General features: G+C 41.2%; 45 protein-coding genes (1 of these 45 running past the window's edge). 26 read left to right on the top strand and 19 right to left on the bottom strand.

What is annotated here, in order from left to right; translation table 11 throughout:
* The 3 genes from RMX98_RS19435 to RMX98_RS19425 all read right to left on the bottom strand — a co-directional run.
* Nucleotides 1-1,210, bottom strand: the 5' portion of a protein-coding gene (locus RMX98_RS19435) for an MFS transporter (RefSeq protein ID WP_322679586.1). It extends 77 nt beyond the left edge of the window; 1,210 of the gene's 1,287 nt are visible here — the first part of the coding sequence; it begins with the start codon at nucleotides 1,208-1,210; its stop codon lies off the left edge, out of view.
* Between the two features lie 1,213 nt (nucleotides 1,211-2,423).
* Nucleotides 2,424-3,665, bottom strand: a complete 1,242-nt coding sequence (gene argJ / locus RMX98_RS19430) for a bifunctional ornithine acetyltransferase/N-acetylglutamate synthase (RefSeq protein ID WP_322675998.1) — start codon at nucleotides 3,663-3,665, stop codon at nucleotides 2,424-2,426.
* Nucleotides 3,666-3,734: 69 nt separating this feature from the next.
* A complete protein-coding gene (locus tag RMX98_RS19425) occupies nucleotides 3,735-3,917 on the bottom strand; it encodes a hypothetical protein (protein ID WP_322675961.1) in 183 nt (60 codons plus the stop codon).
* A gap of 159 nt (nucleotides 3,918-4,076) precedes the next feature.
* Here RMX98_RS19425 and RMX98_RS19420 point away from each other — a divergent pair, with 159 nt between their 5' ends.
* Nucleotides 4,077-7,676, top strand: coding sequence for a GAF domain-containing protein (locus tag RMX98_RS19420; protein ID WP_322675962.1), 3,600 nt, complete (start codon nucleotides 4,077-4,079; stop codon nucleotides 7,674-7,676).
* Between the two features lie 463 nt (nucleotides 7,677-8,139).
* Here RMX98_RS19420 and gatB read toward each other — a convergent pair whose 3' ends face one another.
* The gene (gatB, locus tag RMX98_RS19415) at nucleotides 8,140-9,615 is read right to left on the bottom strand and encodes an Asp-tRNA(Asn)/Glu-tRNA(Gln) amidotransferase subunit GatB (RefSeq protein ID WP_322675963.1); all 1,476 of its coding nucleotides are present in this window, start codon (nucleotides 9,613-9,615) and stop codon (nucleotides 8,140-8,142) included.
* 129 nt (nucleotides 9,616-9,744) lie between these two features.
* Between gatB and RMX98_RS19410 the strand changes: the two genes are divergently transcribed.
* Both RMX98_RS19410 and RMX98_RS19405 read left to right on the top strand, forming a co-directional pair.
* Nucleotides 9,745-10,257, top strand: coding sequence for a DNA topology modulation protein (locus RMX98_RS19410; RefSeq protein WP_322675964.1), 513 nt, complete (start codon nucleotides 9,745-9,747; stop codon nucleotides 10,255-10,257).
* A gap of 300 nt (nucleotides 10,258-10,557) precedes the next feature.
* Complete coding sequence (locus RMX98_RS19405) at nucleotides 10,558-10,857, top strand: hypothetical protein (RefSeq protein ID WP_322675965.1); 300 nt, start codon at nucleotides 10,558-10,560, stop codon at nucleotides 10,855-10,857.
* Between the two features lie 268 nt (nucleotides 10,858-11,125).
* Here RMX98_RS19405 and purH read toward each other — a convergent pair whose 3' ends face one another.
* On the bottom strand, nucleotides 11,126-12,646 hold the full coding sequence (purH, locus tag RMX98_RS19400) for a bifunctional phosphoribosylaminoimidazolecarboxamide formyltransferase/IMP cyclohydrolase (protein ID WP_322675966.1): 1,521 nt from the start codon (nucleotides 12,644-12,646) through the stop codon (nucleotides 11,126-11,128).
* 227 nt (nucleotides 12,647-12,873) lie between these two features.
* Here purH and RMX98_RS19395 point away from each other — a divergent pair, with 227 nt between their 5' ends.
* The 6 genes from RMX98_RS19395 to coaBC all read left to right on the top strand — a co-directional run bounded on the left by RMX98_RS19395 (nucleotide 12,874) and on the right by coaBC (nucleotide 23,448).
* Nucleotides 12,874-13,452, top strand: coding sequence for a Uma2 family endonuclease (locus RMX98_RS19395; protein ID WP_322675967.1), 579 nt, complete (start codon nucleotides 12,874-12,876; stop codon nucleotides 13,450-13,452).
* Nucleotides 13,453-13,916: 464 nt separating this feature from the next.
* Nucleotides 13,917-17,114: a hypothetical protein gene (locus RMX98_RS19390; RefSeq protein WP_322675968.1), complete on the top strand. Its 3,198-nt coding sequence runs from the start codon at nucleotides 13,917-13,919 to the stop codon at nucleotides 17,112-17,114.
* Nucleotides 17,114-21,073: a helicase-related protein gene (locus RMX98_RS19385; RefSeq protein ID WP_322675969.1), complete on the top strand. Its 3,960-nt coding sequence runs from the start codon at nucleotides 17,114-17,116 to the stop codon at nucleotides 21,071-21,073. Before RMX98_RS19390 ends, RMX98_RS19385 begins: the two co-directional genes overlap by 1 nt.
* A 104-nt stretch (nucleotides 21,074-21,177) precedes the next feature.
* On the top strand, nucleotides 21,178-21,783 hold the full coding sequence (locus RMX98_RS19380) for an alpha/beta hydrolase (RefSeq protein ID WP_409880842.1): 606 nt from the start codon (nucleotides 21,178-21,180) through the stop codon (nucleotides 21,781-21,783).
* 154 nt (nucleotides 21,784-21,937) lie between these two features.
* Complete coding sequence (locus RMX98_RS19375; protein ID WP_094351471.1) at nucleotides 21,938-22,150, top strand: DUF2555 domain-containing protein; 213 nt, start codon at nucleotides 21,938-21,940, stop codon at nucleotides 22,148-22,150.
* Between the two features lie 86 nt (nucleotides 22,151-22,236).
* Nucleotides 22,237-23,448, top strand: coding sequence for a bifunctional phosphopantothenoylcysteine decarboxylase/phosphopantothenate--cysteine ligase CoaBC (gene coaBC / locus RMX98_RS19370; protein WP_322675970.1), 1,212 nt, complete (start codon nucleotides 22,237-22,239; stop codon nucleotides 23,446-23,448).
* 123 nt (nucleotides 23,449-23,571) lie between these two features.
* On the opposite strand, the gene gcvH is transcribed toward coaBC, so the two are convergent.
* Nucleotides 23,572-23,955 (bottom strand): glycine cleavage system protein GcvH, encoded by a 384-nt coding sequence (gene gcvH / locus RMX98_RS19365; RefSeq protein ID WP_322675971.1) that lies wholly within the window; start codon nucleotides 23,953-23,955, stop codon nucleotides 23,572-23,574.
* An 86-nt stretch (nucleotides 23,956-24,041) separates the two neighbouring features.
* Between gcvH and RMX98_RS19360 the strand changes: the two genes are divergently transcribed.
* From RMX98_RS19360 to RMX98_RS19345, 4 genes are all read left to right on the top strand, one after another.
* Nucleotides 24,042-24,839 carry a biotin/lipoate A/B protein ligase family protein gene (locus tag RMX98_RS19360; protein WP_322675972.1) on the top strand — a complete coding sequence of 266 codons (798 nt, stop codon included), beginning with the start codon at nucleotides 24,042-24,044 and terminating at the stop codon, nucleotides 24,837-24,839.
* 150 nt (nucleotides 24,840-24,989) lie between these two features.
* Nucleotides 24,990-25,346 carry a hypothetical protein gene (locus RMX98_RS19355; protein WP_322675973.1) on the top strand — a complete coding sequence of 119 codons (357 nt, stop codon included), beginning with the start codon at nucleotides 24,990-24,992 and terminating at the stop codon, nucleotides 25,344-25,346.
* Nucleotides 25,347-25,449: 103 nt separating this feature from the next.
* The gene (locus RMX98_RS19350; RefSeq protein ID WP_322676000.1) at nucleotides 25,450-26,472 is read left to right on the top strand and encodes a spore photoproduct lyase family protein; all 1,023 of its coding nucleotides are present in this window, start codon (nucleotides 25,450-25,452) and stop codon (nucleotides 26,470-26,472) included.
* A gap of 579 nt (nucleotides 26,473-27,051) precedes the next feature.
* Nucleotides 27,052-27,393: a helix-turn-helix domain-containing protein gene (locus tag RMX98_RS19345; protein WP_322675974.1), complete on the top strand. Its 342-nt coding sequence runs from the start codon at nucleotides 27,052-27,054 to the stop codon at nucleotides 27,391-27,393.
* A 274-nt stretch (nucleotides 27,394-27,667) separates the two neighbouring features.
* Here the strand turns inward: RMX98_RS19345 and RMX98_RS19340 are convergent, their stop codons facing one another.
* Genes RMX98_RS19340 through RMX98_RS19330 form a run of 3 tightly spaced genes read right to left on the bottom strand, consistent with a single transcriptional unit; the run spans nucleotide 27,668 to nucleotide 29,347 of the window.
* Nucleotides 27,668-28,060 carry a salt stress protein, Slr1339 family gene (locus RMX98_RS19340; protein WP_322675975.1) on the bottom strand — a complete coding sequence of 131 codons (393 nt, stop codon included), beginning with the start codon at nucleotides 28,058-28,060 and terminating at the stop codon, nucleotides 27,668-27,670.
* 26 nt (nucleotides 28,061-28,086) lie between these two features.
* Nucleotides 28,087-28,692, bottom strand: a complete 606-nt coding sequence (locus tag RMX98_RS19335) for a VWA domain-containing protein (RefSeq protein WP_322675976.1) — start codon at nucleotides 28,690-28,692, stop codon at nucleotides 28,087-28,089.
* 49 nt (nucleotides 28,693-28,741) lie between these two features.
* The gene (locus RMX98_RS19330; RefSeq protein WP_104910068.1) at nucleotides 28,742-29,347 is read right to left on the bottom strand and encodes a vWA domain-containing protein; all 606 of its coding nucleotides are present in this window, start codon (nucleotides 29,345-29,347) and stop codon (nucleotides 28,742-28,744) included.
* 436 nt (nucleotides 29,348-29,783) lie between these two features.
* Between RMX98_RS19330 and RMX98_RS19325 the strand changes: the two genes are divergently transcribed.
* Entirely contained in the window at nucleotides 29,784-32,864 is a 3,081-nt protein-coding gene (locus RMX98_RS19325; RefSeq protein ID WP_322675977.1) for a PAS domain S-box protein, read from the top strand.
* A 175-nt stretch (nucleotides 32,865-33,039) separates the two neighbouring features.
* Here the strand turns inward: RMX98_RS19325 and obgE are convergent, their stop codons facing one another.
* Complete coding sequence (obgE, locus tag RMX98_RS19320; RefSeq protein WP_322675978.1) at nucleotides 33,040-34,068, bottom strand: GTPase ObgE; 1,029 nt, start codon at nucleotides 34,066-34,068, stop codon at nucleotides 33,040-33,042.
* A gap of 75 nt (nucleotides 34,069-34,143) precedes the next feature.
* A complete protein-coding gene (locus RMX98_RS19315) occupies nucleotides 34,144-34,818 on the bottom strand; it encodes a Mo-dependent nitrogenase C-terminal domain-containing protein (RefSeq protein WP_322675979.1) in 675 nt (224 codons plus the stop codon).
* Nucleotides 34,819-35,339: 521 nt separating this feature from the next.
* Between RMX98_RS19315 and RMX98_RS19310 the strand changes: the two genes are divergently transcribed.
* The 6 genes from RMX98_RS19310 to RMX98_RS19285 all read left to right on the top strand — a co-directional run bounded on the left by RMX98_RS19310 (nucleotide 35,340) and on the right by RMX98_RS19285 (nucleotide 40,554).
* Nucleotides 35,340-36,440, top strand: a complete 1,101-nt coding sequence (locus RMX98_RS19310; RefSeq protein ID WP_322675980.1) for a glutamate-cysteine ligase family protein — start codon at nucleotides 35,340-35,342, stop codon at nucleotides 36,438-36,440.
* 542 nt (nucleotides 36,441-36,982) lie between these two features.
* Entirely contained in the window at nucleotides 36,983-37,339 is a 357-nt protein-coding gene (locus tag RMX98_RS19305; RefSeq protein WP_322675981.1) for a hypothetical protein, read from the top strand.
* 698 nt (nucleotides 37,340-38,037) lie between these two features.
* The gene (locus RMX98_RS19300; RefSeq protein WP_322675982.1) at nucleotides 38,038-38,577 is read left to right on the top strand and encodes a Dps family protein; all 540 of its coding nucleotides are present in this window, start codon (nucleotides 38,038-38,040) and stop codon (nucleotides 38,575-38,577) included.
* A 338-nt stretch (nucleotides 38,578-38,915) separates the two neighbouring features.
* Nucleotides 38,916-39,683 carry a ChaB family protein gene (locus RMX98_RS19295; RefSeq protein ID WP_322675983.1) on the top strand — a complete coding sequence of 256 codons (768 nt, stop codon included), beginning with the start codon at nucleotides 38,916-38,918 and terminating at the stop codon, nucleotides 39,681-39,683.
* A gap of 363 nt (nucleotides 39,684-40,046) precedes the next feature.
* On the top strand, nucleotides 40,047-40,280 hold the full coding sequence (locus RMX98_RS19290) for a hypothetical protein (RefSeq protein WP_322675984.1): 234 nt from the start codon (nucleotides 40,047-40,049) through the stop codon (nucleotides 40,278-40,280).
* Nucleotides 40,273-40,554 carry a hypothetical protein gene (locus RMX98_RS19285; protein ID WP_322675985.1) on the top strand — a complete coding sequence of 94 codons (282 nt, stop codon included), beginning with the start codon at nucleotides 40,273-40,275 and terminating at the stop codon, nucleotides 40,552-40,554. Before RMX98_RS19290 ends, RMX98_RS19285 begins: the two co-directional genes overlap by 8 nt.
* 163 nt (nucleotides 40,555-40,717) lie before the next feature.
* On the opposite strand, the gene RMX98_RS19280 is transcribed toward RMX98_RS19285, so the two are convergent.
* The 3 genes from RMX98_RS19280 to RMX98_RS19270 all read right to left on the bottom strand — a co-directional run bounded on the left by RMX98_RS19280 (nucleotide 40,718) and on the right by RMX98_RS19270 (nucleotide 43,658).
* A complete protein-coding gene (locus RMX98_RS19280) occupies nucleotides 40,718-41,947 on the bottom strand; it encodes a glycosyltransferase family 4 protein (protein WP_322675986.1) in 1,230 nt (409 codons plus the stop codon).
* A 245-nt stretch (nucleotides 41,948-42,192) separates the two neighbouring features.
* A complete protein-coding gene (locus RMX98_RS19275; RefSeq protein ID WP_322675987.1) occupies nucleotides 42,193-42,825 on the bottom strand; it encodes a response regulator transcription factor in 633 nt (210 codons plus the stop codon).
* Nucleotides 42,822-43,658: a S1C family serine protease gene (locus tag RMX98_RS19270; protein WP_322675988.1), complete on the bottom strand. Its 837-nt coding sequence runs from the start codon at nucleotides 43,656-43,658 to the stop codon at nucleotides 42,822-42,824. Before RMX98_RS19270 ends, RMX98_RS19275 begins: the two co-directional genes overlap by 4 nt.
* Before the next feature lie 99 nt (nucleotides 43,659-43,757).
* On the opposite strand from RMX98_RS19270, the gene RMX98_RS19265 reads away from it, so the two are divergent.
* A complete protein-coding gene (locus RMX98_RS19265; protein WP_409880839.1) occupies nucleotides 43,758-44,009 on the top strand; it encodes a hypothetical protein in 252 nt (83 codons plus the stop codon).
* Here the strand turns inward: RMX98_RS19265 and RMX98_RS19260 are convergent.
* Nucleotides 43,939-44,841, bottom strand: coding sequence for a S1C family serine protease (locus RMX98_RS19260; RefSeq protein ID WP_322675990.1), 903 nt, complete (start codon nucleotides 44,839-44,841; stop codon nucleotides 43,939-43,941). The genes RMX98_RS19265 and RMX98_RS19260 overlap by 71 nt on opposite strands.
* A 439-nt stretch (nucleotides 44,842-45,280) precedes the next feature.
* Between RMX98_RS19260 and RMX98_RS19255 the strand changes: the two genes are divergently transcribed.
* Complete coding sequence (locus RMX98_RS19255; RefSeq protein WP_322675991.1) at nucleotides 45,281-46,135, top strand: uroporphyrinogen-III synthase; 855 nt, start codon at nucleotides 45,281-45,283, stop codon at nucleotides 46,133-46,135.
* 145 nt (nucleotides 46,136-46,280) lie between these two features.
* Entirely contained in the window at nucleotides 46,281-46,574 is a 294-nt protein-coding gene (locus RMX98_RS19250; protein ID WP_322675992.1) for a 2Fe-2S iron-sulfur cluster-binding protein, read from the top strand.
* Between the two features lie 431 nt (nucleotides 46,575-47,005).
* On the opposite strand, the gene RMX98_RS19245 is transcribed toward RMX98_RS19250, so the two are convergent.
* Nucleotides 47,006-50,767 carry a beta strand repeat-containing protein gene (locus RMX98_RS19245; RefSeq protein ID WP_322675993.1) on the bottom strand — a complete coding sequence of 1,254 codons (3,762 nt, stop codon included), beginning with the start codon at nucleotides 50,765-50,767 and terminating at the stop codon, nucleotides 47,006-47,008.
* Between the two features lie 478 nt (nucleotides 50,768-51,245).
* Here RMX98_RS19245 and RMX98_RS19240 point away from each other — a divergent pair, with 478 nt between their 5' ends.
* A complete protein-coding gene (locus RMX98_RS19240; protein ID WP_322676001.1) occupies nucleotides 51,246-52,499 on the top strand; it encodes a glycoside hydrolase family 10 protein in 1,254 nt (417 codons plus the stop codon).
* Nucleotides 52,500-52,810: 311 nt separating this feature from the next.
* Here RMX98_RS19240 and RMX98_RS19235 read toward each other — a convergent pair whose 3' ends face one another.
* Entirely contained in the window at nucleotides 52,811-54,292 is a 1,482-nt protein-coding gene (locus RMX98_RS19235; RefSeq protein ID WP_322675994.1) for a site-2 protease family protein, read from the bottom strand.
* A gap of 310 nt (nucleotides 54,293-54,602) precedes the next feature.
* On the bottom strand, nucleotides 54,603-55,346 hold the full coding sequence (locus RMX98_RS19230; protein WP_322675995.1) for a ferritin-like domain-containing protein: 744 nt from the start codon (nucleotides 55,344-55,346) through the stop codon (nucleotides 54,603-54,605).
* Nucleotides 55,347-55,538: 192 nt separating this feature from the next.
* Between RMX98_RS19230 and RMX98_RS19225 the strand changes: the two genes are divergently transcribed.
* Nucleotides 55,539-56,132, top strand: a complete 594-nt coding sequence (locus RMX98_RS19225; protein WP_322675996.1) for a thermonuclease family protein — start codon at nucleotides 55,539-55,541, stop codon at nucleotides 56,130-56,132.
* A gap of 208 nt (nucleotides 56,133-56,340) precedes the next feature.
* On the opposite strand, the gene RMX98_RS19220 is transcribed toward RMX98_RS19225, so the two are convergent.
* A complete protein-coding gene (locus RMX98_RS19220) occupies nucleotides 56,341-57,222 on the bottom strand; it encodes a sugar ABC transporter permease (RefSeq protein WP_322675997.1) in 882 nt (293 codons plus the stop codon).
* A gap of 169 nt (nucleotides 57,223-57,391) precedes the next feature.
* Between RMX98_RS19220 and RMX98_RS19215 the strand changes: the two genes are divergently transcribed.
* Entirely contained in the window at nucleotides 57,392-57,592 is a 201-nt protein-coding gene (locus tag RMX98_RS19215) for a hypothetical protein (protein ID WP_409881619.1), read from the top strand.
* Nucleotides 57,593-57,671: the final 79 nt, after the last annotated feature.

The raw sequence follows: 57,671 nt of genomic DNA, 5'->3' as shown, positions 1-57,671 counted from the left end.
GCAAAAACAGTGCTGTAACTAATCCACCCATAACTGCTACCAAGAAGGTAGTTCTATAGTCAATATTTTCCACTATCCATCCACCTAGTAGGGGAGCAAGGATGGTGGCAGGAGCGACAAGGGTATTACCAAGACCAATATAGGCTGGTCGTTGGCGCTGGTTCCCAAACTCTAAGGTCATTACCGCCGCAACATTTTGTAGACCTACCATACCTATTCCCGCTCCTATAAACACTAAGTAAAAACAGTTTACATTTGGTGCTAGGCAAGCTAAAACCGAACTGAACGCACAGGCAACACAACCAATTTGTAAGACTAACTTGTTACTCCAGCGATCGCCTACCCAACCCAAAACCAATCCAGCAATAGTTTGCGTGACCATCAGTACAGTAGTAATTAACCCAATAAATACTTCTCCTATCTGATATTGATGTACTGCATAGAGTGTATAGAAGGGAAGTGGCATCAGTGCTAACTGTGAGAGGATACGTGCAATCACAAAACAACGAAAATTCTCATCACACCGAAGAATCACACTCACACTGTCCCAAAATTCACGTCTATTTTCAATGTCAGATGATGGAGTGTTTACTGGCTCTCGCGTCCTAGACATAAAAAACCAAGATAGAGCCATTGCAATACTGGCACACAAAAAACACAGAGCAAAGTTAAATGGTTGGGCAATTTCCTTAAGGAATAAACTAGCGATCGCAGCACCACAAATGCCCATCAGATTACAAGATGCTGATATAGCACCGTAAAAAATGCCAAGCTTTCTGGAGGGAACAATTTTAGCAACCATGCTTTGCCAAGCAGGAGCGCTAAATCCGCCACCTAGTCCTTGCCAAATGAGTAGGGCAAATGTCAACTGTAAGATAGTTTGACTATTGAGTTGTAGCTGTAACAAAGCCACCAGTGCTAATCCCAAAAAAGGAAGTTTCTGATGAATTGTCAACAACATAACTGTTGGTTTGTAATACTGTAGACGAGCTACTTTATCAGCTGTTAATAGCTGAGGTAGTTGCCAGCCTAAGCGTGGAATAGCTGGGATCAGACCGATGAGCAATGCAGAATTGGTAAAACTACTCACAAATAGAGGAATGATCGTGATAAATGAGGCAAAACCACACCCCAAGCCAAAAAATCCACTTTCAATAATATTGACAGTAAAGTTATAACGGATGTCTTTTTGAATTTCAGAATTGAGCATTTTTATAGATATTCCAAGTTTGGTGATTAATTCTCTATTGGGGAAACTCAGGCTGCATTTTAAACAGGTTTATTTTCTTTTTTGAGGTACTTAGAAAGTACTAAGTACCTCAAAAAAACTGAGTTCCATAAATTGTTCCCAAATGTCGTAGTTAAATCACCGTTGAAGAATATTTTTGTAAAATTTCCCAATTTTCACGTCTGCAATGTTTTTGGCAATTTGGCTCCAAATAGACCTCTCTCCTAATACCGTTCGGTTAAGGAATTTTTTGGTTGAGGCAGGCAGGGGGAGCAGGGGGAGAAGAGAAGCAGGGGAAGAGAAGAATTACTGAACAATAACCCTCTTTCCTCCCCTGCCTCTCCGAACCGTATTGACCTCTCTCCTACAAGACTAGGGTGTACACACAAGTCGGAAAAACTTCATCTACCAAAGATTTGCAGTGCGTCACGCTGGCGTGACAAAGCTAAATTGTTGCAATCATGGCGATGCCTACGGCTGGCTACGCCTACGCATTTGTTATTTCGGGGTACTCATTTGTTATTTCGGGGTACTCATTTGTTATTTCGGGGTACTCATTTGTTATTTCGGGGTACTCATTTGTTATTTCGGCGTACTCATTTGTTATTTCGGCGTACTCATTTGTTATTTCGGCGTACCCATTTGTTATTTCAGGGTACTCATTTGTTATTTCAGGGTACTCATTTGTTATTTCGGCGGACTCATATCATGTCCGCTTGATTGCTTATTAAACCCGAAGAACCCCACCCCCGCCAAAGTTCTAACCCAAGCGTATTGATTTAAAGCCGCCTCTGTTGAATTGTACGCAACCAAGTGTGAAGCGTAGGCATCGCTAATGCCGAATTGAAGAAGCGTAGATAAACGGGCGAAAATCAAAACCCAACGTCAGCAGCAGTGCAAGGCTGAATTATCTCGTCACGATGAAGTTGAAGTTACGCGGCTTGACAAAAAATAGGGCGTTGCAGAACAGTGGATGAATTGGGGCAAGCAGGGGAGGAAATTTTAGGGCATTGCTGATTGTGGTATGAAAAATAATTTTGCGTTATTTCAAAATCCTTGTAGAGACGTTGCAATGCAACGTCTCTACATCCAAATTCATGCCTCGATTCAGCAACACCATTTTAGAAGTTGCCAAATCATCCCGCTTTCTCTGCAATGCCGGAAATTTTTATCCTAGTAAATAGTTGTGAGTAGTTTACGTAGTGTATTCGGCGTTAATCTTCACGTAGTCATAACTTAAATCACAACCCCAAGCTTTACCTGAACCATAACCATTGCCAACATTAACGGAGATTGACACCGTATCCTCTTGGAGATAAGCACCTAGCGCTGCTTTTTTCAAATAAGCACTTGCGGCTGCACGGTCAAATTGCAGAGGTTGTCCATTTTCTAACATTAAGAAATTCCCTAGCTTAATTTGCAGGTTTTCTTGCTCAAAGGGCACACCTGCACGTCCGGCGGCGGCGGCGATGCGTCCCCAATTTGGATCGCGGCCAAAGATTGCAGATTTAACTAAGGATGAACCAGCGATGGTTTTGGCTATTTGTCGGGCTGAAAGTTCATTCTGCGCCCCTGTCACTTCTACTTCAATGAGACAGGTTGCGCCTTCACCATCACGAGCGATCGCTTTGGCTAAATGCTGGCAAACTGCTGTTAACATCGCCTCTAATTTCTCTGCTTCTGCGCCCACTTCTGTAATTGCTGGGGTGCGAGATTGACCATTTGCCAAGGCAATTAAGCTGTCGTTGGTGCTGGTGTCACCATCCACAGTGATGGAATTAAAGCTTCTATCAGCTGCCCTTGCTAACATCTGCTGCCAAAGATGAGGCGAAACCACGGCATCACAAGTAACAAATGCCAGCATGGTTGCCATGTTAGGGTGAATCATGCCGGAACCTTTGGCAATGCCGCCAATTCTTACCGGGCGATCGCTTATAGTTGTCTGTAGAGCAATGGATTTTGTTACCAAGTCTGTAGTAATAATCGCACCGGCGGCGGCATCTGAGCCTGTTTCTGATAGTGCCGCTACTACTTTGGGAATCCCACTTCGCAAAGCATCCATCTTAATTCTTTGACCAATTACACCAGTGGAAGCCAATAACACAGATTCAGACGAGATGTTCAGGGCTTGGGCTACTGCTAGAGCAGATTCTAGGGTATCGAGGTTGCCTTGAGTTCCTGTCGCGGCGTTTGCTTGTCCAGCGTTGCAGAGGATGGCACGAGCGCTTTGTTTGGCTTGCAAGCGTTGGCGACAATATTCTACGCAAGCAGCTTTCACTTGGCTGGTGGTAAATACACCAGCTGCGATCGCTTCTACTTCTGAGAATATCAAAGCTAAATCTGCCAACCCCGAAGGTTTCAACCCTGCGGTAATTCCCGCCGCCTGATACCCCCTTGGTGCTGTGATACCACCTGTGATTTTTTGCCAATCTGCCATCATTCTTCACTCTAAACTATTAAGGGATTTGAACAACCTCTCAATAGTTTAAAGTTTTGAGGGTAAATTTTACCCTGTATTCCGCTCTTCTGAGAGAAAAATAGTCTGCAAAAATACAGTATCCGGCGACAATAGCTCTATCCAGCCATCTACATTAGCAAACTGAGGATACCCCCGATAAAATTCGGTTGTTAGCTCAAACCTCACACTGTTACGAATTTTGGCACTCCGAATGCTGTAGGAGTTGCTCATATTCATGCTTATGTACAGCGTGTACTTAAGATAATAGACTATTTATAATCTTACAAATTAAATTGATGTTCGGCTTTAGGTTCATGTTGATGAAAATTAAGCGAACAAGGCTCTAATGTCATCAATCTTCATTAATCTTTAATTTATGGAGAATTTAAAATGAACAATCAAATCAAAGAAATTAAACTTCTATTTCTCAATCTCTCAAATGGGGATGATGAGTTTCGACAAAATCGTGAGGAAACTTTAAAACATATTAGAGCAATTCCCAAAATAGACATTGAAGAAACAAACTCACTTGAAACGGCAAAAGAAAAGCTTATAGGCTTTAATACTTTTGATTTAGCATGGGATGTTTTTTGTGTGTGGATTGATGCGGAAAATTCTCATATCTGGGATGATTTAGCCAACTTCAAAGATCAACATAAAGAACTTGATTATCTAGGAATTATTGTTGTATTTGGCTTCAATGAAACCATTCAAGAAAAAGCTCGTGATGCGATGTTAGGGGGGATATACGCATTTGCTTGTCCTTTCAATTCCTATGTTCTAGAAGCCTATATTGAATCAATAGGCTTAGAAATGAAAAATTCTAAATCTTTGTTAAAGTTTAAAAAAGACTTTCTTCAAGAGCAAGATTTTGATTTTGAGGAAATGGTAGAAAATGTTTTTCTGGAGTTAAAAACTAATCCAATAGTTGGATACGACAGAGCTACAATATCATTAATTGATAATGAAACTAGTGAAAGATATTTATTGAAATATGATGGTATTCGTTCAAACCCAGATCGACAACTTCTCAAAGTAATTAATGAAGATAATTTGATCAAAAATGTCAATGAAAAGGGCGTAATTATCATAGATGATCTTAAGAATTTACGTGATAATTATCCAGAGCAATTACATAATATGGGTTGGAAAAATGAGGATGCAACAAATGATATTAACTCTTGGGTTGGTTTTGCTGCAAAACGTCAAAATAAAAGTATAGCCATTATTACTCTCGATCACAAAACTCCAGGTCATTATGCACGATATAAAGACAAACTGGTTAACTTTCTTAAAGGCTATAGTGAAATTCTCGCGGATACGATCGTAGACTTTTTACAGGAAAGAAATGCCAGGGTAGTTAGAGAAATTACACGTGAAATCGGAGATGACCTAAAAAGTAAGACTCTGATGCATCAAATACTTGTGAAGCTAAGAGATGAACTTAAATGTGATAATTGTACGTATTTTAACGTTTCCTCTTCTATTGATGTTAGCGAAACTTTTCTTGAAAAATGGGTTGCAGCCAATGACTCAAAAGAATTTGAAGAACAATCGCGAAGATTTAAAAGACGTTTCAAGAAAGGAGAAGGAATTGTCGGCTGTGTGTTAACAGATGGTAAGAGTAGAATTATACCAAATGCGGCAGAAAATGCGGAGTTTGAACCAACTTTGCACTTTACAGGTAGCAATCTTTCTATGCTGGCAGTGCCTGTAATACCTTATATAGATGCAAACGAGGTTAGCCAGTCCAACCGGATGATTGGTGTAATTAATTGCTATAAGGAAAAGAAAGATCATTTTACTATTTATGATCGGGATCTTGTTGAAACCGTTGCACAAAGTACGGCAACTATCATTGAACGTACAATGACTTTAGAGTACTCGAACGATATCAGCAGCAAGATGAATGATCTTGTACTCGATAAAAACAAGACAAACAAGACAAATTTACTCAAAAAAATTTGTGAACACGCGTTAAAAGTCACCAGTGCTAGGGCGGCAGTTATTCATCGGTTAGAATATTCCGCAACATTACCAAATGGTGAGGAAACTTATAGAGTCAAAGGTGAGCCTTATACTTTTCCTGAAAACGATAAGCCACAACTTCCCCGCTTGGATGGAAGCGGCACTACAGATGTTGTAATTCGACAAAAGAAGACAACGGAGTTTTCCGAAAGCTTTGGAAACTTTAACTGTATTCCAGAAGAATTAATCAATCTAGGAATTAAGTATCAAATAGTTGTTCCTTTGATGATTAAAGATGAAGAAGAAAAACAGCGTCTTATTGGGGCTTTATATCTAAATAAATATTCAGAAATCCCCTTTTCTGAAGTTGAAAAATTCGCACTTGAGTTGTTTGCAAGCCAAGCCGCCAGCACAATTTATCATCAAGAGTTTTTGTCTGAAAGACTAACTTGGACTAAAGCCAATACGGATCTTGCTAGTGCTATTGAGGTTATAGCTACGAGAGACGATCCAGCCCTGCTGCTAAGAGATATTGTGCGTTATGCTTACTCCCTGGTAGCTCCAAGTTTTAGCTATCTAGCTATCTTGACTGATGACAGCAATCTTGACTACAAAGCTGCCTGGCCGGAATCTATTTTAGCTGAACTAAATGAATTTCATGGCGATAATGAAAATTTTATAAATAAAAACAAAATAGGAATTACAAAACTTGCCGTCAGGCAACGAAAAACCATTCTTATTGCTGATCTTCACGAAGAAGAAAGGAAAAATTCGGAATATTGGCAGGAATATATTCTCTTTAGAAAAGAAACTCGCTCAGAGCTTGTGGTTCCGATCATAGGTGTTGACAAGATAATTGGTGTAATTAACCTTGAGCATGAAGAACCCTACGCTTTTACTGAGGTACACAGAGAAGTTATTGAACATTTTGCAAGACAAGTTGCAATTGCATTTCAAAAGAAAAATCTTGTTGAATCTGTCAGCCGTCAGAAGAATATATTAATTGGGCTTCAACGCTCTTTACAAAAGATAATTGAATCGCCGCATCCTCAAGATATGTTGCGAAATGCAGTTTGGCAAACTCGAGAAGCCGTTGGAGCTAATGAAGTTATTGTTTTTCCAATTCAAAAACAAAACGGTAAATCGGAAATTTTGATCAAAGACATTGTTCCTCTGAATTTTAACAGCAATAAAATTAATGCTTTGAAAGAAGTATCTCTGCAAGTGTATGATGAGCAAAAAGCTGGAGTGTATGATGACAAAAAAAAGATTCGTGTATCTAAAATCAAATTTCTTCTTAAGTCTATAAATGTAAATAATTCCGATCAAAAGCAAATAAATAAATCAGTTGTTGCTTGTGGGTTATGCGTTCCCTTCTCCTCTCGATATGAGAAGATAGGTGTCATGTGGATACTCTTTTCAAAACCATTTGAAAAAGAGCTTTCAGAAGAAGATAAAGCTATCTATCAGGTATATGCTAACCAGATAGCATTAGCTTACACTAGTGCCAAACAATCTGAGACATTAAAGCAAAAACTTTCTAAGAATACGTCTGAACTTACTGCGAACATTGATCATAACTACAAAGATGCTCGAAAACAAGCAAATATAAGTTTTGGAATCTCAATATGCACTTCACTTGCTGGACTTATACTTATATTCTATGGTGTATCTAATTTAATAACCAAAAGCGACAAAACTTCCACAGCTTTTACTGGTGAAAGTGGTATTGCTACCTTTGTTGGTGTATTGTTACAAGCAGTTACTGTGTTAGCGTTCGACCGTGGAAAAGCAGCAAACGAACGCATGGATCGATATCATAAAGAATTGTATAATGTGCGCCAATTGGAGATATTACTCTCGGCCACAGAACAGCTTGATCCAGAAACTGCGCCAAAGGTAAAACAAGAAATTATCCAGAGTGCTACTAATAGTTGGATTGAATCTGTTAGTGAATCAAATTCACGTCCTTCAAAACCTACTGAAGTTAAACCATCGGTGAAGCCTGAGCAAGGCGAATAGGTTGGATCAAATCAAATTGCGTCGCTCTCTAGATCATCACGGTGTATTTACTTACTAAAATCAATTATTTCTGCACTAAGGGTTAATACTTATTTATTGAGATTATTTCTAAAATTTTTTGAACTTTATCCGTAAATACCACGAAAATAAAATAAAAAAGAGAGCTACTTAAGCAGCTCTCCAGATCATCAGGGTGCATCTACTTACCACAGCATATCATTTTACGTATGAGGGTTGTCACCAGTTTTTATATGAAGATTGTGTGAAGCAAGACCGGGAAAATACTTAGTTGGGGGATTGAGAATTGGGCATGGGGCATTGGGCATGGAGAAGAGACAAGGTAGACAAGGAAGAGGGGGGAGACTTGGGAGAGACTGGTTCAATAATTCCTCCTTGTCCCCTTGTCTCCTTGTCTCCCTTGTCCCCTGCTTCCTCACCTAGCAAAGCTAGCTTGACCGAGACTCTAGGCGTTCAGTTTTTTCTCGACCAATTCGTTGGTCAGCTTAGGATCGGCACGTTTTTCTGTCTTTTTGAGAACTTGTCCGACAAAGAAGCCTTTGAGGTTGGTGTTACCGTTGCGATACTTTTCTAGTTCTTTGGGATTTGCGGCTATGACTTCATCAACGATAGGTTCCAGTACACTAGGATCGGTGATTAACTCAAGACCTGCAAAGGCTTTCTCAGGAGAAATACCACTAAGCAAATCTGGCAACTTTTGTTTAGCTTGAGCATTGCTAATTTTGCCCGTTTCAATGCGAGTGATAATATCTGCTAAATTGGTGGGAGTCAGTCCGATTTGACTAATAGTGAGTTTTTGCTTATTCAGGTGGGCTGCAATATCTTGAGTAATCCAGTTGGCAGCAGCTTTGGGATTTGCTCCAGATGCGATCGCAGTTTCAAAATATTCGGCGATTGAACGATCTTCTGTTAACACTCGCGCATCGTAAGCGGAAAGCCCCAATTCGCTTTCATAATGATGGCGTTTTTGGGCTGGTAATTCTGGTAGTTCGCTACGCCATTGCTCTAATTGTGCATTTGACACCTCAATTGGTGCTAAATCTGGTTCCGGGAAGTAGCGGTAATCGCTAGAACCTTCTTTCACCCGCATACTACTTGTGCATTGAGCGCCTTCTTGCCACAACCGAGTTTCTTGAATGATGCGATCGCCTGCTTCGATGGCGGCGATTTGGCGTTCAATTTCGTAGTCAATCGCCCGTTGAATGGCGCTGAAGGAGTTCATGTTTTTAATTTCTACCTTGGTGCCAAACTCCTTTTGTCCCACTGGACGCACCGAAATGTTGACATCGCACCGCAGAGATCCTTGTTCCATATTGCCGTCACTCACGCCGAGATACCGGACAATCCGACGCAACTCTTCGGCATATTCAGCAGCTTCTTGTCCAGAACGCAGATCGGGTTCGGAAACAATTTCTACTAATGGGATACCTGCGCGATTGTAATCTACCAAAGAATAGGAAGAACCAGAAAGGCGATCGCTACCAGCGTGTACCAATTTTCCCGCATCTTCTTCCATGTGCAGACGCGTGATACCAATGCGTTTGCGAATCGGATTACCCTCAGCATCTACCAACTCAATTTCTAACCAACCATGTTCTGCGATCGGTAGATCGTATTGAGAAATTTGGTAATTTTTCGGTAAATCTGGATAAAAATACTGCTTACGGTCAAATTTGCTATATTTAGCGATTTGACAATTTAGTGCCAAACCAGCTTTGACGGCGTATTCTAATACTTTTTGATTGAGTACAGGTAAGACTCCAGGTAAACCCATACAAACCGGGTCAATGTTAGTATTGGGGTCAGAGCCGAATGCCGTAGAGCTATTAGAGAAAATCTTGGTATTGGTACTCAGTTGACAATGGGTTTCTAAACCAATAATCGCTTCATACTCAGTTTTTACGGTCGTAGCAGTGGTCATAATATCAATAATTTGGGCATAATTCTTGTAGTGGTACTATTGTAGCGGCGTATTGAGTTGCTCTGAAGACGGTTATTTGGGTGAGCAATGCTTACCTTTTGAGCTTAAAAAGGGAGATGCACATCTAAAGTGAAGAAAATCTTAATCATTGGTTCTGGAGGTGCTGGTAAATCTACCCTAGCCCGCGAATTGGGAACCATATTAAGTTTAGAAGTGATTCACTTAGATGCTTGGTACTGGAATCCTGGTTGGGTTGAGACTCCAAAAGCTGAATGGCAAAGCATAATCCAAGACCTAACCCGACGAGAATCTTGGATTATGGATGGTAACTATGGCTGTACTCTCGACCTTCGTTTATCGGTTGCAGATACGGTAATTTTTTTGGATTTTCCCCGGATTTTATGTTTATCGCGAGTGATTAAACGTCGCTTCATGTATGCAGGACAATCCAGACCTGATATGGCATCAGATTGTCCTGAAAGATTGAATTGGGAATTTCTCAAATATATCTGGTCATACCCAATTATTCGCCGTCCTGGAATTTTAGAAAAACTTAGTCAAGTAACACTAAACCAGCAAGTTATTATTCTTTGCAAACCACTAGAAGTCAGAGAGTTTTTGCAAAAAATGTCTCAATATTAAAATCTACTCAATTGATTTTGATTAAAGTTATCTGAAAAAATAGTAAGATTAAATATTTTACTTATCTGCTAACTAACTAGCAGTAAAAAAAGTTAAATTCCTATTATGACTTACGCAAGTGTCACAAAAAAATCGGATTTGTAGTTTGTAGTAAGGGCTTTAGCCCTTATTTTGTTCGCTACGCGTAGCTTGCTTCCCCGGAGGGGTACACTACGAACTGAAAATAATATGCCAGTTGCGTAAGTCCTGACTAGAATAAAGCATTGAATTAGCAAATTAGTTCAGGGAGCAACTAAGATTATGATTGATGTCAAAACAGCAGTAAATGCTGCATATCAATATATAAAATCCATCCAAGATATGATGGGTTCTTCATTAGAAGATTTGAGACTTGAAGAAGTCGAACTTTCTGAGGATAAAAGCTTCTGGTTGATTACTTTAGGGTTTGATATTCCTAAAAATCCTCCTAAAAGTCGATTGGACGACTTAATTCCTCCCTCTCTTACTTCTACCCTTGTGTTGTATGAACGAGAATATAAACTTTTTAAAGTAAATTCTCAAACAGGCGAAGTAGAGGCAATGAAAATTAGAGAAGTATGAAAGATTTGATTGCTTCCCTTATTCAGCGTTATTGCCAAAAAGGAGTTTTAGTTGATACAAACATCCTGCTTCTTTTGTTGGAAGCATTAATTTCTATAATTTATATATACAAATTAAAAAACGTTTGGGAGTGTTGCCGTGTTTCCACCCCAAACGCTTTTTATTTTTAACTTGCTCCTCACACACAATTAGATAATATCATTGCTTCAATTATAAAAAAAGTATTTAGTGTGACACTTTGTAAACCGCACACTCAATGAGCAATGATTTAGTGTAAAAAGTGACGTACACCAGTTAAGACCATCAGTAAACCCAGTTCGTTGGCAGCAATGATAGAATCTTTATCGCGCAAACTTCCCCCTGGTTGGACGATGGCTGTAATTCCTGCGGCGGCGGCTGTTTTGACTGAATCATCAAAGGGGAAGAATCCATCGCTGGCTAGAATTGCACCTTTGGCTTTTTCTCCAGCTTGTTCTAGAGCTATTTTAACTGAGCCAACGCGGTTCATTTGACCAGCGCCTACTCCTAGTGTAGTGCGATCGCTTGTGACAACGATGGCATTTGACTTAACGTGTTTGCAAACTTTCCAAGCAAACAGCAATTCCGCTAATTCGCTGTCGGTGGGTTGACGTTCGGTGACTACTTGCCATTGACTGGTATCAGCAATTATATCATCGCTAGTTTGGACAAGAAAACCACCTGCGATCGCTTTCACTGTATCCTTAGGGCCACTGCTCAAATCAGCTAGAGTCAAAACCCGCACGTTAGATTTTTTGACAAGGATTTCTTGAGCTTCGGCTTCACAACTTGGTGCAACCACACACTCTAAAAATGTTTTGGTTAACTCGCTGGCTGTAGCCGCATCAATTGGACGGTTGAGTGCGACAATCCCACCAAAAGCAGAAGTAGAATCGGCATTGAAAGCTTTTTGATACGCTTCAAAAATAGTGCTTCCCAATGCCGTACCACAGGGATTTGTATGTTTAATTATCGTTGCTGCGGGGGTATCAGTGAACTCAGCAATAATTTGGCGTGCAGCTTCTAAATCAACTAAATTATTGTAACTAAGTTCTTTGCCTTGCAGTTTTGTAGCGGCTGCCCATCCTGTTGGAGTAGTACCAGTTTGATACCAGGCGGCGGGTTGATGAGGGTTCTCACCGTAACGCAGAGATTGTAATTGTGTGCCGCTGAGGTTGTAGTTTTGCGTGCCTGCGAGGTAAGATGCGATCGCGCGATCGTAACTAGCAGTGTGCGAAAATCCTTTTAAAGCAGCCTTTTGCCGAAACTCTAGGGAAGCTACGCAGTTATTTTGCCGCAATTCCTCTAAATACTCGTCATACTGTGCGGGATCGCATAATACAGCCAAATGGGCGAAATTTTTCGATGATGCCCGTAGCATTGCTGGCCCGCCGATATCAATCTGTTCAACAGCTTCAGCTAATGTTACCCCTGGTTTAGCAATAGTTTCCTCAAAAGGATAAAGATTCACCACCACTAAATCAATCGGGCGAATTTGGTTATTTTCCAAATCTGTAATATCTTGAGGAACATCCCGCCGTGCCAAAATTCCGCCATGAATTCGGGGATGTAGCGTTTTGACTCGACCACCTAAAATTTCTGGTGAACCTGTATAATCTGCAACTTTGGTAACAGGGAGTCCCGCATCTTTGAGTGCTTGGGCTGTTCCCCCACTGCTGATTAAATCAAAGTCGAATTCTTCAACCAAGCTACGGGCGAGGTCAATTAAACCAGTTTTGTTAGATACACTCAGCAGGGCTAGACGCGCCATTGATCGATTCCTTAAAAGTAGGCTAGAAGCGAAGGATCTCAAGTTTTGCATAAGCCTTGGTTCACTTCAAGACCATGAGGAATAATATTGACTCGTGTAATTTATCTGCTTACATCCCCCACAGTTAGCACTGTCGAAAATGCTGAAAATAAGGACTCAGTAGGCTTAGTCTCTAATATTTGCGATCGCCTAAACTAAAAGTAAGCATCTTTTTCCACATAACACCTATGGTTCAGTCTTCTAATCAACGCCTCACCCTAGAAGAATTTCTCGCACTTCCCGAAGGAGATATTACATACGAGTTTGTTAATGGTGAAGCTGTACCTAAATATAAAGATAATGAGATGTCACCAAAATTTTTTCATGGCTCGACTACTGGTGCTTTATTTATACTACTGTCTACATGGGCACAAGCAAAAGGTCGGGTTGTAATTGAATGGGCAATTAAACTAACACGAAATCAACAAGATTGGATGCCTGTGGCCGATCTGACCTATATTTCTTATAACCGTCTTCCTGCTGATTGGCTATTAGACGAAGCTTGTCCTGTTGCACCTGAATTAGTCATCGAAATCATTTCACCTGGTCAAAGTTTTGGTGAAATTGCCGAAAAAGCTACTGATTATCTGAATGCTGGTGTTTCTCGTGTTTGGGTAGTTGATACAAAAGCTAGAACTGTAACTGTATTTGCGCCATCTTCCTTACCGATTACTTATCGATCTCATCAAATAATTACTGATGATTTACTATCAGAATTGGAAATTACCCCTCACGCAATCTTTCAACAAGCTGGATTAAACCCCTAAAATTTCATTATGAATCAGAATAATCTAAAGTATTGCTAATAAAAAATTTGATAATCTGAATTTAATGGCAATAACAAAAATAGAAAAACTTAATCATTAAGAAACAAACTTTATAGTTTTTTGTGTAACAGCACTTTTCTTTAATGCCGATTCAGTTAGTTATTCCTTCAAAAATTTTGTCATCTATTTTAACTTCCAGATAAATGAAAAATTCAATTAACTATAGAAATTAAGATTTTTAGGATAATTAATATAGATTAGTTTTCTTATTCAAGCAAATCATAAACATAGGACTGAGTTGTTTGTGTAATAGTTCTTAAAAAAAATATTATAAACGTAAAATACAAGTATCTTGACAGATTGGACACATTTAAGATACTAAAAATATAGAGTCCATTTGCTGAGACTGTAAAGTTCAGGCAGATGAAGCAGTCGTAAGACTGAAAATTACAAAGGAAATAATTATGCCCTCACAAGGTACTGGCGCTCAAATTGACCCGCGTTCGCTTAAGCCTTCTATTGACCTCGCTACAGTCATAGAGTTGCTTGCTGAAGCTATTCTTCCCAGCAGTAATAAGGCAAATACTAATCAGCTAAACCCTAGAGGGATGCAGTTGTTTGAATTTGATGAAAAGCAAAATAAACGCCTGAGAATAAGTACTTCAGCCGTTATGTATCGGCTATTTGCACAACCTAAATTTAAAGAAACTTTGAAACCTGCTCCTGGCGGTGGGTTTATTCAAAACTTATCGATGCCAGCATACGGTAATAGATCGCGCGTTGGCGGCTGTTTGAGTGATGGCAATGCAACAAAGTTACCTGGTGCAATAGACAGATTAATGGCTGCTATTGACCAAGCACTGAATACTGCTGTGCCTTCCGAGAGCTTATTATCCACATTGCTGTTAGATGACCCTGATAAGCAACTCAAACAGCTTGCTAAAAAAGCAGATACGTCTTTCCAAAATATACCCAATACTGCCAACCTCGTACATCTAGCATTTCAAGCTGGAGATACTAAAGATAACAAGTCTGTGGCGACGGTTATTTGTGCAAGCGAACGAGTTGAAAATACTGATTATTTTGAGCAAATGTGCTGTGCTGCCGCAGAATATTTAGAAAACGAACTTGACAACGATGAAGATGATGTTAATTCATCGATCGCAACTTTGAAAGAAGAAAAAAATCGATATGATAGTCAAATCCAGCGTTTTTTAAATTTCATAGACGACGAAGCATTGTCACGAGTCCGATTGACAATTAGCTTTCGGATTATGGAAGCGATCGCAGAAAATGCCCGCTCCAGTAATGACCCAGATTACCAACTTTTAGTAGAGTATGTCAATCGAATACTCACTCTAGTTGAATCTGCTAAAGAAAAAGGCTATACAGTTGATTTAACGACTCATTTCGGTAGTGCAGTTGAATTCGACTTGGCAGATGAACTTAGCAAAGCGACCTTTTATTATTGTCTAGCTGTTTGGCCTGAGTGGAAAACTCAAATTTTCGAGCAAAAGACTAAAAATCAAGTAGAGCGTGAAGTAAGTTATCGTTTTCGAGTCAATGGGCAAAATCCAGAATTAGGCAAACCTGCTTTTGAAGTACGACTCGACCAAATTAGAGAATATTTACTGAGTAATGATGAATCTTCCTTACAAAAACCTTGGGAAATTTGTCGTCGTTTAGCTCAACTGATCTTTTTGGCAGTCGTCGTTCCCAAAAAGGACGAGGAATCGCTAACTAAAGAATCACTAACAGATGTGGTGAATCAACTCCTAGCAAATTTTAAATCGCAGGGTACAGAAGCTATTCGCCATACTTTAGAAGAATTACAGGAACGCTCTGAGTCAATGAAGTCAATAGCCAAGGCTCTGATGAAAGTACTGCGCGACAGGAGCCAGAAAGTTGTATCTCAAGTTCAGGATCGCTCCTCACAACAATTCATCTGTGTAAAAAGCAGCATCATTAATTGGGATCGCTTAGAAGGTGCAACATTAGGTGTAAGAAAGTTGCTTGTAGAGCCACAAGAAAATTCTAGCGAAAAAGTTGAATGGTTCAAACATATTGAAATTTGTGAGCAACCAGCAACATCAGGACTTCTATTTTCGGTTAAGATTACTGCCGAACTTTCGGAATATGACTTAAAAACTAAAGATACATTTAGTCAATTGCGGGCAAAGCGTTTATTACCGCAGAAACTCCTCCAAGTTTGTTGGGTTCCTCGTTCTTGGGAGAAGAAAGACGGTCAATGGACTTATGAGCTATCTACAAATGCTTCTCAATTTGCTGGGTGGGCATTATCAGCCGCAATCATAATGGAATATGATGTTAAAACGGTGAAGCGGCAACCAGATACAAAAGGCTCTGAGGAAAAAAAGCAGTATCATGCAGCCGCCGTTACTGCTTTTGCTGTGCTAGTTTACTGCTGTTTGTGGCGTATCATTAGACGATTGCAACAACGCGATCAGGAGAAATCGGTTGATTTTACAACCTTAATACTGCGGTTGCAAGAAAAGGGGAAAGAACTAGATGATAACAATGATGAGAAGGAGAAGAGCGGCGATGCTTACGTTTACGCAGCCGCCCAAACCTTAGAAGCCATACTAGGTGAAGATACTCCGATCCGAATGCAGGGACTTATTTTAGATAATCTGATGAAACAACCTAAAAAAACGCAAGATTTTATTAAATCTGGTACTTTTAAAGCGTTTTTAAGTGCATTTCCACTTTGCATTAGTAGCCCAGATTCTCATTCAGCCCCCAAGATTGGTTTAATTTCATACGCCAGCCGTCCCTGTAACGAGGGAAATTTTCCCAATGATAGTGAAAAGGCTTATCTTTTTCTCACTCAAAGTTATATTGCTACAGCCGTTAGTGAACCGTTTATCGGTTATGAACTGAAAAGAGAACGGATGCAGTCTGATGTGCTTGATTCTCTAGAACAACTGAAAACGCAACGCCTAGTTCAAGAAGAAATTCGTAACCTTAGAGCTAAAGGATGTCAGCACATTATTTTATTAGCTCATGCCTATGGCGATCGCCGTCTTAATAGAGCCGCAGATTACAATTCTTCTTTAATACCTACAGAATTTTTAGAAGAAGTCTTTCAAACGTTTCCTGATATCAACATTTACCCAATGGTGCGGGATGTATTTCCAGCTACACGCTTGCGCGAACGAGGTTACAGTGAAGCAGCATTTGAAATTTTGCAAGCTGGAGATCATTCAGATTTTCAGCGCTCCGTTAGGGCAGACTACTTTCGTAATTTAATTCCGGTTTATACTTTTGCCACACTTTATGCTATTCAAGCAGAAGAGCGCTTACAATCTGGTTTCTGCATTTATTTCTTAGTATCGGATGGAAAAGTTAGCAATATTAACTGGACTGAACGCGCTCGTCAGCATTTGATTAATCCTGATTCAGACTCTCGCATTCATCCTTGCTTACTAGCTGTACTACGGGGCTTGCATTTTATTGAAGCTGAACGAGGTGTGTACAGAAGTCAACTTAGTTCAGTACTAGATCCATTTAGTTGGATATCGCCTAATACAGTTGAAGAAGCTGGCGAAGTCAAAGTTCTTCATACCCGTCGCAAAGGACAGGTATTACTTAATTATCGCGCTGTACTTACCCACGTTTCTCAAGTTCTACACAGGAAGTAATGGAATCATCCTTTCTACAACAAGCCTCTATTTGGGGGCAAGTATTTGAAATTGCTGTTAAACGCGGTGTTTTACAACAGTTGATTCACAGAAACTTACTGTTGAACGATCATCCTGTTTTTCAGCTTTGGCAATCTCACAAAAATGCAGATATCTCTCACCAATTGGTGAAAGCATTCAAAATAACAGATCCCAATCACAAAGAATGGGTAGAGACAATGCTGCGTCATCTGCTGGTACTTGGCTATGGTTTAGGTTGGACAACAATGCGTGAATGTCTCCACCACAGTCAAATTAGGCAAGCTAAACTAGAAGCAATTTGGTGCCCGTTGACACTACCAGGTCAGCAAATGCAACGGGATGAAGAAAAAGAAGAGACAGCAAAAGCATTTCAAGAAGCTTTCAAACTACCAGGAAAGCCAGACGAGAACTTGGTCAAGCGTGGACAACCAGCCAGAGCCGATTTTATTTTATGGCTGTCCAACGAATCTAGCTCCCACAGAAACACAGAGGAAGAAGAAGTAATAACCTCTAAAGACTTGAAAATTGCCTTCTCCCACCCAAAAGATATAAAACGCAAAAAAATTGAGAACTTAATTATCTGCCTGGAATTTTCGTATAATGCACCCCTCAAATTTGCAGATTTTCAAAAAGAAGCCCCTCATAGAGAAGAAATGAGTCGCTATGCCCGTTACATGGAGTCGCGGGGGGTCTTCTCTAGAGTTTGTGCAGAGGTTGAAGGTGAAGAATTTTCACTCTCTAAAAGGCTAGAAAATTTTCTTTCAGCATTTAGCGGTCAAGATAAACCATTATTTAAGCTCTGTCAGGCATCATCTTATACCGATCGCCTGATTCATGTGTTACACGTGCATAAGCGATTAGAAGGAAGTTGTCATGCTAGAGCGATCGCTGTCACATCCAATGGTATGGAAAGTCTTGCTGCTCAATTCTGGGGTGTGGAACCAGAACCAGATACTAGAGCCAAGTTAATGAAATCATTGGGAAAAGCATATTGCAATGCTAAACATTCAAAAGATGATGATGTACCACTGGATCTAGATGCAGAAATTCGTTTGGTGTTCACAAAGCTAGTGCGATCGTTACCGTCTGCTTTTAAAGAACAATCACAACATCTAGCTGAAAAGCCAACTTTAGGTCAATACTCTCACTTTCTCTTTCAGGAGAATGTGACGGAGTTTTACAACCCAATGGGTGAAATTAGCAAGGCTGAGGCGATCGCATCTATTGAAGACAACGACGCATTACTTGAGTTCTTTGGAGGCAACCCTGTTACACGAATTGCCGATTGTATCAATGAAATCAATCCCGATAAGGAAACAATTCCTCTGCGACAAGTACACGAGGCAGCAGTATTTGCTGGTATAACTTCTGCTCAAGTCGGTAAAATTAACGTCCTAGCTTTGGAAGGGAATCCAGGTATTGGTAAAACTACTGCTGTGATGAAATTTCTCAAACAGCAGTCTCAAGGTTTCTTATTTTTGTATCTCAGTCCGCGAGTTGTAATTAATCGAGATGTTACCGACAAACTTGCTAGAGACAACAATTGTCCCAGTGGGATATTAACCATCACCAGCAATAAAAATTTGATTGATGCAGCTCCCGAATGGTATAAAAAACAGGTTCAGCAAAACAATTTTCCATCTCACAGTATCGATAGTGCTGTTGTTGTTGATGGTATTGGAAACCTCACACGTCCCGTTGGCAGTATCTTCTTCCTAACCCCAGAGCAAGAACTTGACATTGATTGCAATATAGTCGGCTCGACTAGGTTTAAACGTCGTCTCAACGAAAGAGATTACAGCATAGAATCTCTTTACAGTCCTGGTGTATTGGGTACGATAGCAAAGTCAGCCCGCAAATTGCTAGAAGCCAACCCGCAGCTTAATCAACTAGTGATGACTGCTGCTATTCAAGGTTATCGGACGCTCAACAATCAATCAACCACAGTTAATGCCTTCAACAACTTATTTCTAAAAAAAGCCGATACTCAAGCTGGAAAGAATGAACGTTCAGCATTTGCAGCGCGAATTCCCACTATAGTTGTCATGGTAGATGAACTCGCTGGTGATGGTGCAGGAGCGCCCTTTGTCCGCAAGTTAGCAGAATGGTTGGAACAGCAATTTATTAAACCGTTTGATACAAATCAATCGCCGTTTAAAATTGTGCTGATTCTGGCTGATGCCTCACTCAGCAATGAAGTTGTGTTGGATAGCTTTTTGAACTCAGGCGATCGCGCTCCTGATAAAGTTCTAATAAGTCAAAGTCGAGGTGAAGCACCGTTCCGGGTGACAGGCACTCATACAAAAATTGGCCCCAAAAGACACCCAACGCTACACGTCATGACAAATAGCTATCCCGCTAGTAAACTCAGTATTGATTACAGTATTAGGCTGTCACCCATTAAACCAGGTCAAAACAGCGACGGCACGGAGCAGACAATTAGACAAGCAATTCGAGAAAAATCAGAAGAGGAATCGCTAACAAATGCCTACTTAGAAATTAAGAATGGGTTACAACAGGGAGCAGAGCAGTTAATTTTCTTTGCTCAGGATAAAGCTTTTCTACGTCAGTTGCAGGAAAAATTGACCACTGGTAAAGAAGCTCTGGTAAACAGAGAACAGGTGGAGGTTTTGGATCAAAGTGTATCACCCGATCGGCGATTGAAATTAGTCAAGCCGCCACGACGAGATGAAGTTCGAGTTTTTCTCATGACTTCTTCAGGTGCAAGAGGTGTTTCTTTCCCGAAAACAGATTGGATTATAGCTGCAATTCCCCGATTTAATATCGAAGCCGCTTTAATGGAAGTCGCACAATTAATTTACCGGGGTCGAGGAATGTATATAGATCCAGAAACCGGAATGGAAGTTTCTGGAGATAACAAAGCAAGACGGTTAGTTATGCTAATCAATGATTTCATTATTGAAAGAGAAGATATTGACCCCAAAAGACTATGGTTGCGTCAATCCAGCGATTTATTGACTTTATTGGTAATGTTGCGCTCTACAATTCACACCCGCATTAAAGGTGATGCAGGACTTAATAAAAACCGAATTGCATTTGTCCCAGTTGGTTCTGTTGGCGATGAGGAATTGCTGCGTTTAATGTCTGATGATGTCTTAGATTTCTTGCGTGAAGCCAAAATTTTTATCAGCGACAGTCATCCTCAAGAAGCAAAAGCAATTGTCAAAAGGGCGGAATTGTTAACTGCAAACATCTTTAAACATTTTGACTTGAGAGGTCAATCATTAGAAAAAAATGCCAAGTCCTATGCAAATTATCAAACTTTACAAGCTTTGGTAAAAACTGTTTCTAGGATTTCGAGCCGATTATTACCAACTTTAGATAATGACGAGCTACACATACCAGATAATCTAACTTGTATAGGCCCTTTCTGGATAGAAGATTGGAGCGATCGCCAAACTGAAGAAATATTTAGCTTTGAAGCATGGAAAGCTGATGTTAAACAAAATAGCAGTCGTCTTTTAGGATCGCTAAAAGAAATTGCCGAAAGCAAGAAGTTCAAATTTCCCTCAAAACTCAAACGTCCTGCAAACGAACTGTATAAACTATTGAGTCGAGAACAAGAGGGATTTGTTATTGAATCTTCCACACGTCAAGCATTAAAAACTAAAAACATAGTTATTGGCTTACCTCTAGACTATCCCCATTTCTGGGATGAACAATCAGAAGATGATACTCGCCAACAGGTATTAGAAGATCCGCAAGCTTGGAGAAGTGCGCTAGGACGTTCTCTAACTCCTCAAGGCTTAATCGTACCCGTGGTAGCTCACTATCGAACATTTCCTTGGGTAGCTGTGGCAGGTAGACGGATTTTTACACAACTAGAAACAGTTTTTAGCGATCGCTATTTTATGGCATCCAGCGAATTGAATCTTCTCAATACGATCCTACTTGAAGATGAAGCAGAGAACAAATAGTTAATGTAAAACAGCAAATGCCACTAAATACTAAGTCTGCTTGAAGAGATAGGATCTATATACAAAAGTAAAATTTTAGGAGTAAACCTCTGTCTTTACAAGCCATTACCGTTCCCACAGCGACTTCTCAACCCCCAGCAGGCTTAATTGTAACTTTGCATGGTTGGGGAGCCAATGCTCAGGATGTAGCATCTTTGTTACCATTACTCAACTTACCCGATTACCAATTTGTATTGCCCAATGCACCTTATCCTTATCCCTATTCCCCGATAGGGAGGGCGTGGTATGACCTGCGGGGGGAAAATATGTATCAAGGGTTGCCAGAAAGTCGGCAACTGTTAACAGATTTCTTGGAATCTTTAGAAAGTACCACTGGCATACCTTTGTCACGTACCATTTTGAGTGGATTTTCTCAAGGTGGAGCCATGACTTTAGATGTCGGCTCAAAATTGCCTTTAGCAGGTTTAGTTGTCATGAGCGGGTATTTACATCCTGACGCGCTAACGGCAGCTAAAAGTCGGATTTCGCCGACTTTAATCACTCACGGTAAATATGATGAAGTTGTGCCCCTGCAAGCTGCTTTGAAGGCACGAGAAACTCTCAAGTCTCTAGGAGTGGCAGTAGAATACCACGAATTTGATATGGGGCATGAAATAGATCCAAAAACGTTAGAGGTGCTACGAAATTTCGTTGTAAATACAATTGCTTAGTCAGGATTACGAATTTTTTATAAATTCTAGTACAAATTCTGACAATTTTCACGAACTTAATGACTTCTAATGAGTAATATATATTGGGTGGCTGCGTTCAGCGCAACTTAACCCATGCTGAAGGCGAGTGCTGCATAAGGGAGGGGCAAGTATTATGACAACTCTAAGCATTTCCCAAAAAGAAATTGCTGCCATGAGTGCAGTAGAAGTAGAAGAACTAGCTACACGTCTGGAACTGGATAATTATAGTAATGCTTTTGAGGGTTTAAATGATTGGCATCTATTGCGAGCGATCGCATTTCAGCGTCCAGAGTTAGTTGAACCCTATATTTACCTCTTAGACTTGGAACCCTATGATGAAGCTTAGTTGAGAGTTAGGAATTAGGAGTTAAGAATTAGAATTTATAACTATTTAGTACTAATTTTTGAACGACTCACTCCTAACTTTTTACCATGACTAATCCAAAATTGAACAGGGTTCTGATTGGTGTAGGTGGCGGTATCGCCGCCTACAAAATCTGTGAATTGGTTTCGACGCTGTTTAAAACTGGGGTAGAGGTTCGAGTTATCCTCACCCGTTCAGCGCAAAAATTTATCACCCCTCTGACAATATCCACCCTATCTCGTCATCCCGCCTATACAGATGATGATTTCTGGCAACCAACTCACTCTCGTCCGTTGCATATTGAGTTGGGTGAATGGGCAGATATTATGGTAATTGCCCCTTTGACAGCTAATACATTAGCAAAATTAGCCTACGGGATGGCTGATAATTTACTCACAAATACCGTACTGGCTTCTACTTGTCCCGTGCTGTTAGCACCCGCGATGAATACTGATATGTGGGAACAGCTATCGGTGCAACGTAATTGGCAACAGTTATTGACAGATAGCCGATATCATGGGATGAATACAGGATCAGGATTATTAGCTTGCGATCGCATCGGTGCTGGTAGATTAGCAGAACCTCCAGAAATATTCGCTCACATCCAATCGTTGTTACACACTCAAGGCAAACGAGATTTAGCTGGTAAACGAGTCTTAATTAGCGCTGGGGGAACGCGAGAGTATCTTGACCCAGTGAGGTTTATTGGCAATCCTTCCACAGGTAAAATGGGATTAGCGCTATCGCAAGCCGCATTTCACCGAGGCGCAAACGTCACCTTGGTACATGGCCCAGCTAATTGGGATGTACCATTGGGAGTACAAGCAATTCCTGTTGTTAGTGCCGAGCAAATGCAGCACGTGATGGTAGAATGTTTACCCAACGCTGATATCATTGTTATGTCAGCAGCCGTTGCAGATGTGAAGCCACGAGATTATAGTACAGAAAAATTACCCAAGCGATCGCTCCCCCAAGCCTTACCTTTGGAACCCGTACCAGATATAGTCGCCCAATTAGCACAACACAAACAGCCGCATCAAAAATTAATTGGTTTTGCTGCACAAACTGGGAATATTGTCAAACCTGCATTAGAGAAATTACAGAATAAAAAACTTGATGTCATTGTTGCAAATCCCATAGATCAACCTGATAGTGGTTTTGGGAGTGATAATAATCAAGCGATATTTTTAGATAATCAAGGAAATCAGGTAGAAATTGCACCTTGTTCTAAATTAGAAATGGCGAATCAATTATTTGATTTTCTCACGTCTGAATTTTAAATTTTAAATTTTGCCAAAATGTAGAGACGTTGCATTGCAACGTTTCTTTTAAACCCATCCTAAAAAACTTTCTCTGCAACGCCAAAAAATTAAACAGTCCTGTTTTTGACGAGAGAGTTAACTTTAGGCTTCTGATAACCCTTTTATGAACTCACTGTATTGCTGCTCAGAGAGTAAGGCATTAACCGCAGAGGAATCGCTAAACTTGATTTTTGCCAACCAGCCTTCACCATAGGCGTCTTGATTGATTAGTTCGGGGTCATCAACAACTGCCTGGTTGACCTCTACAAGCTCTCCTGCTATGGGACTATAGAAGTCTATTACTCCCTTACCGGCTTCAATATTACCGATTATAGTATTCTGGCCAATCAATGTGCCAACCTCTGGCAACTCTACTCCTGCAATCTCATTAAGGTTATTGCTTGCATACTGAGTAAAGCCCACTGTAGCAATGTTGCCATCAACTCGAACCCATGTATGATTATTGCTATATTTCAGGTCGCTCATGAACAAATTTTTCCTTATAAACTCAAATAAAAGCATTATTAGATACTGATATTAGAATGTCAATATATTTCCAAAGTCTGGAACCTATGAAACAACTAGCAACCGAGTCACCATCCACCTGGCGTTTGATTCCAATGCTTCAGACATCAGGTGGAGTGCAAATGGCGATCGATGCTTGGTTGTTCAACCAATTTGAAAAGGGACAGCACCCGCCTACCTTGCGTTTTTATACCTGGCATCCCCACGCCCTCTCCTTGGGACATCTGCAAAAACAATGGCCTGCCCAGTGGCATAATTTGATTTATCAGGGACAGCCACTCGATCTAGTTCGTCGTCCAACAGGAGGTAGAGCTGTTCTCCACCAAGGAAACTTGACCTACTCTGTGATTACCTCAGCTAGTAGTGGAAAAAGCTGGAGTACTTATGAAAAAATCTGTAATTTTTTGATCCAAGGCTGGCAAACCTTGGGTATTGAGTTAAATTATGGTTCTGCTGGACGGGGTTACATTCACAATCCCAGTTGTTTCAACACAGCAACAGCAGCCGACTTGGTTACTGCCGATGGAAGTAAATTTATTGGTAGCGCCCAACGCAAAGGAAGAAATACGATTCTTCAACACGGCTCGATGATTTTGTCTACAGACAAAGGTTTATTTCAGGAAATCTTTGAACAACCGGCTCCGTGGAATATCTCACTTTGCAATACACAGGAACAGGATGACTGGATTGCAAAGATTGTGGAGACATTGACAGAGACGGCAAAACAATACTTTGGTATAGAACTAGTTAGCCAACCATTTACCGATCTGGAATGGGAAGATATCCTCAAATTGCGATCGCTTTATGAAGTGCGCTCCCCAATTCCAAAACTAGAAGTGATGTAAAAATACTGTGATTGACATAGAGATATCAAGCAGCAATTGGGAAAGGAAACTACTACCTTGAATTGGGTATAACCCGTATGCTCTATGGCTTTAAGTCACTTTCCTAGATTTTACAATATAAGTAAGACATAAAAATAACGCTTCAATTATATGAAAATCCTCTCATCAGAGCTAGTGCATTTGGGATTTGGCAAATATGTGCGTTCTGACCAAGTGACAGCAGTTATACCAATAGAAGAGGAGCGAGGCCCAGGGCGACGAACCTTTGTTCACGTTCAAGGGCAAACCGATCCAATTATCGCCTCTCGCGCTGAAGATACCATCGTGCGTGATTTAGTACAGGAACCACACGAAGTTACCCAAGCCCGTCAGCAGCAGGAAATTCTTCAAGATTTATTGGTTAATTTAGCTAATGTTAATTCAACTGTGCGTCGAATTAACCGTGATGAAGGCAGTTTGGATCTTGATTTGTTAGAACGACGAATTAAGCAAGTGCTGGAAAATTAATTGCAGAAATCAGCAAACTAAATAACGGAGAAAGATATTGCTGAATACCATTACAGACCAAGTTTCAGTATCAGATACACAAACAAGATCGCCAAGGTTGTGGATACCTGAACGGGTACTGTTTACACCTGCTGCCCTAGATGAGGATTGGGGGCAGCAGATTCTTAAACGTGTGCAGTCACTCAACTTACCAATAGAAGAACTATCACAGAATCGTCTGAAGGGTCTGCGCGGTGAGTCTGAGCGGGATACTTACAACATCGCCAAGCGTACCTTAGCGGTGGTTACTGCACCACCCAGTTCTTTTAAACTGAGTCCCATCCCACCTTCTGCGGATTGGCAGTTTCACCTTGCCGAAGGTTGTCCGGCTCACTGTCAATACTGCTACCTAGCAGGTAGCTTGTCGGGGCCACCTGTCATCCGAGCTTTTGCCAACTTACCGCAGATATTAGAGAACTTAGCGAACTACGAGCAACAGGGTAAAAACACAAGTTTTGAAGTTAGCTGTTACACAGATCCATTGGGTATTGAGCATTTAACCGGAAGTCTTGCTGAATGTATCCGTTACTTTGGCACTCGTCCTAATGCACATCTACGTTGGGTATCGAAGTTTGATGCTGTGGATGGATTACTCGACTTACCACACAATGGGAATACTCGCTGTCGGATGAGTGTTAATGCTGCACCGATTTCTGGTAAGTTTGAAGGTGGCACGGCATCCGTAGCATCTAGGCTGAATGCGTTGCGACGGTTGGCGTTACCACAAAAGCGTGGTGGTGGCGGTTATCCAGTAGGCTTGGTTATTGCGCCAATTATGCCGATAGAAGATTGGCAGATGCACTATAGTCGTTTGTTTGAGCAGATAAACGAGGCACTAGATTTTGATTGTAACCTTACCTTTGAGTTAATCTCCCATCGGTTCACACCTGGGTCAAAAGAAGTGTTGCAAACTTGGTATCCACAATCAAAATTAGAGATGGATGAGGCAAAACGCAGTGTCAAGCGTAATAAGTTTGGTGGGACGAAGTACGTTTACGAGAAAGACATAATGAAGGCGTTGCGTAGCTTTTTTGAGAGTGAGATTAGTAGGCGCTTTCCAAATGCTGAAATTCTTTATTGGACTTAAAAGACCACTTTGAGCAAATTAATTATTGAGTAAAAGAAGAGAGCGATTGATATATTATGCGATCGCTCTTTTTTCCGGTTGCTCAGGTGCATTAGGCTAAAGCCGTAACACATTGCTCCCCAACCTACAATTTTTTTACAACATTTTAGCCTTGACACGCCACTACAGTACTTAATTTTGTTCAAAAATCAAATAATGGTTTCATGTTGTGCATTCGGAAAATCCAGGTATTGCTGAAACTGCTCTACTTGTGCTTGAAATGTTGAGATTTTTTCTTGTATGAGCATGAAGCGTGAAAAAATTACTTTGTTTGGAAGGCTCTACTTGATTGAATAGCTACCTATCCAATTATAAAACAAGCGATGCCTACGGCGGTAAACTACGCACTTTGATTGCTTCTGTAACAGTAATAATCAAACATCCGCCTCCAGTTGACTGCAAAAGACAGCAGGTATCTATTCTATTGTCATATTCCTGCAGCTGCTACACTAATTATGGAAGACATAAAACAAGTAATAATTCAGATAACTAGCGGTACTACCGAGCAAACCTGAGTCAGGTTATTCCTACAAAAAAACTATGAAAGCTGAAGCAGAAAACCATCTCAGGCTGACTTGTGAAGTAGAAACTACCCTAAAGGTGATTGGCGGACGCTGGAAGGTTTTGATTATTAGAGAATTAATGACTGGCGTCAAACGATTTGGCGAACTGCAACGGGCTTTACCTGGAGTTACGCAAAAAATGCTAACTCAGCAACTCAGAGAAATGGAGGTAGACGGTATTATTCATCGAGAAGTTTATCCCCAAATTCCACCCAAGGTAGAATATTCTCTAACGCCTTTAGGAGAAACTTTGCAACCAATTCTCTATGCTATGCATGAATGGGCTGTGCAACATTTAGCTCGCACAAATCACCATTAATATTGAGAATATCGCAATTATATTTTTTTTGCCCTCCACTGATAAGGGACTTCCAAGTAAAAAAATATTCCATAGCAGAGGGACAAGGAAGAAAGAAGTTTAGTTGAGTAGACAAATTGGATAATTTATTTTTTGGAGTTCCCTAAAATCAGACCCCCGACTTCTTCAAGAAGTCGGGGGTCTTTTTGTTCGTAACTCATTTAGAATTGCTACAAGTAATAAATAATAATGCTATTTTATAATTTTAGCTAGCAGATTTTTCCGAATTACGATTTTATTCATTGTTTCTTAAATATTCAATCGCTGCCTCTAATTTTGAAGGATAACTTTCAGCAAACCTTTCAAACCAAAGTCCTTCTGACGAAAGTGGATCTACTTTGGCTAACCATTCTTTTGCTTCCACTTTCAAAGCCTCTAGTTGTTTGGCTTTGAGTTGTTCTTGTCGAATTCGTTCTTGTTCTAATTCTTGCTGTCTTTTTAACTCAATAGCAGCATCCTCTTCGGCAAAATCAGCCTGAACTTCTGCCAAAAGATTATCCATGAAAGATGCCGACTTTGGCGATGATGGAATAAAGGGTTTGGCTGTGGCTGATTTTGACTGCTGTTGTGGTTGTACTTCTTTGTATTCGGTTTGGAGTTCGGCTAATAGCTTATCAATGGAATCCATTTTGGCAATTCCTATAAATATTATGGTTAATCATTAATGGCATTGAGTAGTACTTCCGATAGACTCAAATCTTCCATATCTTCCATAGTAATTGTGTCACAGATATCAAACTTAGCACCAGCACTTTGAAGTTCATCATCTAAGACTTTCAGAAAGCGGGTAGCTTGTTGATCTGTACCAACTTGAATGAAGGAAATGGCTAATTCTTCATCTCTATCGATGCGGCGAGAAGCTTCGATAATCACTCTCATTACTGCTTTGCGATCGTCCGGTTCACCATCAGTAACCACTAAAATTGTTTCACCATTTGGCTTGGTTTTACCTGCTGCTTTGCGTTGTAAATAATCATCAGTTGCGTGTTTTAACACACCTGCTAAGTCAGTTGTACCAGAGGGATCGTTCTCTCGAAAAATTTGTGATACCTTGCTGGATGTGACGTTTTCGTATCGCTTGAATTTACCAGAAAATACATAGATAGTGATGCCATCAGGGTCAAATTGCTCACACTTACTAGCTAAAGCTAAAGTAGATTCCTGGGCTGCAACCCATCTAGTTCTACCACCCTTTTGATCTTGGGTTGCCATGCTACCGCTTTTGTCGATAATCAAGGTATAGTCACGATTTTCTAGCATTATTCAATTCTCCATATAAGAGTTATTGGACTTTGGGCTGATATATGCATTAGTCAGTTATTGCGTTCGTCAATACATCTACAAGGCTCATTTCTTCTAAATCGTCTAAAGTAACCGTGTCACAAATATCAAATTTAGCGCCAACACTTTGCAACTGGTCATCCAAAGCTTTGAGGAACTTAGTTGCTTGGGCATCTGAACCTACTTGAATAATCGAAATTCCTAATTCTTCATCACGTTCCATTTGGCGAGTAGCATGAATGATCACTTCAAACACAGCCTTGCGATCGTCTGGTTCACCATCGGTGATGACTAAAATTGTCTCTCCATTTGGCTTGGTTTTACCGGCTGCTTTGCGTTGAAAGTAGTTATTGAGGGCATCCTGGAGTACACCTGCTAAGTTTGTCGTTCCAGAAGGGTCATTTTCGAGAAATATTTGGGCGACTTTGGCTGAGGTGACATCATCGTAGCGTTTAAATCTACCAGAAAAAACGTAAACGGTGATGCCATCAGGGTCAAATTGTTCGGCCTTTCTGGCCAAAGCGAGTGTAGACTCTTGGGCGATTTCCCATCTACTTCTACCACCTACTTGGTCAGGTGTAGACATACTACCGCTTTTATCAATGATTAATGTATAGTCGCGATCGCTCATCATAATCTTCCTCTGATTATTACCCTGTGGTTCTAGTCTAGTCCACGAATTTAACGATACCGTAAGTATTTTAAGGTTTCGTATCAATTATGCTACTTAAAAAAGCTGCGCCACAGTTGATGAATGCGTTGGCGTAGCCCACCGCAGGCATCGCCTAACCTAACCTAATCTCTTTGTTTTTGCAGAGAACAAAATCTTCTCATACCATTTTGCAATTATATGTAGTATTTCTTCCCCTGCCTCCCCTGCTTCCCCTGCTCAAGAACAGCCTGTCAAAACTAATATTTTTGAACGCAACTTGGTATCAGTCGTCATCACCCCTTATCCCCAATCGCTTGTTGCAGCTGTAGTTAGCCTGGGAATAATAAATACTACTCATGCTAACAAACACGGAGCTAAACAAAAGCTGTTTAGCTCAATTTTAGAGATAAATTCGGGTATGAACCATCCTAAATTTTTAGATAACCCCGCGCCAAAACAAAACACGCAGCAGCAAAACTTCTCTTTGACATTTCTGCATCAGATGATCAACAGCATATCTGACCCAATTTTTGTCAAAGACCGTCAACATCGCTGGGTATTACTTAACGATGCCTGCTGTGATTTCGTTGGTCATAGCCGAGAACAATTAATTGGCAAGTCAGACTATGATTTTTTTCCGCAAGTAGAAGCTGATATGTTCCGGGAAAAAGATGAACTGGTTTTTACCACAAATATTATTAATGAAAACCAGGATCTTTTTACCGATGCTCAGGGTATAACCTATCTCATTTCTACAAAAAAGTCTTGCTTTGAGGATGAGACTGGTAATAAATTTCTTGTGGGTAGTATTAGGTACATCATTTTACAGAATGAAGCCGGAATTCCGGGTGTGGCTGGCAAAGTTACTGACACTACCGATTTTATAAAAACCTTCGAGGCACTTCAGGAAACCGTGGAAGAACTTCAGGTAGTTGAAGAAGAACTGCGCCAACAAAGCGAAGAACTAGCGATCGCTCATAAAACGGCTCAATTAGAGCGTCGGCGTTACCAGGATTTATTTGATCTCGCCCCAGATGCTTACTTAGTGACTGATGTAGCTGGCATTATCAAAGAGGCTAACTATATAAGCGGAGCCTTACTATCTGTGAGACAAAATTATCTCATAGGTAAACCATTCATCCTGTTTATCGCTGAACCAGATCACCAAACCTTCATAACCAAACTGGCAAATTTGCAGCAGGTGCAGGATTGGGAAGTCAATCTAAAGTTACGAGGAGGTACAGTTTTTCCTGCTAGTATCAAGATGGTTGCTATGTATGATTCAGAGGGTCAACGGATTGGCTGGCGTTGGTTGCTGCGCGACATCAGCGAACAGCAAGCCACATTGCGCGATGTCTACGACGAGCTTCGCTTACGCCAGCAAGCAGAGAAAGACCTACACCGGATGAATGCTGTACTGCAAGCTCAACAAGAAGCTTCTATCGACGGAATATTGATTATTGATGAAAATCTTACAGTTACATCATTTAATCAAAAATTTTCCCAGTTATGGCAAATTCCTACGGCACTGATTCAAGCAGGGAGCGATCGCCAACTTGTGGCATGGGTACTAGACAAACTAGTAAATCCAGACGAATTTGTGGCTAAGGTGGAGTATCTTTACCAGCATCCAGAGCAATGTAGCCGTGATGAAATTTTCCTTAAGTCTGGAAAGATTTTTGAGCGCTATTCTGCACCCGTGCGTAAACACCAAGGATCTGATGGTGAAACATCACCTTTAGGAGACTACTACGGTAGGATTTGGTATTATCGCGACATTACTGAATACAAGCAAGCAGAGGCAGAACTCAGGGCTTCAAAGCAAAGACTGGCGTTGCTGATTGAACAAACACCTTTAGCCATTATTGAATGGAATACCAACGTTGAGATTCAGACATGGAATCGGGCAGCAGAAAGAATCTTTGGGTACACCGCAGAGGAAATGCTAGGGAAACATTTTGATATCGTAATACCTGAAAACATCAAAAAACAAGTAAATGAAATTATCACTGCCCTGTTAACACAACGAGGAGGAAGTTTTACTGTTAACGAGAACGTCACTAAAGATGGTAGGACGATGGTCTGTGAGTGGTATAACAACTCGTTAGTGGCTCCTGATGGGCAGGTGATTGGCGTTGCCTCAATGGTGTTAGACATCACAGAACGCAAACGAGCTGAAGAGGAACAGCAAAAATTTGTCGCGTTGGTGGAAAACAGCAGTGACTTTATTGGCATTTCTTCAATGGAAGGGCAAGTTCTCTATGTAAACCCTGCCGGACTCAAGATGGTGGGACTTAGTAGCTTGGAAGCAGCTAAAACCAAGGCGATAGTTGATTTTCATTCACCAGAAGCTTTTGCAGAGTTTCAGCAACAAATTATTCCTTTGATGTCTCAACATGGTTTCTGGCAAGGTGAGTTTCGCTATAGGCATTTTCAAACGAGCATAGAAATTCCCACTGATTGCAACCTGTTCATGGTTAAACATTCTCAAACAGGAGTGCCTTTCTGTCGAGTAGCTGTTGTTAGGGATATTACAGAACGTAAACAAGCCAAGGAAGCCCTGCTAAAGTCGGAAGCGCAACTACGACAACAAGCTGAAGAACTTAAAGTTGCACTCCGCGAACTTCAAAACACCCAAACTCACTTAATTCAAAGTGAAAAAATGTCCAGTTTGGGTCAACTAGTTGCAGGAGTGGCACACGAAATCAACAACCCGGTCAATTTTATTTATGGCAACCTCAACCCTGCCAAACAATACACCCAAGATTTACTTTCACTTTTACAACTCTACCAAAATCATTATCCTGAACCTGTGCTAGAAATCGAGGATTTTGTAGAACGAATAGAACTTGATTTTTTGAAATCAGATTTGCCACAAATAATCAACTCAATGAAAGTTGGGGCAGACCGCATTCGAGAAATTGTGCTTTCCCTGCGAACGTTTTCACGCTTGGATGAAGCCGAAATGAAAGCTGTTGATATTCATGAGGGAATCGACAGTACTCTGATGATTTTGCAAAGCCGCCTCAAGGGTAATAACCAACGCCCGACAATTGAAATAATCAAAGAATACAATCAGCTACCGCTAGTTGAATGTTACGCAGGGCAGCTAAATCAAGTATTCATGAATATTTTGTCAAATGCGATCGATGCTTTGGAAGAGTCATTCGTCATTTGTCCTATCCTTTGGGAAAACGCCCGTAGAGTAGAGCAAATGACTTCCCCGCAAATTCGCATTTGCAGCCAACTACAGGAGCCAAATCAGGTAACAATTAGAATTGCCGACAATGGCTTGGGAATAACAGAAGATGTTAAGCAACAACTATTTAACCCCTTCTTTACCACCAAGCCCATCGGCAAAGGTACGGGGATGGGACTTGCCATCAGCTATCAGATAATTACCCAAAGACATGGCGGTTCCTTAGAATGTATTTCACAGCCAGGACAAGGTGCTGAGTTTGTGATTAAGATTCCCTTGAGCCAGGATATGCCAGCATAATTCGTAATTGATAATGACGCTCTTTACGAGACGCTGCGCCTAGCTTGCTTTAGTAATTACGAATTACGAACTTGTACTGCCCTTCGACTTACCTCGACTTCGCTCGGCACAAGTCGCTCAGGAACCGCGTAGCTGTTGGCGCAGCCTCTCGTAGAGAAGTATTACGAATTAGTAATTATCTAAATACCTCCACTTCTTCAGGAACCTTTATTTGGTCAAGAATTCCCCAAATTTCCTGTAACATCGGCTCTAACCCAGTGCGAGTAACTGCTGAAATCACAAAAACCGGGGCGTAAGAGAGATGATTAAGTCTGGTAGCTAACGCCTCTAAATCCACAGTTTCCCGATCAACTGCATCAATTTTATTCAGCGCCAAAATTTGCGGACGTTCTGCTAAACCTTGTCCGTAAGCTTGTAATTCTTCCTTAATTATGTTATAATCTCTAACCACATCATCACTTGTGGCATCAATTAAGTGAAGTAGCACCCGCGTGCGCTCAATATGCCGCAAAAAATCATGCCCCAACCCAGCCCCATCAGATGCTCCCGCAATTAGTCCGGGAATGTCGGCAAAAACAGTACCATCGCCAGTCGGTTTCCGCACTACACCCAAATTTGGGATGAGGGTAGTAAAGGGGTAGTCTGCAATTTTTGGACGTGCTGCTGATAAAGATGAAATTAGAGTGGATTTACCAGCATTTGGTAAGCCAATAATTCCCACTTCTGCCAAAAGTTTTAACTCCAGGCGCAGCTGCTTTATTTCTCCTGGTAATCCTGGGAGGGCATATTCTGGAGCGCGGTTACGGTTACTCAAGAAATGTTGATTTCCTAGTCCGCCTTTACCACCTTGGGCAATCAGTAAAGTCTGGTTAGGCTCAATTAAATCCCCCAGCAATTCACCAGTTTCAGCATCATAAATGGTTGTACCGCAGGGGACTTCGATAATTAAATCCTTTCCTGCTGCTCCAGTGCAGTTCTTTGGCCCACCACGAGCCCCTTTTTCTGCCTGAAAGCGATGGTTGTATCTGAAGTCCAACAAGGTTTGTAGGTTTTCATCGGCAACGAAAAATACCGACCCACCTCTTCCGCCATTACCACCAGAGGGGCCACCAGTCGGCACGTATTTCTCTCGCCGGAAGGCGACAATACCATCGCCGCCCTTACCAGCTTCAACTTCAATTTTTGCTTGGTCGATAAATTGCATACTTAAATAATAGTGAAAAGTGAGGAGTTAGGAATTTAGGAGTTAAAAATTATAACTCCTCACTCTTCACTTTAACTAAATATATGGTGAAACATCTTCACCGCATTTATCTGCCAGATAAGAGAGGGCACGAAAACGTAAGCCCACCAGTTGCTCATACAAGGGGTTAATTTTACACATCGGTGGGATGTGGACAATCTTTCGTCCAAATAAGGTGACATCCCGCTCAAAGGGACACTGGGAGGGAATCATTTTACACAAAAAGCGGGCTACTCTTGGGTCTTGGATATCTAGCCTATCCAGCCAGTCACGCAGGGGGTGTAGTGCATCAATTTGACGCTTTGTAAGCCCAGTGGTGGCGAGCGTGGGCGCAAGCTGTGGGTATTCTAGAGTGTGACGAAGGGCTTCTAGTAACTGCTCTGGCTGTTCTAAGGCTTGGCAGAACTGATGCAGAACTTGATCTTCACTGGGAGAATAAGTACCATCTGCGATCGCTACCATTATCGCTGTTCTTAAGAAATTTTCCGCAGCTGGTGTACCTTTACCCAATACTGCGGCTAATTCTTCTGGCGTAATTACCTCTAGTGAATCGAATTTAATCTTGGGAGCTAATTCATTTTCGGTGATACTGGCAATTAATTCCTGTTCTTGCTCGTCAAAATTACCATCTGCCCAAGCAATGGTGAGCAGTCCACGCAACCAAGCAGCAATCTGTTCGCTGCTGTAGGGGGATTGAACGGTACTTGTCATAAACTCACGTCTCAAGCTTTCCTCAGTCACTACTACGCTATCCTACTCAGTAGACTTCTTGGTAAAAGTCGGGAAAAGGGGGAAAGATTTGTTATTTTCCCTTTCCCCTGGTTGGTGAGCTTGCCGAACCATAACCTTTACCCTTTTCCCCCAAGAGTGCAAAAAGCACTTTTGCCAAGAGGTCTAGTGACTATGAAGATAGTGGGGGCAACACAGAAAAAGAAATCAGAGAAGTTTTCAAATTGCAATAGTCGGTCTTAAGGTAAAATCTATTTGTACCGTTATTGAGAATTTTTATACTTAAAGTGAATTTGATTGGAGTATCTCAAATATTCATCAGGTTGAAGGCTGTAATTTGCGCTACAGAGTGATGGAGTTTTCTAAGTATGCGATGCCAGATAAATATCGCTGACGCTTTTCTCTAATGAATTGTTTAGTGATGTTACTTTGTTCTTTGTGGGATTGCGATCGCTTGGCATTAGTAAAATTAGGTTAACTCTAAAAAAAATAAGGTATATATAATGTTTTTCTTTGGCATTGAACATGAAGTCGCTTTCTTGAACAATGAGGGAAAGTTTGCTGATTTTTCACACACAAAATTTGCTGATTTCAATCAAATTATTGAAAGGCTACCTACATACCCCAGTGACTATCCTCAACTCCGCGTTGGCGATGCGGGTATTAAGATGAAGAGATGGTACATTGAGGGATTTGAAAGATTTGCGGATTCTGATGAAGTGATAGATTGTCATGTTAAGGGTATTGAAATTAGAACAACTATCCATTCTAATATTCAAGGCGCTATTAATGAATTATCAGAAAGTTTTGACTTGCTACGCAAGGTTGCTGCTGACTTTGGCTTATCACCAGTTTTAGTTAGTTTTAATCCATACAATCTAGCTTTTGAACCTCAACCCCCATTAAACGATTATGAAATCAAACAACTAGAGGCTTATCCTGACGAACAAACTGCTAATATTCACATGGTCTCTTACGGGCCAGATTTAAATATTTCAGTGGCAGATTTGTCAACTGAAGATGTAATTGATATTGGCAGAAAATTAACTTATTATAGTCCCTATATAGTTCCTTTTAGTTATAGTTCTCCTTTTTATAAAGGAGCTTTATGGGATGGTTTATCTGTACGAACATTTATCAGAACCGGAAAAAGACCAGCAGCCTTAGTTTTTGTTCAAAAACAGGAAAAACTAATTGATAGCACACCTTCTTTAACAAAAATTGCCCGCATTCCGGCTGAAGTGGGACGCATTGAATTTAAAGCTTGTGATAGTTGTGATGATTTTTCAATCTATGCGGCTTTGCTGACATTATTAAAAGGTTTGGTATTAGATAAAACCTTGTTGGGTAGAGCAACTGTACCCGATGCAGCATTACACCAACTTTCGGCAAAAGAAGCATTTGACAACGAAGATATTTTTGCGAATGCGACAAAAGTCTTGCAAGCAGCCGAAATTGCTTTAGGAGACGATCCAGATGTTCATTATTTGACACCATTAAAAGTGCTACTGGCAAAGCGAAAAACAAGATCCCATGAATTAATACAAATGTTCCATCATTTAAGCTCAATAGAAGAAGTAATAAGGCAGACTTATCAAGTTTAAAGAAAATATTTATTTTTCCTCATTAAGAAAGTGAGTAAAGAGGATATTTATATAACCTGATACTTTACAAATATGCTCTAAGGTGCATAGTGATTAAATTTCTGGGAATTGGATAAAGTTGAGCTAACTGAACATAAATAATAGAGCCATCAATCTGCTAAAATTAGATTAAGTCGATATACCTAGAGGCTGATTTTATTACAACTAAAGATGTAGAAAACTTCATTCTAGAGATTGATGCAGACGTTAGGGTTTTGAAAGTAAAAGTATAAACAGGGAGCCTGAAAAGAAGAATTTAAATTTGAAATGTAATGATTTTGCTCAAGAGTTGAGGTGGTATTTACTTATTATCCCTTACTAATTCTATTCAGAAATACAAAGAGCAAAGACAATTTCTTCATCAGGTTCGTTTTTCAAGAACTTTTAGATAGAAGCGGAGCTTACCAGTTTTATTATTTATTGCTGAAATTGCTAAAAAAGGTATATGCTTCGCTCTTTGGGTGAAAGTTCTGCGTTGTTAAAGCTGTTATCGAGGATATCCAATGAAGATTATTGCTTCTGTTTTATCTATTTTCCGTCCAGTACGTTTTCTAGTTGTAGGTTTTACTTGTGCGTTAGTATTATTCTCTAATGCTTTTCCTGCTTTTGCGATCGATAGCTACCAAAGTGAGCCTACCGAAGCTACAACACAACTGCTTGACATTCAGGCTAAAACTGACGAAGCCGCTAAAGAACCACCACTAGGATTGAGAAAGACTCAAAAGGAAGCTAACGAAGGACTTAATGAGGTTCAGGGAGCTGCTGATATTGACAAGCAGAAGCGCCCTGAAAATTCAGAAGGTGCAACCTCTGTGGAAGAAAATATAAAGAATGTGTTGGAGAAAGTTACAGGTAAGTAACTAAAATAATAGTTCTGGTAATTTTTTGATAGTAATGGGTGATTGCATAAAAGCAGTCGCCCATTACTAATTATTAATGTTAAGTCAGTAACTTAAATTAATTAAGTATTAAAAATATGTTCACCTGAGCATTATTAGCAAACTGCGTTTAGATATAGGACTCATCTTTGATTTCTGAAAAAATTCAGTACAACTCAAGGAGCCTTCTTCCCTCTTGCCTCTTGCCTATTGCCTCCTACACAAATAAGTTTAGAAATCAAATCTGATTGCTATAGTTTTGATTAACTATTCTTATATTTAAGATTTTTATGTTTGTAGCTTAAAAAACAATAAAGTTCGCTAATTACTAGATTCTTAGCTTAATACTAGCTATTTAAGACATCAGCAGTTCTGTAGGTTGGATTGAGGAACTAAACCCAACATTTTCATAGCTTTGTTGGGTTGCGCTTTGCTCACCCAACCTACAATTTTTCTTAAATGAACCGTATTGACTTAATATTTAAGATTTTTATGTTTCTAGCTAAAAAACAATAAAGTTCGCTGATTACTAGAATTTTGACTTAATACTACCTATTAAGGCATAGGCATAATTCTGAATTCACTAGTTAATTTCAGCTTAGAATGTTTCCTTTGGTTGATGTGGAATCTGTCTGAAATTTGAGAAGTTAATAGATAAGTTTGCTTAGGGATGGAAAACAATGCGTTCGATAAACATTGGTTTGACCGAAGAACAGCGTCAAGGTGTAATTAATCTGTTGAATCAAGATTTGGCAGATGCCTATCTACTGTTGGTGAAAACCAAAAAGTATCACTGGGATGTCGTTGGCCCTCAGTTCCGCTCTTTGCATCAGCTTTGGGAAGAACACTATGAAAAGCTGACCCTAAATATTGATGCCTTGGCAGAGCGGATTCGGGCTTTGGGTGGTTATCCAGTTGGTACATTGGAAGGATTTCTGAAGATTGCTACCCTCAAGGAACATGCTGGTAATGTGCCCACAGCAACGGGGATGGTAGCTAATTTAGTGGACGATCACGAGCAGGTTATTCGTAACCTAAGAGATCATGTAGATCAGTCTGGCGAGCAATTCCACGATCAAGGAACTGCTGACTTTCTGACTGGACTTATGGAAGAGCATGAGGAAATGGCTTGGATGCTGCGTTCGTTTATTGAAGGGGAAGCACTGGGCCCAGATGGTAGACAGCCAGCAGCAGGGGCTAAGACTCCCGTAGGTGTATAGCTGATAACGTCTGAGTTGAGAATGACTATCTGTGAAACCCGTTAAAAGTAGGAATCAACCCTGCTTTTAACTGGTGCGAAAAAAATAATCTGCCTGCATCTACCTCTTCATGATGCCAATTTTGGATTTTGGATTTTGGAATTGAAAATTGGTTCATACCCGTCTCCCCAACTTGAGGCGACTGCCGTCAAATGGGGAGACTCGCCCATGCGGCTGGCTTCTTTGTATTGGAGAACCCGTCTGGCGCGTGGTTTGCCCTTATGGGTGCAGTGAATCTAAAATCCAAAATTGATTGGTCATCTTGATTGCAAAAATAACATAATACAAGGAGCTTTTAAGTGGCAGAGGTATATAAAGCAGAACGTACCATTTCTGCTGTATTCAAAGAACAGAAGCAAATTGATGATGTGATTCGACGTTTATTAGATCGGGGTGTGCCTAGAGATCATATTTCGGTCATGGGCAGAAACTTCCAGTCAGAAACGAGAATCGCTGGCTTTATTAGTAAAAAAGATGTGATTCTGGGAGGTTTGAGAACAGGAGCAGTTTTTGGTTCCTTGTTTGGTTCCTTTCTCAGCTTACTTACGGGTGTAGGGGTATTGTTTATTCCCTTTGTCGGCTCAATTGTAGCAGCAGGGCCTATTGGTGCATTATTGTTGGGGGCTGCTAGTGGAGCGATCGCAGGTAGTGCAGGTGCCGGTCTAGTATCAGTTCTAACCACTTTGGGGATGCCAGAAGATAAAGCGGCTATCTACCAAACCCGCTTACAAGCTGGTGAATTTTTCGTGATGGCAGAAGTTCCGAGCGATCGCACTGGCGAATTTCAATTGCTGCTCGAAAGTGCTGGTGGCGAAGAAATTCACACAATTGAAAAAACTCTGGCTCGTTCTTGTTCTGGACAGTGCAACAGTCCAGCAGACTTGTCTCCTGAAGTTCGCGCTCATCTTTCTGATGAAGCTCAGAGTACATTCATTGAACGCTATAATACTGTACTCAATGAAAAGAGTGATGAGTCTGCGGCTGAACAAGCTGCTTGGGAAACTATTCACCAGCAATATGATGAAGATGAAAATGGTGTCTGGTCTAAAACCAAGGTCAAAGCTTAAACTACTGTGTGAGACTCTATATTAGGGATTCATCACAAATAAATTATTCAATCTTGTGGGGTGGGCCGAAAAGCCTGCCTTTGGCTGTAGGTAGGTGTTTCGTCCACTCGACGACAAGTAAATGTATTGGCAATTATCTGGTATGATTTATTAATGTTTGTACATATTTATACGTATTAAGGTGAGCGATCGCACTTAGCTAAAAATTGCCTAGCTTCCAAATTACTTTGCATAACTTCCGATACATTACCGCAAATGCGCTGATACTTTAATTTTTCCTCTTCATAAATTCCGCAAAAACACCGTTACGCTATTTCTACTTGTGATCAAAACTTAGAGCATCCAGTTTATTAGGGCGTGTTTATGACCAACCCTGTAAAGACGGTTATCCAAGTCAATCTGAAGATGGCTCTAGAAGTAGCTCAAGAATTGGAGCAAGCTCCATACACTCAACTCAGTACTTATTGTTTGGAGATTTTACGGGAAATAGGATGTCCTGGTACTGAACTCCCAGTTAACTTACAAACTCGCGATCAGCAACTAAACTTTATTACAGGCTTTGCATCTTATGCTTTCGGGGAGGTACAAAGTGTATAAAGCATTAATTAATGATATATTTTCTGATTCAGAAGGGGCAGAAGAAACTACTTTTCCTGCCACAAATGAAGATTTGTTAATCTTAACAGAAAAATTTTTAGGGTTTGAAATTCCCTCAAAGGTTTTCTTACAAGCTATAGCTATTGCTGATTATGATGGTGCAGCAGCTTTTCGTTACGTTGATAATTATTTGACGACTCGCAAGAATAAGAATAAGCGTAAGCATAAGAAATTACTTGTGTTAGGTTCTTCGACTAGATTTGACAATAATTGATGTGCTGATTCACAAGCTAACTAAAAACCAATACAATCTAGATAAGATAATTTGCACAGCCGATGTAGAGACGTTGCATTGCAACGTCTCTACACATATTTGTCTTACTTAGAATTAGTGGTGGGATCTTTGTTAGAGCAAGCATTTTGAATGTGTATACTAATTACGAATTAGTATTACTCTTTCCAAGACAAACTTGTTCATAGCTTTTACCAGCGATATCCCAAGTGAATTGTGTTTCTACTAGTTGTCTGCCGTTGTGAGACAATTCCGAACGCAGATGTGGATGATCGAATAGTTGACTAATAGCAGTGACGTACTCTGTCGGTTTATTCGCTCGTAATGCTCGTAATGGATGACTAGCAGCATCTACAGATAATCCTTCTAAGCCGCGATCGCTCGCTACTACAGGTATACCAGCTGCCATTGCTTCTAAAGTTTTATTTTTAATCCCAAACCCAGTCCGCATCGGTACAACGCAGATGGTGGCTTGATGTAAATATTCTGCCATCGAAGGTACACGCCCCAGCACATTAACTCCTGGTTTTTTATCAAGTGCTAAAACTTCTGCCACTGGGTGAGAACCGACAATATCAAAAGTTGTATCGGGATAGAATTTTTGGATTTCTGGCAAAACTTCATTGCTGAAAAAACAGACAGCATCAATATTTGCTAAATTATCCATTGCACCAATAAAAATTAGGCGATGTCCTCCTGGATCGGTGGTTCGATTAGGGAAAGAAACTAAATCTACACCATTGGGAATAACTGTAATTTCACTATTGGGGTTAAATTCTTGTAGTTGAATTTTATCTTCTTCTGTTGTCGCCACAATTGCCGAAAATTTAGCGCAGTAGTTTTGCTCATAACGCCGCAACAGTGGCAGATTAATTTTGTCTCTAAGGGAATTTTCGGAAATGCCTGTTGCTAGTTGGTTCCGACAGGTAGCATAAACAGAACTATGAACATTAACTATGGTTTTTAACTGTTTCTGAAAATGTGGCTGCACATAAATTTCATTGACACTATGTTCGCAGGTAATTACATCACATTTTCCCGCTTCCACCCAGTTATCAACCCATGTTTGCATCTCAAGTGAGTAGCGGTTAAGTACACTTGGCGGCGTTCCCTGCTGCAAAAATCTCCCAAATCGCTGTATTTTCTGCAATATTCCGGTGGTTCGAGAATCTGGCGGACGTTCAAAAATAGCGAGATGATCGACACAATCGCGTAATCCTGCTACTTCTGCGTCTGTAACATCACCCTCGCGTTGAGTCGCGAGGGTGACAGTATGACGTTGACTCAAGTACTTGAGTAAATTAAATGTCCTAACTTGGGTTCCTCCGCGCGTTGGTGGATAGGGAAAGGTGGAAGATAGGATTAAAATGTTCATATAAGCGATGAATCAAATGTGATATATACACCATGACCTGAGTAAAGGCTCTATGTCATCATTTGATATTGAATAGACCTCACGCGATGTGCAACTTAATTTTTGACCTCTCTCCAAAAAGGAGAGAGGCTTTGAATCTTACTCCCCAACGCTAACAGGGAAGGGGCTGGGGGTTAGGTCTTTTTTTATCTGAAAATCGCTATATGCAAGAGGTCTATTGCATCCAACCGATAATTCATTACAGATTACAGCATAATCAAACCCAATCTGACACCCACAGCAACAGCCTCAGTACGGCTGGAGACACTGAGCTTTTGAAAAATAGATGAGAGATGAAATTTGACGGTATGCTCAGAAATATGTAAACGTTTTGCGATCGCTTTATTCCCCAACCCTGAGCCAAGCATTCCTAAAACTTCTATCTCCCGTGGTGTCAAGGTTTGTACAGGATTTGTGACAATTTTTTCGCGGATAGACAGTAATTCTACAGCATTCGGGTGCAGCACTAGCAAACCAAAAGCGATCGCTTCCACAGCCGCGACAATTTCTGACTCTGTACTAGTACTGGGCAATATCCCCCGGATACCAGAACGTAACGCCGTCTCTAAGTCGATGCTGTCGAGTTCTTCAACAATGACGATCATTCCTAATGGGTATTGCTGTTCTTGGATAACCAGCAATTTTTCCCACACCGCTTGTTGAAAATTACCGCTCAAATCTACCAGCACCACATCTGGTTGTAATTGCCCAACTTCACTCGCCAATACATCCAAATCGGATGCACTCCCCACAACCGTTAACCGAGGATTGGTAGTTACCACAGTTGATAACCCTGCCCGCACCACAGGGGAAGTAGCAACTACCATCACTCGGATCATGTCGCCTCCACAGCAGTTTTACCAGACTGCACGTCAACATAAATCACGAATTGCTGCCTACCGCGTAGGAGTTGTAGCGGCACAGAACCTTTAGTTTCATGGAGATATTTAGTTAAATCATTCATGCTAGTGAATAATCGCCCTGAAACTCCAATTAAAACATCGCCGATTTGCACACCAGCAGTTTCCGCCGCACTGCCAGGTAAAATTGACAGCACCAACAAACCCAAGCTACGCCTACCTAAAAGGACAGGTTGCAGTGTAACTCCCAGTTGCGGACGATTATTTCCCTGTAAAAAACGCTCAACGGTGTTGCTGGGAACTGCCACAGCCAAACCATTAACAATCATCGTATTAATTCCCACGACTCGGCCTTGACAATCGGCAAGTGGCCCTCCAGAATTACCAGGATATAGCTGCAAATCAGCCATCACAGCCCGTGGATTATTTGCATGGATAATTCCAGTTGTCACAGCACCACTGTCAGCAAAGGGATTACCCACCGCTAAAACTAATTCACCCACTCGTAGCGCCTCAGAATTACCAATGGTTGCAGCAGTTAAATCAGTGGCGACAATTTTCAAGGCTGCTAAATCCTGCTGTGGATCGAATTGTGTACGCACCGCATCAAATACTCTTCCGTCTGCCAATTCTACAGTTGCGCGGTTGCTGGTTGCGACATGGGCATTAGTAATAATTAGTCCGTCAGGCTGCCAAATGACACCAGAACCGACTCCTAGAGAGCCGCTTTTCACTTTGACAGTGCGTAGGCGTAGTTTAGCAGCTACCTCTGTCAATTCAGCAGCGACATTAATTAATGTTGTGTTTGCCATGTTATACAGTTTTTCCCCATGTCAAAGTAGAATCTAGTGATGTCTTTTGTCATTTGTCCTTTGTCTTTTGTCATTTGTCCTTAGAAACACAAATGACTAATGACTAATGACGATTCGAGCAAAAAGGTGCAACGTTCGAGTAAAAAGGTGCAACTTCCGAGTTCAGAAGCTCAACGTTCGAGTAAAAAGGTGCAACTTCCGAGTTCAGAGGCTCAACGTTCGAGTAAAAAGGTGCAACTTCCGAGTTCAGAGGCTCAACGTTCGAGTTCTAAATTACGAATTACAAAGGTCGTTCGCCAAGTGCGATCGCTAACTCAATTAACACTCCACCCCGGACAACTTGCACGTTGACAGTTTTACCAATGCGATCGCTACTATTGAGTAGCGCCAGTACATCACCTGTATCGCCCACAGTTACGCCATCAAACCTAACCAAAACATCACCAAGCAGTATACCTGCATTGTCAGCAGGCCCCGCAGCCTCAACGTTGACAACAATTACCCCAGTTGCCGAACTTAAATTGAGAGCAGTTTTCAGATTTTTTGGTAAACGTACAGGTTGCATTCCCACACCCAAGTAGCCCTTAGAAATGCGTCCTTTTGCTACTAATTGGTCAACCACGCGATCGACTGTAGCAGTGGGAATAGTCAAAGCAGTACCACGCCGCCCCGATGTATTCATGCCTACCACAAAACCAGCCGCATCTACAAGCGGCCCACCCGCAAACCCAGAGTAAAGGGTGATGTCTGGGCGGATGAATTGGTCGATATTCCCACCATTCATACTCCGCCAAGCACCGCTAACCACACTCACCGCACCCATAGCCGCTCTTAAATCACCTTCGCTACCTCTTGCTAGTCCTAGTACCAGATGACCAACTTTGAGCGTTTTGGCATCGCCAACTTTTGCCACAGGTATTTCTACATTTTCTAGTTTAAAAACAGCAATATCGGTGCTAGAGTCATGACCGACGAGTGTTACTGGTGCAGTACTACCATTTGATAAGGTAATGGTGATATCGTCATAGCGCTGGAGAGACTCATCAGAGGTAACAATGATGCCATTACGCCAGTGAATGCCGCTTGGAGAAACACGAGTACCCGCATTAACTGCAACTACAGCACTCCCAGCTTGTTCTACGGTGTCAGCTAAACTGTTGGACAAAGCCAGTAATGAAGACATAAGATTTTTCTGCCAACTTTCTTAGATGTTCATATCGTCCCGTTTTATCAACCCAGATGACATCAGAAAAATGGGGAGAATTCATCCTAGAAAAATAGCTAGGTTTGTATAGCAATCCTGAATCATTGGTGAGGAACTAGATCCCCGACTTTTTAAAAAAGTCGGGGATCTACTCAAATAGATTGCTCAATACCAGTATTTTTTTAATCTTCTGCTTCGTTGCCATCCCGCCTTGAAATAAATTCCGAGGCTAATAGATAAAATCCTCTCAAGAGGACTAAATACAAGATTTGAAGCTATGCACTTGGCCATCCTTGGTGAAAGATAAAATCTCAGTCCACTTGAGTGGACTTAAGCTATTAAACTAAAACTTAAGTTATAGGCGAGATATTGGTCAGCACGATAATTTTGACTGTTACAAATATGGAGTAGTAATGAAATGACAGATCAGCAAATGCACACCGAATCAAGAGAAGTCAACCTGCTGACTCCATCTAGAAACTTACCTCTCTATGGCAAGAGAATTTTAGTAACAGCACCGAGAAATTATGCTTATAGGTTATCTGAACAAATCATCAAAAAAGGTGGTTTACCTGTTTTCATGCCTACAATCGAAACTTGCTATTTATCAAACTACACTAAGTTAGATATTGCTCTAAACCATATAGATGAATTTGATTGGATTGTCTTCACAAGTAGAAATGGCATTATGGCATTTTTTCACCGGATGAATGATTTAAATATTCCTGTATCTATGGTAAAAAAATGCCAATTATGTGCTTTAGGAAAAGATGCAGAAAGCTTATTGTCTTTTTCTGGCAAAGTCGATTTAATTCCCACAGACTCCAGCCCAGGCGGAATTGTGGCGGAACTGGCGAAACTGCCGCAGATTAACGAGAAAAAAGTGCTGCTCCCTGCCCCAGAAGTTATTGGTTTGCCTGAGCCTGATGTCGTACCCAATTTGATTACAGATTTGCAACAATTGGGTATAGAAGTAACTCGCGTACCTGCATATATCACACAGGGTTTAGATAAAACTATCTACGGTATGGAATTAAACCTGATACGTCAAGGAATTATTGATGTAATTGCCTTTAGTAGCACGGCGGAAGTAGAAAGTTTTTTGACAATGGTCAACTCACAAAGCGATTATGAGGGCTGTATAATTGCGTGTTTCGGCCCTTATACAACTGTTAATGCCCAAAAGTTGGGTATGAATGTCGCTATTGTGGCTAGAAATTATAGTTCATTTGAGGGATTTGCTGAAGCGATCGCCACATTTTTCCTTGTGTGATTTTTCTGTCGAGTTCCTGGTATATGTAAACTAGCCCCAGTAAGCGTTTGAGAATTTAGAACAGTCAAATATAATCAACTCTAGACTAGCAGCACATAAACTCGTAGTATCGAATATGGAGTTTATTGGAACTAGGGATTGTTACATGGCAACTTATAAAGTCACATTAAAGACCCCAGAAGGCGACAAAACAATTGATGTTGATGAGGATACATACATTTTAGATGCTGCTGTCGATGACGAAGGCATAGACATACCCTACTCCTGTAGGGCTGGTTCTTGCTCTAGCTGCACCGGCAAGTTGATTTCAGGTACAATTAACCAAGACGATCAAAACTTCTTAGATGACGACCAAGTTGACGCAGGATTTGTTCTCACCTGCGTTGCATATCCTACTTCTGACTGTACAATCTTAACTCATCAAGAAGATGAGCTTTAGAGATCGCTAACGAGGAACATGATCTGGACTTGCCTTCTTCCTGTAACACTGGTTCTTGCTCGGTAACAGGCAATAGGGAAGAAGGAACAAAGCTGTACTGAGTTTTGTTCAAAAAGAAAACAGCAGTCTTAATATATGCGCCGTGTGCAACTTTTACTCAAACCTAACCCCCTAGCCTCCTTTCATCTGAGGTAAAGGGAAAATTTTATTCCTCTCGCCTTTAAGGCGAGAAGAATAGAAGTAAAGTCAGAATATTAAGTTGCACATCGCGTTAGGGACTTCCAGCGACAAAACATCCCATCTCCGAGTAGCACAGACGTGCGCCTCAACAAATATACAAATAATTTGGGATAATTTATTTTTTGGAAGTCCCTTATATTATTTGACAATGAAAGCAGTTATTGCTGGAGCTTTGAAAGGAATTATTAGCTTCAGTTGACACCAAGGGTAATAAAGTTGCTAGCGTTCAAAGTTGATGCCGTAATTCCAGTTAACAGAGCAAGACTTTCGTTATTGGCAGTAACCTTAATTAAGGTATCACTACCGCTTTGAGTCAAAGACAAACCGGAGTAGAGCAAACCAGCTGATAAGCCAATCAAATCTTCACCAGTCTTGAAATCTTTAATAGTATCTCTACCTTCACCTTTGGCAAGCACAAAGATATCATTACCTGCACCACCTGTGAGATTATCGGCACCTAAACCGCCATAAATCTGATCGTTTCCTAGTCCGCCAACAATTACGTCATTACTAGCAAAGCCAAAAATCAAATCATCTGAGCTAGTTCCCTGCAAATTATCAACTTTGGCTGAACCTGTGATAATGCTATTGACTTGGTTGCCATTTTTAATATTGATGACATCAATATCGGCAATATTGGCGGGATTGAAATTGTTATATTTGGCATCACTACTAACTACTGTGCCAGTAATAATTTTATAAGCAATGTTGTCATCTGCAATACCATCATTAACACCTGTAACTGTGATTAGTTGGGGTGTATTCCAGTTAGCTGCGGTAAATGTAACGCTAGAAACTGGGATAGTGCCTTCGTTGACATTGGAACTACTCAAATTTAAGGTGACATTAGCGGTAGGTTGGCTAGTGAGTTGGATACCGAAGCTCGCAGTACCACCAGCCTCTGTAGTTATTATTCCAGTTGCAGGAGAGATAGTGAAACCAACTGTATCGTTATCCGTAATTGTACCAATAGCTTGGTTATCACCAATGCTGGCATTGGTGGGGTTGGTAAGATTGACAAAAAAACGCTCGCTTGATTCAGCAACGAAATCGTTGAGAATCGGTACAGTGATTGTTTGAGTGGTAACTCCAGGGTTGAATGTCAGGCTGCCTGTAACTGCGGTGTAATCAACCCCAGCGATCGCAGTATCATTACTAGTGTTGTAAGCAACTGTGATTATTTCACTACTGGCATTGGAGAGTTGGACGGTAAAAGCAATATTGCCAGCGCTTTCGTTGCCACTTTTATCTACGATAGAGATAGCGGGAATGTTGTCATCATCAACTATGGTAATTGTACCAGGAGCGATCGCAGCTATTTGGTTGGGGTAATTCAGGTTAAGATTAATGGTTTCGTCAGTTTCAGTCACCTTCTCACCCAGAACATTGAGTGAAATGGTCTTTGTCGTTTCCCCAACGGCGAATTTTAAAGTTCCAGATAAAGTACCTGTTACAGTTCCAATTTTAATGTTATTGTAGTCGCTGCCAGAAGTTGCCGTGCCATCCAAGACATAATTTACGGTAGTGGCAATGGCAGTATTACCACTGCGAGTTACGGTGAAACTGACAATTTTGCTACTACTATTACCTTCAATCACAGTTGGGGTAGCAGTCGAAATGGCGTAATTGAGATTAGCAGCAGGAGCAAAGTTAGTATCTCCAATGTGATTCAATGGTTGCTCGGCAAAGTTTCCAGGTGATGTGTTAGCAACAGTGTTAGTAACAGTACCTAATGCAAAATTTGGGGCTGTGCCAGTGGTGATTGCACTTGCTACCCAATCTAAGGCTGTTGAACCAGTAGTATTACCTGAACGACCCACATATCCAGCGATAAACGAGGTGTCAACAACTGTGGCATTAGCTGGAACTGAACCGCCATTAGAACCTTTTCTAAATACAATCGAGCTATATGCTCTGTCCGTAGTAGATGTGCCATCTAAAACGGAAACTGAATCTAATACAGTCCAATTTGAGTAAACAGTACCATCAACAATACCATCGTCATTTGAGTCAATATCATTGCTAAGTGTGGGTGCAGTAGTAGCTTGAATGAGCAAAAAGCTAACAGAGCCATTTTCTATGTCAGTTGCGCCCATTTGACCAGTGTGACCGATTGAACTTGAGGCTCCGCTTCCCCATCCGGCTCCAGTTCCAGCATTAGTTACTATTTTTGCATTGGGGTTGACTACATTAACATAAGGATTGCTTTTTTGTAACAGAACCAGCAACCCATTACTTCCAAACTGTTTACCAGACAAATCAAAAATATCTTGAACATTGCCAGGATTGGAGGAGCCAGTATCACCCTCAATCCCAACTAGATAAGTCCCAGGTGCTAGGGTTGCACCAGGAGTACCACGCAGTTCGATGTATTCTCTAGGGCCATCTGTACTTGGGGGATCAAAGAAAATTTCGTTGATGAGTATCGGCTGAGGGGGAACGGGATCATAAGATTCAGCGCGATTATTAAGTAGCACCGAAACGTTTCTAGATTCACTGTTTGCCACCGCCAAGTCCGATTTACCGTCTTTGTCGAAGTCGCCTACGGTGACAGCATAGGGTGTTGTGCCTACGTCAAAGTTCGTGGCATTTCCAAAGCTGCCAGTGCCATCTCCTAGCAGGACTGAAACCGTGTTGGAATCTGCGTTTGCAACTGCTAAATCAGATTTGCCATCACCGTTGAAATCAATCACTGTGACAGATACGGGATTTAAGCCGACATTAAAGTTGGTGGCAGGTTTAAAAGTGCCATAACTATCACCATTGCCCAGCAGCACCGAGACATTGTTAGAGTCCGAATTTGCCACCGCCAAGTCAGATTTACCGTCTTTATTGAAGTCGCCGATGACAACAGAATGAGGATTTGTGCCTACATTAAATTGAGTGGCTGAGTTAAAAGTGCCATCACCATTTCCTAATAGGATTGAGACGTTGTTGAAGTAAGAACTCGTCACCGCTAGGTCAGATTTTCCATCCCCGTTGAAGTCGCCCACGATGACGGAAGTAGGACGGCTTGGAACTTTAAAGTTTTTGGCAGTTGCAAAGCCGCCAATCCCATCTCCCAACAGGACTGAAATATTTTGTGAGGCATTGTTTGCTGTTACTATGTCAGCTTTTCCATCCTTGTTAAAGTCACCGACTGCGACGGATATGGGAGATGATCCTGATGGCAAAGTAAAATTGCTCGCGGGCCCAAAGCTACCAGTAGCTTTGTCATCTCCGAATAGCACCGAAATGTTACTGGAAGAATTGTTTGCCGTTACCAAATCCAGTTTTCCGTCTTTGTTAAAGTCGGCTACAGCGACAGAATAAGGATTTAACCCGTTGAACCCGACCACACTAAAGCTGCTGGCAGGGTTAAAAGTGCCATCACCTTTTCCCAAGAGTACCGAAACGCTTTGTGAAGACTTGTTTGCGGTTATCAAATCCAATTTACCGTCTTTATTAAAGTCGCCTGTAACGATGGAATAGGGTCTTAATCCTACAAGAGGTGCGATCGCAATCGTAGCAGTCTCTGTAGCAGTACTGTATGCTGTTGTGCCCCCACCAACACCTGGATTTACACCAGTAGTGCCACTAGCGTTGCCATCTGAAGCATCCCAAGCACGGAAGGTGATTTCAGCCGTACCGTTGTAGCCAGCGTTGGGGATAAAACGGACTTTTTCTGTATCTCTGAGCAATGTAGCAGAAGTGGTGGACACAGCGAAATTAATCCAGTTGTTACCGCCATTTGTGGAGTATTGCCAAATGCCGTGGGTGTTATCTACACCAATGACAGCAATTCCTTCCACTGCACCTGTGTCTGCATCAAGAATGGGGTCGCCACCTGCACCTGTGGTAAGGATGGCAGAAACAAGAGTACCGAGGTTATCAGTGTCGGTCACATCTTGGGTAATAGTGACCAGTGTGGGATTACCCTTGTTGTCCAGTGTTGGCGCTGTATTGGTTGGCATTTACAATTCCTTTGCACAATTAGTTTAGGTTTGAGAAGTTTTGTTTTCTCGCAGTTGACCCTAATTATTGTTAATAAATAAAATTTGGCAACTTTTAACTGTTGACTCGAATCTAAGACTTTGGAAACACTTAAATCGGAAGCGAATACTTGATATACGCTTCCGTGTCTAAATTTAATTGGTATTAAAACCTCTTTTTGTTGAGGTAAAACAGAAAAATTTAATATCAAACTTAGTACAAAATTATGCCATTGCCATACAATTTGCTATCGTATTATTACGGGAATAACTAAGATATGCTAAAAATTTAGATTTAGAGACCATTTATAAAGTAAATATTTAAACAATAAGACGGCGCAGCATGATAATAGTCCTAACAATCACCAGCTAATAACTGGTATTGGAAAGAGTGACGACAAAGTTGGCATTAGTTATCATGCCTATGTTTCCTTCAGTGACACAGATATTTGAAATAATGATGAAAAGGTTTGTAAAGTGGTGTGTTGAATTTCCTTATTGGTGGAATATTCGCCAAAGCAGAAAGTCTGTTGTGTTTGTCGTTATGCTTGCCTTGAGCGTGGTAGCTACGATGATGTTGTCGTTCCCCTTGAACGCTCAAATTAATCTGCCATCAAGGCCAAAATCAGAGTTAAGGGGGGTGTGGTTAACAAATATTGATAGTGATGTTTTATTTGAGCGCGATCGCCTCAAAGGATCTTTGCAACGCCTTGATGAACTCAATTTTAACACTATATATCCGGCGGTTTGGAATTGGGGATATACATTGTATCCTAGCAAAGTTGCATTAAAAGTTATCGGGCGATCGCTCGATCCCACTCCCGGACTCAAAGGGCGAGATATCCTCAAAGAAATTGTTGATGTGGGACATCAAAAAGGGTTAACAGTAATTCCCTGGTTTGAATTTGGCTTTATGGCACCAGCAGATTCTCTATTAGCTAAAAATCGTCCCCAATGGCTCACCAGTCGCAGTGATGGAACTCGGATTGTCAAAGAAGGCATACATAATCGCGTTTGGTTAAATCCCTTTCGCCCAGAAGTACAACAGTTTATCCAAGATTTAATCGTTGAAATTGTTAGAAACTACAATATTGATGGTATTCAATTTGATGACCATTTTGGCTTACCATCAGAATTAGGATACGATGCCTATACAGTGGCACTTTACAAAAAAGAACACGGTGGTAAAGCTCCCTCGAAAAACCCTCAAGATCCAGAATGGGTGAGTTGGAGAGCTAATAAAATCACTGAGTTTATGAAGCGGGTATTTACAGCCATCAAAGCTACTAAAAAAAATTGCCTGGTTTCCGTTGCTCCTAATCCTCAACGTTTTTCCTACGACTTCTTTTTAGCAGACTGGCAGAAGTGGGAACGGATGGGAATTGTTGAAGACTTAGTTTTGCAGATATATCGTGATGACTTGAATGTTTTTATCAGCGAATTAGAATATCCAGAAGTGAAAGCAGCCAAGAGTCATATTCCCGTGAGTGTGGGCATTTTAGCTGGGTTGAAAAACCGATCTGTGCCAATGCAGCAAATTCAGACACAAGTGCAAAAAGTACGCGATCGCAATTTTGCCGGAGTCTCTTTCTTTTTCTATGAAACCCTCTGGAACATGAGCAAAGAAAAGCCTCAAGAGCGTCAAACTGCCTTCCAGAAAATTTTCCCCACACCAACGCCTTACCCGAATTTGTTAGCAGGCTGGAAACCATAAAAAAGGATGAAGGATGAAAGTTAATACTTTATCCTTCACACTTCTACTCGTCAGTTAGACTGCTCCGGTTTTGCGCTCAATCCTCGTTACAAAACTGAATTACGAATTACGAATTACAAACTTGTACTGAGCGACTTGCCTTGACTTGTGCCGAGCGTATCGCTAAAGCGAAAGCTCCGCTAACGCGTAGCGTCTCGTAGAGAAGTCGAGGTAGCAAAGTCGAAAGGAGCCGAAGTATTACGAATTTCTGGTAAGTTGAGCGCATACCCGAATTGCGGATATTGTTTGTTTGGGTGTAGGCTCCATAAACATTATCCTATTCCCAAACGCCCAGCCAAGCCAGGAGTTAGGGGTAGAAGCGTGGTAATCATCAAGAATAGAGCCAAAAGCCCCAAAGCGGCTCTAGCATCATCAGGTTCAGTGAGTTCATTCAAGCTGGGGCGTTCTTGATCCCGTTGCAAGAAGAAAATCACGATCGCCCAGTACATAGCAAGAGTATTACCGAGAGACACTAGCGCTAGTAAAATTAAAGTTGCGATCGTTGCTCGTCCTGCGGTTTTGCGTCCATAAATCGCCTGCACAATCCGCCCACCATCTAGTTGTCCTGCCGGCATTAAGTTCAAAGCGGTAATTACTAACCCCAGCCAACCAATCACCACTAGAGGATGAACACTTACCAGGGGTGACTGCAACGCCGAACCAAGGACAACTCGCGCCAAACTTCCCACCAAAATCGACCCTTGGAAAAACTGATTTGGCAATTGAAACAAACTACCTGGGTGGGAAAGCAACAATCCTGTCAACAGCATTAACAAAGAGACAATACCACCTGCGGCTGGCCCTGCTAAGGCAATATCAAATAATACCTTGCGGCTGGGCAATAGAGACTCAAAGCGGGTAATTGCACCAAATGAACCAATTTGCACTGCGGGGAGAAAAAAGGGCCAGCTAAGGCGGATTTGGTGACGTTTAGCAAGTAACCAATGACCAATTTCGTGAGCTACTAAAATCGCAAATATCCCAGCGCCTATGGGCAAAGCTTCTTGAAACCGCCCTGGATTGCCAAAGAAATCAAAATTCAGCAATAAACCCGCAGCTTCTAGATTTGTGGCGATGGTTGCTATCAACAGAACACCTGCAAAGGCTTTTTGCGATAACAACATCGGCCGGGGATCGTTGCGGCTCGGTAGGACAATCACCACAGGTCTACCGTCTGTATTTTCCACTAAAAACAGACGATATTTATCGCCAAGGCGTTGTTGTAAACTTGCAGTTAGACGGTTATGAGTTTCTTCTGGTTCTCCCCGTAAATTACCTTTGAAAATGGCTCCATCTTGGTAGGCGATCGTTTCTGTAGCAAAAAACGTATCAATACCAAAAATACCTTTAACTGCATTCAAGTCTTCTTCTGGTATCGGTGGGATCTCCGGTTTCAGTTCTGCTGCTGTTGGTTTTGGGGAATTTGCTTCAAGTGAGGAAGCCGCAGCGAGTCTTTCTGTAGCACGTTGCTTGAAAATGGCATCTTGCCCAGCTGCGCGTAACTGTCTGCCCAAGTAGACGTACAATCCGGCGGAAGTTACCACTAAGAACAATATACCCGCTATATTGATGTAAATCCCTGCGGCAAACAATCCAAAAAACAGCAGCCAGGGAGTCATCAACACCACCGACTGTAACCAGGCTAAGATTCCCAGTTTACCAAAAGGTCTGGCGCGATAAAAGCCCCAGCCCAAAATGCCTAAAGCTACCACTAGGATTGCCGCCAGGATAGAAGTTTCTGATAAAGTAAACATCTCCAAACCTTTGCTATTGAGACTAAGCCAGAACAAGTCCGGTATTGCAGATACACTTATTAATGTATAACGCCACCTGTAATCTGCCCAAATTATCCCGCTTTGCGTGGGCGTAGCCAAACCCAGGCGAGGGGTAAAAAGTTCGTAGTCAGGACTTTAGTCTTAGATTTTTAAGCACGCTTTGTGCTTGAATATTTGAGGACAGCAACTTGGTGCTAAGAAGCTTCAAAAATCTCAGGTTAACAAACCCCTGGCTAACGAAAGTTTGAGCCAGGGGTAGTTGATACTTAGATACTCAAGATATCTATAATTACGTAGCTACCAACTCAGAATCGATTTCCGACGGCGCACTATCTTGGACTAGCGATCGCGTTTCGCCATTACGCTGGAGGATACCGCCAACCATTGCCAACAAGGCATTCACCTTGCGAGTTCGCCACATATCTACGAGGTTTTGCACTTCAGTTGCAGACATCCGGCGCATCATTGCTTCGTAGAGATAAGCAGCATGTCCAGTTTCATCTTGAGCAATACTTAGCATTCCTAACTTCAAGTTACGAGCGGTTGACTCGTTGTCAGGTAATACTTTCGCCATTCGTGCAAAGTCTTTGCTAGCATCTAACTCCAGAATATATGTGCTAGCCATAAACATATCCCAGTCAATTACAGCTGGTTTTAGCTGTTCTTGGGTGTAGCCTTCATAGAATGCTGCGAAAAAGGGACTACGCTGTTGTGATTTTTTTGTAGATGTAGTTTGGGGTTGACGCTTGAAATCTATAACTTGTTTATTCAGCTGTTGTAAGGCGTGGGCAAAAATTTGACCATGCCTAGTTTCATCTGATGCATGTTTTGCTAGTTTTTCGGCTAGCCATGTATCGCCTTCGGCAGCTGCGCGATCGCTAAGTGCGGATAAAAATGGTACAGAGCCAGATTCGGCCAACTGAAACCCCGCAAGGATGTTGGGACGGGTTTTAGAGTCGCGAATTTGAGCAGCAGAGTAATAGGCAAAAACACTTGAACCAGCTAGATGCAGAAGGTTAGTCAAGAAGTTCATCAGAAATTCCCGCAGACAATTGGAAGGTTATAATTCTTATACTAATTCGCATTTTTTATTCTGTTGCCGCCAGAAGTTTTTATCATTTTGAATTTTAAATTTTGAATTGCCTGTGGCAGTATGTTAACAGTTAACAAATATATCTTTGCATTTTGTTAGTATCATCCCAAAGAGATAATTTGGTAACTTTGGATGGAGAAATTAAATAAGCCAGTGCGATTTTTGCTTTGTGCAACTATTATCATGTTGGGTTTGATGGGCTGCGATGTCGTGCGACAAGCCGCTTCGCGTCTACGCTTTATCGGTACTTCTGGAGAACCAGTTGAGCGAGTCAGTGATGGCGATACTCTAGTAGTGAAAGATACCAATGGAAAAAATATTACCGTGCGCTTTGCTTGTGTAGATGCGCCAGAAATAGCTCATACTAACAAAGAAAAGCAGAGTAAACGCATTAGTGATCGCAATCAATTTACTTGGGGTGTGAAAGCCCAAGAACGGGTGGAACAACTGGTGCAACAAGGAGGCGATCGCGTAACTTTGAATATTACGGATAGCGATCGCTATGGACGTAAAATTGCCGAAGTCCGTTTAAAAAATGGTACTTTTGTACAACAGGTATTGTTGCAAGAAGGTTTAGCAAAAGTGTATCGCCCTTATTTAAACAAGTGTCCTAGTAAAGATTTAGTTCAACAAGCCGAAGCTAAGGCTAAAGAGCAACGGCTCGGCGTTTGGAGCGATACTAAATTTATAAATCCTTGGGAATATCGCAGTTTATATAAAAAGTAAAACTTGAAAACTTGTCCTTGCATATAGGAATCCGGTTTGATTACTGAAATTACTTGGCTTAGTAGGCAATAGGCACTCTTACAATAGGCAAGAGGATTTCAGAAGATTAAGGTGTACCGAATTTTTTTCACGCAATCAAATATGAATCCTATATTTGCAATATGATTTAGCAACTTCCAAAATTTTCCCCCTGCCTCCCCTGCCTTCTCTACTCCTCTCCCCAAGTTTGCAGTTGCAAATAAACTAGTACCAGCGTCACTGCTAATAATACAGTCGCTCCTGCTGCTGCATAACCAAAATCAAATTGAGCAAAAGCCTCTTGGTAAATGTAATAAACCAGCAAATTAGTCGAATTTAGTGGCCCACCGTCAGTCATTATAAAAACTTGCTCAAAACTCCGCAATGTAAAAATCGCGGTAGTGATGATTGCAAATATTACAGTTGGGCGCAATCCGGGCAAAGTAATATACCAAAATTGTTGCCAAGCATTTGCTCCATCCAAATCTGCTGCTTCATAACGACTAGGAGGAATTGCTTGCAACCCTGCTAAAAAAACTACCATATTGAAACCAAGTTGTTTCCAAATGCTCATTAAAATAATTACTGGCATTGCCCAAAATGTGTCTCCTAGCCAAGGTATATTGGGAATGCCAAAAAAATCTAAAAGTCCGTTAACTGGGCCTGATGTTTGAAATAGCCAGCGAAATCCCAAACCGGCTGCCACAAGTGAGATAATTGAAGGCAGAAAATAGGCACTCCGCAGCATGCCCCGCAAGGGAATGGAACGGTTTAATAACACTGCCAATCCCAAGGAGATCACTAAACTGGGAATGATGGTGGCAACAGTAAAATAGAAGGTGTTACCCAAAACTTGCCAAAAATCGGGGTTGAGTAGCAAGCGCGTATAGTTTTTTAAGCCTATCCAATAAATACCTTTTAATGTGAAACTACCGGCAGTGAAACTGAGGTAAAACAAATAGGCGATCGGCCAAATGATAAAAACGCCCAACAAAATTAGTGCTGGTGTGAGAAAAATCCAGGCAGCTACTGTATCGTTATCCAACCAAGACTTACTATATATTTTTGGCATCTATAATTTTTCCTCTTAGCTGTTATGACCCTCCGCCCTGATTCTACCCTTAGCTTGGTTTTTCCCAACATTAGCGATGTACGCCAACAAGTCGCCTTGGAAATTATGGCTTGTGGGAATGACAGCAATTTTGATGCAATACTGCGTAGGTTTTGCCTAAAAAATAAAAATGTGTCGTACCTCTGTACTTGATCGCGGTGCGACAAAGTTTGAAGTACCTCAAAACGACTTTGGAGTACCTCAAAACGACTTTGGAGTACCTCAAAACGACTTTGGAGTACCTCAAAACGACTTTGAAGTACCTCAAAACGACTTTGGAGTACCTCAAAACGACTTTGAAGTACCTCAAAACGACTTTGAAGTACCTTAAAACGACTTTGAAGTACCTCAAAACGACTTTGAAGTACCTCAAAACGACTTTGAAGTACCTCAAAACGACTTTGAAGTAC

Source organism: Nostoc sp. DedQUE02 (genome assembly GCF_034531035.1).
Lineage (GTDB): Bacteria > Cyanobacteriota > Cyanobacteriia > Cyanobacteriales > Nostocaceae > Nostoc.
Note: the sequence above shows the minus strand (reverse complement) of the source record. Positions and strands in the feature narration are given on the sequence as shown.

Bases quoted from the DNA above. Each gene is read 5' to 3' on its own strand.
- RMX98_RS19255 (WP_322675991.1), top strand. From the start codon at position 45,281: ATGACAGATCAGCAAATGCACACCGAATCAAGAGAAGTCAACCTGCTG.
- RMX98_RS19290 (WP_322675984.1), top strand. From the start codon at position 40,047: ATGACCAACCCTGTAAAGACGGTTATCCAAGTCAATCTGAAGATGGCT.
- RMX98_RS19280 (WP_322675986.1), bottom strand. From the start codon at position 41,947: ATGAACATTTTAATCCTATCTTCCACCTTTCCCTATCCACCAACGCGC.
- coaBC (WP_322675970.1), top strand. From the start codon at position 22,237: ATGACTAATCCAAAATTGAACAGGGTTCTGATTGGTGTAGGTGGCGGT.
- RMX98_RS19405 (WP_322675965.1), top strand. From the start codon at position 10,558: ATGATTGATGTCAAAACAGCAGTAAATGCTGCATATCAATATATAAAA.
- RMX98_RS19360 (WP_322675972.1), top strand. From the start codon at position 24,042: ATGAAACAACTAGCAACCGAGTCACCATCCACCTGGCGTTTGATTCCA.
- RMX98_RS19230 (WP_322675995.1), bottom strand. From the start codon at position 55,346: ATGAACTTCTTGACTAACCTTCTGCATCTAGCTGGTTCAAGTGTTTTT.
- RMX98_RS19425 (WP_322675961.1), bottom strand. From the start codon at position 3,917: ATGAGCAACTCCTACAGCATTCGGAGTGCCAAAATTCGTAACAGTGTG.
- RMX98_RS19340 (WP_322675975.1), bottom strand. From the start codon at position 28,060: ATGGATTCCATTGATAAGCTATTAGCCGAACTCCAAACCGAATACAAA.
- RMX98_RS19345 (WP_322675974.1), top strand. From the start codon at position 27,052: ATGAAAGCTGAAGCAGAAAACCATCTCAGGCTGACTTGTGAAGTAGAA.
- RMX98_RS19275 (WP_322675987.1), bottom strand. From the start codon at position 42,825: ATGATCCGAGTGATGGTAGTTGCTACTTCCCCTGTGGTGCGGGCAGGG.
- RMX98_RS19235 (WP_322675994.1), bottom strand. From the start codon at position 54,292: ATGTTTACTTTATCAGAAACTTCTATCCTGGCGGCAATCCTAGTGGTA.
- RMX98_RS19225 (WP_322675996.1), top strand. From the start codon at position 55,539: ATGGAGAAATTAAATAAGCCAGTGCGATTTTTGCTTTGTGCAACTATT.
- RMX98_RS19305 (WP_322675981.1), top strand. From the start codon at position 36,983: ATGAAGATTATTGCTTCTGTTTTATCTATTTTCCGTCCAGTACGTTTT.
- RMX98_RS19420 (WP_322675962.1), top strand. From the start codon at position 4,077: ATGAACAATCAAATCAAAGAAATTAAACTTCTATTTCTCAATCTCTCA.
- RMX98_RS19330 (WP_104910068.1), bottom strand. From the start codon at position 29,347: ATGATGAGCGATCGCGACTATACATTAATCATTGATAAAAGCGGTAGT.
- RMX98_RS19270 (WP_322675988.1), bottom strand. From the start codon at position 43,658: ATGGCAAACACAACATTAATTAATGTCGCTGCTGAATTGACAGAGGTA.
- obgE (WP_322675978.1), bottom strand. From the start codon at position 34,068: ATGCAATTTATCGACCAAGCAAAAATTGAAGTTGAAGCTGGTAAGGGC.
- RMX98_RS19375 (WP_094351471.1), top strand. From the start codon at position 21,938: ATGACAACTCTAAGCATTTCCCAAAAAGAAATTGCTGCCATGAGTGCA.
- RMX98_RS19315 (WP_322675979.1), bottom strand. From the start codon at position 34,818: ATGACAAGTACCGTTCAATCCCCCTACAGCAGCGAACAGATTGCTGCT.
- RMX98_RS19395 (WP_322675967.1), top strand. From the start codon at position 12,874: ATGGTTCAGTCTTCTAATCAACGCCTCACCCTAGAAGAATTTCTCGCA.
- RMX98_RS19355 (WP_322675973.1), top strand. From the start codon at position 24,990: ATGAAAATCCTCTCATCAGAGCTAGTGCATTTGGGATTTGGCAAATAT.
- RMX98_RS19220 (WP_322675997.1), bottom strand. From the start codon at position 57,222: ATGCCAAAAATATATAGTAAGTCTTGGTTGGATAACGATACAGTAGCT.
- RMX98_RS19310 (WP_322675980.1), top strand. From the start codon at position 35,340: ATGTTTTTCTTTGGCATTGAACATGAAGTCGCTTTCTTGAACAATGAG.
- RMX98_RS19300 (WP_322675982.1), top strand. From the start codon at position 38,038: ATGCGTTCGATAAACATTGGTTTGACCGAAGAACAGCGTCAAGGTGTA.
- RMX98_RS19250 (WP_322675992.1), top strand. From the start codon at position 46,281: ATGGCAACTTATAAAGTCACATTAAAGACCCCAGAAGGCGACAAAACA.
- RMX98_RS19265 (WP_409880839.1), top strand. From the start codon at position 43,758: ATGACTAATGACGATTCGAGCAAAAAGGTGCAACGTTCGAGTAAAAAG.
- RMX98_RS19245 (WP_322675993.1), bottom strand. From the start codon at position 50,767: ATGCCAACCAATACAGCGCCAACACTGGACAACAAGGGTAATCCCACA.
- argJ (WP_322675998.1), bottom strand. From the start codon at position 3,665: ATGGCAGATTGGCAAAAAATCACAGGTGGTATCACAGCACCAAGGGGG.
- gcvH (WP_322675971.1), bottom strand. From the start codon at position 23,955: ATGAGCGACCTGAAATATAGCAATAATCATACATGGGTTCGAGTTGAT.
- RMX98_RS19335 (WP_322675976.1), bottom strand. From the start codon at position 28,692: ATGCTAGAAAATCGTGACTATACCTTGATTATCGACAAAAGCGGTAGC.
- purH (WP_322675966.1), bottom strand. From the start codon at position 12,646: ATGGCGCGTCTAGCCCTGCTGAGTGTATCTAACAAAACTGGTTTAATT.
- RMX98_RS19325 (WP_322675977.1), top strand. From the start codon at position 29,784: ATGAACCATCCTAAATTTTTAGATAACCCCGCGCCAAAACAAAACACG.
- RMX98_RS19260 (WP_322675990.1), bottom strand. From the start codon at position 44,841: ATGTCTTCATTACTGGCTTTGTCCAACAGTTTAGCTGACACCGTAGAA.
- RMX98_RS19240 (WP_322676001.1), top strand. From the start codon at position 51,246: ATGAAAAGGTTTGTAAAGTGGTGTGTTGAATTTCCTTATTGGTGGAAT.
- RMX98_RS19390 (WP_322675968.1), top strand. From the start codon at position 13,917: ATGCCCTCACAAGGTACTGGCGCTCAAATTGACCCGCGTTCGCTTAAG.
- RMX98_RS19385 (WP_322675969.1), top strand. From the start codon at position 17,114: ATGGAATCATCCTTTCTACAACAAGCCTCTATTTGGGGGCAAGTATTT.
- RMX98_RS19215 (WP_409881619.1), top strand. From the start codon at position 57,392: ATGTGTCGTACCTCTGTACTTGATCGCGGTGCGACAAAGTTTGAAGTA.
- gatB (WP_322675963.1), bottom strand. From the start codon at position 9,615: ATGACCACTGCTACGACCGTAAAAACTGAGTATGAAGCGATTATTGGT.